Source organism: Vibrio sp. B183, assembly GCF_000740665.1.
GTDB lineage: Bacteria > Pseudomonadota > Gammaproteobacteria > Enterobacterales > Vibrionaceae > Vibrio > Vibrio coralliilyticus.
Genome location: NZ_JPQB01000003.1, coordinates 115,343 through 173,013, shown reverse-complemented (window position 1 = coordinate 173,013; position 57,671 = coordinate 115,343). Strand labels below are relative to the sequence as shown.

Annotated in this window: 54 protein-coding genes, 1 tRNA gene, 1 other RNA gene and 1 pseudogene (2 of these 57 running past the window's edge); 25 read left to right on the top strand and 32 right to left on the bottom strand. The window is 44.9% G+C overall.

The features are described from left to right. Positions 1 to 1,667: the 5' portion of a beta-N-acetylhexosaminidase gene (locus tag IX95_RS02690; RefSeq protein ID WP_038156569.1), read on the bottom strand. Its footprint begins 985 nt before the window's first position; only the first 1,667 of its 2,652 coding nucleotides appear in the window; the start codon lies at positions 1,665 to 1,667; the stop codon falls past the left edge of the window. A gap of 402 nt (positions 1,668 to 2,069) precedes the next feature. Here IX95_RS02690 and IX95_RS02685 point away from each other — a divergent pair, with 402 nt between their 5' ends. Then, positions 2,070 to 2,939 carry a TraB/GumN family protein gene (locus IX95_RS02685; RefSeq protein WP_038156567.1) on the top strand — a complete coding sequence of 290 codons (870 nt, stop codon included), beginning with the start codon at positions 2,070 to 2,072 and terminating at the stop codon, positions 2,937 to 2,939. 178 nt (positions 2,940 to 3,117) lie between these two features. Here IX95_RS02685 and IX95_RS02680 read toward each other — a convergent pair. Continuing rightward, positions 3,118 to 3,194 (bottom strand) — tRNA-Pro (locus IX95_RS02680). A gap of 262 nt (positions 3,195 to 3,456) precedes the next feature. Between IX95_RS02680 and IX95_RS25790 the strand changes: the two genes are divergently transcribed. The 3 genes from IX95_RS25790 to rluF all read left to right on the top strand — a co-directional run bounded on the left by IX95_RS25790 (position 3,457) and on the right by rluF (position 5,498). Beyond that, complete coding sequence (locus IX95_RS25790) at positions 3,457 to 3,597, top strand: DUF3149 domain-containing protein (RefSeq protein ID WP_006959603.1); 141 nt, start codon at positions 3,457 to 3,459, stop codon at positions 3,595 to 3,597. Between the two features lie 156 nt (positions 3,598 to 3,753). Continuing rightward, the gene (gene smrA, locus IX95_RS02670; RefSeq protein ID WP_006959604.1) at positions 3,754 to 4,335 is read left to right on the top strand and encodes a DNA endonuclease SmrA; all 582 of its coding nucleotides are present in this window, start codon (positions 3,754 to 3,756) and stop codon (positions 4,333 to 4,335) included. Between the two features lie 128 nt (positions 4,336 to 4,463). Further along, positions 4,464 to 5,498 carry a 23S rRNA pseudouridine(2604) synthase RluF gene (rluF, locus tag IX95_RS02665; RefSeq protein ID WP_038156565.1) on the top strand — a complete coding sequence of 345 codons (1,035 nt, stop codon included), beginning with the start codon at positions 4,464 to 4,466 and terminating at the stop codon, positions 5,496 to 5,498. A gap of 71 nt (positions 5,499 to 5,569) precedes the next feature. On the opposite strand, the gene upp is transcribed toward rluF, so the two are convergent. Then, a complete protein-coding gene (upp, locus tag IX95_RS02660; protein ID WP_019275559.1) occupies positions 5,570 to 6,196 on the bottom strand; it encodes a uracil phosphoribosyltransferase in 627 nt (208 codons plus the stop codon). Between the two features lie 178 nt (positions 6,197 to 6,374). On the opposite strand from upp, the gene purM reads away from it, so the two are divergent. The 5 genes from purM to IX95_RS02635 all read left to right on the top strand — a co-directional run bounded on the left by purM (position 6,375) and on the right by IX95_RS02635 (position 9,351). Further along, positions 6,375 to 7,415 (top strand): phosphoribosylformylglycinamidine cyclo-ligase, encoded by a 1,041-nt coding sequence (gene purM / locus IX95_RS02655; protein WP_019275558.1) that lies wholly within the window; start codon positions 6,375 to 6,377, stop codon positions 7,413 to 7,415. Positions 7,416 to 7,418: 3 nt separating this feature from the next. Next, the gene (gene purN / locus IX95_RS02650) at positions 7,419 to 8,060 is read left to right on the top strand and encodes a phosphoribosylglycinamide formyltransferase (protein ID WP_021456564.1); all 642 of its coding nucleotides are present in this window, start codon (positions 7,419 to 7,421) and stop codon (positions 8,058 to 8,060) included. A gap of 116 nt (positions 8,061 to 8,176) precedes the next feature. Then, positions 8,177 to 8,827 (top strand): tellurite resistance TerB family protein, encoded by a 651-nt coding sequence (locus IX95_RS02645; RefSeq protein ID WP_038156562.1) that lies wholly within the window; start codon positions 8,177 to 8,179, stop codon positions 8,825 to 8,827. Positions 8,828 to 8,953: 126 nt separating this feature from the next. Further along, a complete protein-coding gene (locus tag IX95_RS02640; protein WP_038156559.1) occupies positions 8,954 to 9,160 on the top strand; it encodes a YaeP family protein in 207 nt (68 codons plus the stop codon). After that, complete coding sequence (locus tag IX95_RS02635; protein ID WP_006959611.1) at positions 9,160 to 9,351, top strand: DUF4250 domain-containing protein; 192 nt, start codon at positions 9,160 to 9,162, stop codon at positions 9,349 to 9,351. Before IX95_RS02640 ends, IX95_RS02635 begins: the two co-directional genes overlap by 1 nt. A gap of 58 nt (positions 9,352 to 9,409) precedes the next feature. Here IX95_RS02635 and IX95_RS02630 read toward each other — a convergent pair whose 3' ends face one another. Next, positions 9,410 to 9,760: a DUF3622 domain-containing protein gene (locus tag IX95_RS02630; protein ID WP_019275555.1), complete on the bottom strand. Its 351-nt coding sequence runs from the start codon at positions 9,758 to 9,760 to the stop codon at positions 9,410 to 9,412. 167 nt (positions 9,761 to 9,927) lie between these two features. Next, on the bottom strand, positions 9,928 to 13,839 hold the full coding sequence (purL, locus tag IX95_RS02625) for a phosphoribosylformylglycinamidine synthase (RefSeq protein ID WP_038156557.1): 3,912 nt from the start codon (positions 13,837 to 13,839) through the stop codon (positions 9,928 to 9,930). A 314-nt stretch (positions 13,840 to 14,153) separates the two neighbouring features. Here purL and mltF point away from each other — a divergent pair, with 314 nt between their 5' ends. After that, complete coding sequence (gene mltF / locus IX95_RS02620) at positions 14,154 to 15,680, top strand: membrane-bound lytic murein transglycosylase MltF (protein WP_038156555.1); 1,527 nt, start codon at positions 14,154 to 14,156, stop codon at positions 15,678 to 15,680. A 212-nt stretch (positions 15,681 to 15,892) separates the two neighbouring features. Beyond that, on the top strand, positions 15,893 to 16,027 hold the full coding sequence (locus IX95_RS26930; protein ID WP_006959616.1) for a hypothetical protein: 135 nt from the start codon (positions 15,893 to 15,895) through the stop codon (positions 16,025 to 16,027). Between the two features lie 42 nt (positions 16,028 to 16,069). Here IX95_RS26930 and tadA read toward each other — a convergent pair whose 3' ends face one another. The 6 genes from tadA to IX95_RS02590 all read right to left on the bottom strand — a co-directional run bounded on the left by tadA (position 16,070) and on the right by IX95_RS02590 (position 21,533). Then, positions 16,070 to 16,579 carry a tRNA adenosine(34) deaminase TadA gene (tadA, locus tag IX95_RS02615; protein ID WP_038156552.1) on the bottom strand — a complete coding sequence of 170 codons (510 nt, stop codon included), beginning with the start codon at positions 16,577 to 16,579 and terminating at the stop codon, positions 16,070 to 16,072. Between the two features lie 294 nt (positions 16,580 to 16,873). Next, on the bottom strand, positions 16,874 to 18,433 hold the full coding sequence (locus IX95_RS02610) for an AbgT family transporter (RefSeq protein ID WP_038156550.1): 1,560 nt from the start codon (positions 18,431 to 18,433) through the stop codon (positions 16,874 to 16,876). Positions 18,434 to 18,709: 276 nt separating this feature from the next. Continuing rightward, positions 18,710 to 19,141, bottom strand: a complete 432-nt coding sequence (locus IX95_RS02605; protein WP_038156673.1) for a type IV pilus modification PilV family protein — start codon at positions 19,139 to 19,141, stop codon at positions 18,710 to 18,712. Beyond that, a complete protein-coding gene (locus IX95_RS02600; protein ID WP_038156547.1) occupies positions 19,131 to 20,411 on the bottom strand; it encodes a hypothetical protein in 1,281 nt (426 codons plus the stop codon). The genes IX95_RS02605 and IX95_RS02600 overlap by 11 nt, the downstream gene beginning before the upstream one ends. 1 nt (position 20,412) lies before the next feature. Continuing rightward, entirely contained in the window at positions 20,413 to 21,048 is a 636-nt protein-coding gene (locus tag IX95_RS02595; RefSeq protein ID WP_038156545.1) for a PilW family protein, read from the bottom strand. Then, the gene (locus IX95_RS02590) at positions 21,042 to 21,533 is read right to left on the bottom strand and encodes a GspH/FimT family pseudopilin (RefSeq protein WP_038156544.1); all 492 of its coding nucleotides are present in this window, start codon (positions 21,531 to 21,533) and stop codon (positions 21,042 to 21,044) included. Before IX95_RS02590 ends, IX95_RS02595 begins: the two co-directional genes overlap by 7 nt. 103 nt (positions 21,534 to 21,636) lie before the next feature. Between IX95_RS02590 and IX95_RS02585 the strand changes: the two genes are divergently transcribed. After that, positions 21,637 to 22,074, top strand: coding sequence for a type IV pilin protein (locus IX95_RS02585; protein ID WP_038156543.1), 438 nt, complete (start codon positions 21,637 to 21,639; stop codon positions 22,072 to 22,074). Positions 22,075 to 22,114: 40 nt separating this feature from the next. On the opposite strand, the gene dnaJ is transcribed toward IX95_RS02585, so the two are convergent. The 4 genes from dnaJ to grpE form a co-directional block, all read right to left on the bottom strand. Further along, positions 22,115 to 23,260 (bottom strand): molecular chaperone DnaJ, encoded by a 1,146-nt coding sequence (gene dnaJ, locus IX95_RS02580; protein ID WP_038156541.1) that lies wholly within the window; start codon positions 23,258 to 23,260, stop codon positions 22,115 to 22,117. Between the two features lie 179 nt (positions 23,261 to 23,439). Beyond that, positions 23,440 to 25,353, bottom strand: a complete 1,914-nt coding sequence (dnaK, locus tag IX95_RS02575; protein ID WP_038156539.1) for a molecular chaperone DnaK — start codon at positions 25,351 to 25,353, stop codon at positions 23,440 to 23,442. 357 nt (positions 25,354 to 25,710) lie between these two features. Further along, the gene (locus IX95_RS02570; protein WP_019274187.1) at positions 25,711 to 26,982 is read right to left on the bottom strand and encodes a dicarboxylate/amino acid:cation symporter; all 1,272 of its coding nucleotides are present in this window, start codon (positions 26,980 to 26,982) and stop codon (positions 25,711 to 25,713) included. A 287-nt stretch (positions 26,983 to 27,269) separates the two neighbouring features. Beyond that, complete coding sequence (gene grpE, locus IX95_RS02565; protein WP_038156537.1) at positions 27,270 to 27,875, bottom strand: nucleotide exchange factor GrpE; 606 nt, start codon at positions 27,873 to 27,875, stop codon at positions 27,270 to 27,272. Between the two features lie 144 nt (positions 27,876 to 28,019). Here grpE and nadK point away from each other — a divergent pair, with 144 nt between their 5' ends. The 3 genes from nadK (at position 28,020) to bamE (ending at position 31,325) form a co-directional block, all read left to right on the top strand. Beyond that, positions 28,020 to 28,904, top strand: a complete 885-nt coding sequence (nadK, locus tag IX95_RS02560; RefSeq protein WP_019274185.1) for an NAD(+) kinase — start codon at positions 28,020 to 28,022, stop codon at positions 28,902 to 28,904. A gap of 207 nt (positions 28,905 to 29,111) precedes the next feature. Next, on the top strand, positions 29,112 to 30,776 hold the full coding sequence (gene recN, locus IX95_RS02555; RefSeq protein WP_038156534.1) for a DNA repair protein RecN: 1,665 nt from the start codon (positions 29,112 to 29,114) through the stop codon (positions 30,774 to 30,776). A gap of 189 nt (positions 30,777 to 30,965) precedes the next feature. Beyond that, entirely contained in the window at positions 30,966 to 31,325 is a 360-nt protein-coding gene (gene bamE, locus IX95_RS02550) for an outer membrane protein assembly factor BamE (protein WP_006959629.1), read from the top strand. 168 nt (positions 31,326 to 31,493) lie between these two features. On the opposite strand, the gene IX95_RS02545 is transcribed toward bamE, so the two are convergent. Then, entirely contained in the window at positions 31,494 to 31,847 is a 354-nt protein-coding gene (locus IX95_RS02545) for an RnfH family protein (protein WP_006959630.1), read from the bottom strand. Beyond that, entirely contained in the window at positions 31,837 to 32,280 is a 444-nt protein-coding gene (locus IX95_RS02540; protein ID WP_006959631.1) for an SRPBCC family protein, read from the bottom strand. Before IX95_RS02540 ends, IX95_RS02545 begins: the two co-directional genes overlap by 11 nt. Positions 32,281 to 32,398: 118 nt before the next feature. On the opposite strand from IX95_RS02540, the gene smpB reads away from it, so the two are divergent. The 3 genes from smpB to IX95_RS02530 all read left to right on the top strand — a co-directional run bounded on the left by smpB (position 32,399) and on the right by IX95_RS02530 (position 34,723). Further along, positions 32,399 to 32,884 (top strand): SsrA-binding protein SmpB, encoded by a 486-nt coding sequence (gene smpB / locus IX95_RS02535; protein WP_006959632.1) that lies wholly within the window; start codon positions 32,399 to 32,401, stop codon positions 32,882 to 32,884. Positions 32,885 to 32,951: 67 nt separating this feature from the next. Further along, positions 32,952 to 33,318: a transfer-messenger RNA gene (gene ssrA, locus IX95_RS25785) on the top strand. Positions 33,319 to 33,484: 166 nt separating this feature from the next. After that, the gene (locus IX95_RS02530) at positions 33,485 to 34,723 is read left to right on the top strand and encodes an integrase domain-containing protein (RefSeq protein ID WP_038156532.1); all 1,239 of its coding nucleotides are present in this window, start codon (positions 33,485 to 33,487) and stop codon (positions 34,721 to 34,723) included. 58 nt (positions 34,724 to 34,781) lie between these two features. Here the strand turns inward: IX95_RS02530 and IX95_RS02525 are convergent, their stop codons facing one another. The 8 genes from IX95_RS02525 to IX95_RS02485 all read right to left on the bottom strand — a co-directional run bounded on the left by IX95_RS02525 (position 34,782) and on the right by IX95_RS02485 (position 47,983). Continuing rightward, complete coding sequence (locus IX95_RS02525; RefSeq protein WP_038156531.1) at positions 34,782 to 35,642, bottom strand: HNH endonuclease; 861 nt, start codon at positions 35,640 to 35,642, stop codon at positions 34,782 to 34,784. Next, positions 35,642 to 37,156 carry an AAA family ATPase gene (locus tag IX95_RS02520; protein WP_038156530.1) on the bottom strand — a complete coding sequence of 505 codons (1,515 nt, stop codon included), beginning with the start codon at positions 37,154 to 37,156 and terminating at the stop codon, positions 35,642 to 35,644. The genes IX95_RS02525 and IX95_RS02520 overlap by 1 nt, the downstream gene beginning before the upstream one ends. A gap of 134 nt (positions 37,157 to 37,290) precedes the next feature. After that, positions 37,291 to 37,971, bottom strand: coding sequence for a M48 family metallopeptidase (locus tag IX95_RS02515; protein ID WP_038156529.1), 681 nt, complete (start codon positions 37,969 to 37,971; stop codon positions 37,291 to 37,293). Next, positions 37,971 to 41,957 (bottom strand): type I restriction endonuclease subunit R, encoded by a 3,987-nt coding sequence (locus IX95_RS02510; RefSeq protein ID WP_038156528.1) that lies wholly within the window; start codon positions 41,955 to 41,957, stop codon positions 37,971 to 37,973. The genes IX95_RS02515 and IX95_RS02510 overlap by 1 nt, the downstream gene beginning before the upstream one ends. Positions 41,958 to 42,019: 62 nt before the next feature. Then, positions 42,020 to 43,288: a restriction endonuclease subunit S gene (locus IX95_RS25655; RefSeq protein ID WP_051912443.1), complete on the bottom strand. Its 1,269-nt coding sequence runs from the start codon at positions 43,286 to 43,288 to the stop codon at positions 42,020 to 42,022. Continuing rightward, positions 43,281 to 45,950, bottom strand: a complete 2,670-nt coding sequence (locus IX95_RS02495; protein WP_038156527.1) for an N-6 DNA methylase — start codon at positions 45,948 to 45,950, stop codon at positions 43,281 to 43,283. Before IX95_RS02495 ends, IX95_RS25655 begins: the two co-directional genes overlap by 8 nt. A gap of 86 nt (positions 45,951 to 46,036) precedes the next feature. Next, positions 46,037 to 46,216, bottom strand: a complete 180-nt coding sequence (mads1, locus tag IX95_RS02490; RefSeq protein WP_038156525.1) for a methylation-associated defense system helix-turn-helix domain-containing protein MAD1 — start codon at positions 46,214 to 46,216, stop codon at positions 46,037 to 46,039. Between the two features lie 153 nt (positions 46,217 to 46,369). Further along, a complete protein-coding gene (locus IX95_RS02485; protein ID WP_038156524.1) occupies positions 46,370 to 47,983 on the bottom strand; it encodes a TIGR04141 family sporadically distributed protein in 1,614 nt (537 codons plus the stop codon). A gap of 311 nt (positions 47,984 to 48,294) precedes the next feature. Between IX95_RS02485 and radC the strand changes: the two genes are divergently transcribed. From radC to IX95_RS02450, 7 genes are all read left to right on the top strand, one after another. Continuing rightward, the gene (radC, locus tag IX95_RS02480) at positions 48,295 to 48,768 is read left to right on the top strand and encodes a RadC family protein (RefSeq protein WP_038156523.1); all 474 of its coding nucleotides are present in this window, start codon (positions 48,295 to 48,297) and stop codon (positions 48,766 to 48,768) included. Further along, positions 48,765 to 49,202 (top strand): DUF2787 domain-containing protein, encoded by a 438-nt coding sequence (locus IX95_RS02475; RefSeq protein WP_038156522.1) that lies wholly within the window; start codon positions 48,765 to 48,767, stop codon positions 49,200 to 49,202. The genes radC and IX95_RS02475 overlap by 4 nt, the downstream gene beginning before the upstream one ends. Positions 49,203 to 49,252: 50 nt before the next feature. Continuing rightward, positions 49,253 to 49,696: a DUF2787 domain-containing protein gene (locus IX95_RS02470; protein ID WP_038156521.1), complete on the top strand. Its 444-nt coding sequence runs from the start codon at positions 49,253 to 49,255 to the stop codon at positions 49,694 to 49,696. Positions 49,697 to 49,699: 3 nt separating this feature from the next. Continuing rightward, positions 49,700 to 49,876, top strand: a complete 177-nt coding sequence (locus IX95_RS26205) for a hypothetical protein (protein WP_038156520.1) — start codon at positions 49,700 to 49,702, stop codon at positions 49,874 to 49,876. Between the two features lie 139 nt (positions 49,877 to 50,015). After that, positions 50,016 to 50,756 (top strand): WYL domain-containing protein, encoded by a 741-nt coding sequence (locus tag IX95_RS02460; RefSeq protein WP_038156519.1) that lies wholly within the window; start codon positions 50,016 to 50,018, stop codon positions 50,754 to 50,756. Between the two features lie 23 nt (positions 50,757 to 50,779). After that, positions 50,780 to 51,139, top strand: a complete 360-nt coding sequence (locus IX95_RS02455) for a hypothetical protein (RefSeq protein WP_038156518.1) — start codon at positions 50,780 to 50,782, stop codon at positions 51,137 to 51,139. A gap of 38 nt (positions 51,140 to 51,177) precedes the next feature. Next, the gene (locus IX95_RS02450) at positions 51,178 to 51,414 is read left to right on the top strand and encodes a hypothetical protein (RefSeq protein WP_038156516.1); all 237 of its coding nucleotides are present in this window, start codon (positions 51,178 to 51,180) and stop codon (positions 51,412 to 51,414) included. A gap of 98 nt (positions 51,415 to 51,512) precedes the next feature. Here the strand turns inward: IX95_RS02450 and IX95_RS02445 are convergent, their stop codons facing one another. From IX95_RS02445 to IX95_RS02420, 7 genes and pseudogenes are all read right to left on the bottom strand, one after another. Then, positions 51,513 to 52,133 (bottom strand): imm11 family protein, encoded by a 621-nt coding sequence (locus IX95_RS02445; RefSeq protein ID WP_038156514.1) that lies wholly within the window; start codon positions 52,131 to 52,133, stop codon positions 51,513 to 51,515. Next, positions 52,130 to 52,873, bottom strand: a complete 744-nt coding sequence (locus IX95_RS02440; protein ID WP_038156512.1) for an AHH domain-containing protein — start codon at positions 52,871 to 52,873, stop codon at positions 52,130 to 52,132. The genes IX95_RS02445 and IX95_RS02440 overlap by 4 nt, the downstream gene beginning before the upstream one ends. Before the next feature lie 12 nt (positions 52,874 to 52,885). After that, positions 52,886 to 55,708 carry a PAAR-like domain-containing protein gene (locus tag IX95_RS02435; protein WP_038156510.1) on the bottom strand — a complete coding sequence of 941 codons (2,823 nt, stop codon included), beginning with the start codon at positions 55,706 to 55,708 and terminating at the stop codon, positions 52,886 to 52,888. A gap of 22 nt (positions 55,709 to 55,730) precedes the next feature. After that, positions 55,731 to 56,189 carry a hypothetical protein gene (locus IX95_RS02430; protein WP_235202564.1) on the bottom strand — a complete coding sequence of 153 codons (459 nt, stop codon included), beginning with the start codon at positions 56,187 to 56,189 and terminating at the stop codon, positions 55,731 to 55,733. Between the two features lie 364 nt (positions 56,190 to 56,553). After that, a pseudogene (locus tag IX95_RS25780) lies at positions 56,554 to 56,881 on the bottom strand (RNase H family protein). A 178-nt stretch (positions 56,882 to 57,059) separates the two neighbouring features. Further along, positions 57,060 to 57,257, bottom strand: a complete 198-nt coding sequence (locus IX95_RS02425; RefSeq protein WP_038156507.1) for an AlpA family transcriptional regulator — start codon at positions 57,255 to 57,257, stop codon at positions 57,060 to 57,062. A 354-nt stretch (positions 57,258 to 57,611) separates the two neighbouring features. Next, positions 57,612 to 57,671: the final stretch of an inovirus Gp2 family protein gene (locus IX95_RS02420; protein WP_051912441.1), read on the bottom strand. The gene runs 594 nt beyond the window's last position; only the last 60 of its 654 coding nucleotides appear in the window; its start codon lies beyond the right edge, outside the window; its stop codon occupies positions 57,612 to 57,614.

Below are 57,671 nucleotides of genomic sequence, written 5' to 3'. Positions count from 1 at the left end.
ACTTTGTCTTCAGCGTTCACATCTTGGAAACCAGCGCCTAGCTTGATGTTCTTCGCTTCATCACCACCAAAGTGCCATGTTGTTAGCGGTGTACCCGCTTCTTGGTGCATTGCTGCTACTTCTGAAATCACTTTATCAACAAAGCGAGTTGAAGATTCCATACATGGGTTGATGAAGCTTTGCTTGTTGTAGAACTGAACCGTCGTTACGTTCGATGTATCTTGAGGATCCATCAGGCGGTACTCGTTCGCTTCTGCTTCTTTACCTTCTTCCATTAGGCGGTCGTAACGTGCTTCCATTGATACCACTGCTGCACGAGCGTGCGCTGGCATATCAATTTCAGGAATCACTTCGATGTTACGCGCTTTCGCGTACTTCAAGATGTCCACGTAGTCTGCTTTGCTGAAGAAGCCAGAACCAAAGTTGTCTGTCGTTGCGCCTGAGCCAAGCTGAGGCAGTAAACAGCTTTTCTCTTCCAAATCGAAACAACGGTTAGCACCCACTTCAGTCAGCTCAGGCAGACCCGGGATTTCTAAACGCCAGCCTTCATCATCTGTTAGGTGAAGGTGTAGTTTGTTCATCTTGTACGCTGCCATTTGGTCAAGCGTTGCAAGGATTACGTCTTTAGAGTGGAAGTTACGAGCCACGTCTACCATCACGCCACGGTAATCAAAACGCGGTGCATCTTTAATAGACAGTTGTGGTAGAGAATCAGCATTTGGGCTATCTACCAGGCCAAAGATAGATTGTACTGCGTAGAAAGCACCTGCTTGGTCAAACGCTTTAATCACAATACCGTCGCCTTTGATGCTCATTTCGTAAGCACCAGGTTTTGCTAATTCACCGGTGAAGTCTGCAGGAACAACAGTGACGCTTACAGGAAGATCACCACGAACATCCACACCTACCACTTCTGCACGATCTTGAATTGCTGCGTATTGAGTCGCATCGAATGCGTCTTTAGGCAGCGCAATGCCCGCCGCGATATCTACCGTACCTTTACCTGCTTCAACAGACATTGGTGTTGGTAGTAACGTGGTTGATACGTCTTGTTTTGCTAGGTCTTCGTTCTTCTCGAAACGAGACACAGCGTTTGCAAATACGTTGTTGTCATCTGGCGTACGTTTTAGGTTGTTACCCTCAAGGCCCGTCACGAAAGATGCAACATCTTCTGTGTTAAGAGAAGCGATCATCTTAGACTCTGCATTTGGTGCAGCAACGAACGCGCCTGGCATGAAGTCAGTTTCAAATAGCTGCCAGTATTCAGCAACAAGAGGAAGCACAACCTCTTCACCCGCAGCAAAACCATCAAACTTATCTGTTGGTTCTAATTTGTGTAGGTCACCCGTTACGCGAGAGATTTTGAACTGCTCGTTTTCAACATCCAAAATCAGACGAATACTGTGGAAGTAAATAGCCCAATCTTTAGAGTCAACCGCTTCACCTTGGTTAACTAGCGTCATGTTTACTTTGTTACAAGACGCCCACTCAGCGCCCATGTCTTGACATGCAAGACCTTCATTTGCGCCGTGGTTAGTCAACACTTCATATTGAATATCAAGATTACTGGCGAGCGAATTAACGACACTTTGCTCGTTAGATTGAAACGCAGAGCAACCCGCTAGTGATGCTACAATCGATACCGCGATCAGACTTTGTTTAAACATCTTACTTACCCCAACACGTAAATAGAGCCGAAAAAGTCAGCTCGAAAACTAAGAATAGAAACAACATATCTCGATTTATTTTTAGTCGTAAAATTAAACTCTAGTGAAAGTGATCGTGTTCAAAACTCAAGATTTATAAAAACAAAATGATATTTAAAAACAAAATCTTACAATCTACGTTAAAATCAACACAAATCATTTGACGGTATTACTGAGAATTTGATCACACCTATTCATAACAACAACAAATGAATTAGAACTTAGATCACAAGACAGCAATCATCCGATTACGCTAAGCTAGGATGTAAAATAGAAAAGTGTGATTTTAGACGCAATTTGCTCTCGTTAAACCACGTCAAAACCTAACCATTTCAACAAATTTTCCGTAAGGCGACAGACCCTATGTATAAATTTTGTCTACTGTTTCTGGCTCTGGCTATCTCAACCTCCTCTGTAGCAGAACCTCTTTACTGGCAGGCTCAGAAGGGCAAACTCAACTATTTAATTCTGGGTTCAGTACATGTCGGAGATGAAAGCATGTACCCACTGCCTCAAACAATCACTGAACGGCTTAAGTCCAGTGACGGGCTAATCATGGAAACAGACATACGCAAAACACAAGGGGTCAGCTACCCGCCCGTGACATTACAGACCAAAGATGTCTTGAGCCCAGCACAACAAAGCGAGCTTAAAGGGATAGCTAATCTACTTAACATGGACCAACAACAGTTGATGCTGTCCCCGCCATGGGCAACCGCGCTGGCATTACAGATGAAACAAATCGAGTATCTCGGCTACCAGGCTGCTTATGGCATTGATACTCATTTGATGTACAAAGCTACTGTCCAAGACATTCCCGTTATTAGTTTGGAATCGCTTCAGTTTCAGATTGATTTACTCACAGGGCAAAAAGAAGCGGGTAAAGAGCTATTGGTTAGCGCTATTGAAGAATTTGACCACTCAGAAGATGCCACTCACTGCCTGATAGAAAGTTGGAAAGCGGGTGATTTGGATAAGTTAAATGAATTCGCCAGCCTGACAGAAATGTCTCCAGAGTTTGAACAGAGTTTTATGACCCAGAGGAACATCGACTGGGCGAAACAACTGTCAGAACCAAGTTGGTCCCCCAAACGCAAGGGCTCTTACGTGATGGTTGTCGGTGCATTACATCTGATTGGTGAGCAAAGTGTTTTGAACTTGCTCAAAGATAGTGGCTTTAAGGTATCACAACTTTCGCAGAGTAAGGCCGCGAACTGTGAGTTTGAGTATTAGTCGTTGCAGCAATAAGTCTGCTGTTGAAACGAGAAAAGCCCGCTCAAATAGCGGGCTTTCTTATATATGGTCGCAAAGAGCCAGGTTCTAATATCAGACGAACCCCACTTGGGTTCTAACCCTGTTACCTATGCTCTAAAACGACGAAAGCCTGCTTTAAAAGCAGGCTTTCTTAATGTGGTCGGTGAAGAGGGATTCGAACCCCCGACCCTCTGGTCCCAAACCAGATGCGCTACCAAGCTGCGCTATTCACCGAGATGTTTCTTCGAGCTGATTGCCCGTCAACGAAGGCGTATATTACGGATTCTGATCGTTAACGCAAGCCATTTTACTAAGTTTTTTTACATTTAGGCTTGTTTGACTAAAACACCACCAATGGGTGATAAAATGTGAGCACAAACACAGCACAAGAAACAAATACGCAACCAAAACCATACAATTGATCCAGATCAGTGCCGGTATTGTAACCGTCTATTAATTTAATCCATGTCATCACTATTTTGGATTTGGAGGAAACATGGACTTTTGGCTGAATCTCCTGTTTGGTAATGCAGTTGGACTATCTTCAATGCTAGTCATCTTTGGGGCTTTAGGTCTTATGCTTTTTTATGGCGGTTACTTCATATACAAAGTAATGAACGACAAATCTCCTCACTAGATCGCTTAGCCCTATTTTCGAATAGAGTATCGCTATGCACCGAAGTAGATTCTCTGTCTACTTCGGTTTTTTATTTCCAGTAACCTAAATCTCTGCACCATTATTGGCTGTCATAGGTATAATAAGTTTACCGATTCCCTACTCTGAGATGCAGTTATGTCTCACGATGATGATTTCGCTTTGTTCCAAGAAATGATGGGTGACGTAACACCAATCAAACAAGATACAACCGAACATAAAAAACACCATAAGGTCACTGAAGCACAGCTTGCTAAACGCGAAGCCGCTATCTGGTTAACCGAAGATGACCCAGAATATTTGTCAGTAGACCATGCTCCCATGCTGAAGCCTGAAGACCTCATCGAGTTTAAGCGAGATGGTGTTCAGGAAGGCGTCTACCGAAAGTTACGCTTGGGCAAATACCCCATCCAAGCCCGTCTTGATTTGCACCGCCGCACCTTGAAGGAAGCTCGGGATGAAGTGGTTAAATTCCTCAAACAGTGCATAAAAATGGATATCAGAACGGTCGTCATCGTTCACGGCCGTGGTGAGAAATCTAATCCACCAGCCCTAATGAAAAGCTATGTAGCACAATGGTTAGAACAAATTCGCGACGTACAATGCGTTCATAGTGCACAGCGCTTTCATGGTGGCAGTGGCGCTGTTTATGTCATGCTGCGCAAAAGTTCAGATAAGAAACTCGAAAACCGAGAACGTCATCAAAAGCGTCTTGGTTAACCACTATATCTTCTAGGTAATATTAAACTTACTCAGATGACATAACAGTGCTAGAATGTTCAGGCAGCCTAACGGGCTGCTTTTTCATTTTTAGATTAATGCCGTTGTGAAACGTTAGAGAGAACAACATGTCACAAGATCCCAAACGCTTAAACAAATTCATTAGTGAGACGGGCTTTTGCTCACGCCGCGAAGCCGACCGCCTGATTGAACAAGGTCGTGTCACGATTAATGGCAAAATCCCTGAAATGGGGACTAAAGTTCTACCGGGCGACGATGTTTGCGTTGATGATAAGCCGATCAGCGCCGTAACAGACAAGCCTGTTTATATCGCTTTGAATAAGCCGACTGGCATCACCTGTACCACAGAACGTGATATTCCCGGCAACATTGTTGATTTCATTGGCCACAAGAAGCGTATCTTTCCTATCGGTCGTCTAGACAAACCATCTGATGGCTTGATCTTTCTGACCAATGACGGTGATATCGTCAACAAGATTCTCCGTGCCGGCAACAATCACGAAAAAGAGTATGTTGTCCGTGTCGATAAACCCATTACTGAACAGTTCATCAAAAAAATGAGCTCGGGTGTGGATATCCTCGATACCACAACGCTTCCGTGTAAAGTCAGTAAAGAAACAAAGTTCTCTTTCCGCATTGTCCTCACTCAGGGCCTGAACCGACAAATTCGTCGTATGTGTGAAGCTCTGGGTTACGAAGTATTCAAGCTTCGTCGCGTTCGCATTATGAATATCACCCTCGATGGAATCCCGAACGGTCAGTGGCGCTACCTAAGCGACGACGAGATCGGAGAAATTCTCGCTATGTGTGAGTCATCGAGTGGCACGGAAGACGCCTCAAAAGTGGATGCACGTGGTCGCAACATTCGCAAAGCGACTGACGCCAAGCTATTTGACAGTCGTGAAGAAAATCAGGAGTCGAAAGCTCGCCGTAATCAAAAGCAGCGCACCTTCAAAGGCAAAAATGCCGAAGAATTTCGCCATGCTCCTAATTCTAAAAAAGGGCGGGGAGGAAAATCCGATTCCAAATCTAAACCGAGCACCAATAAAGGCAAAAGCGTCTACAAGCCAAAGTCAGATAAGCCCGCTCAGCGACCATCGAACAAGCCTCGTACAGGCGGTACATTAAGTTTGAAGAAATAGTCGTTTAGCGCAACATGATCGTAAAAAAGGGAGCCAATGGCTCCCTTTATAATTTTCTTTCAATCTTCGATTTATACTGTACCGAAGATCTTATCGCCTGCATCACCAAGACCAGGAACGATGTAGCCTTTGTCGTTTAGCTTCTCATCGATAGCCGCAGTGAACAGTTCAACATCTGGGTGTGCTTTTTCTAGCGCTTCAATACCTTCTGGAGCAGCAACAAGCACAAGAACCTTGATAGACTTACAGCCTTTCTCTTTCAGCAAATCGATCGTAGCGATCATCGAACCACCAGTAGCTAGCATTGGGTCAACAACCAGAGCAATACGCTCATCCATGTTTGAAGCAAGCTTGTTAAAGTATGGTACTGGCTCTAGTGTTTCTTCATCGCGGTAGATACCAACAACACTGATACGTGCGCTTGGCATATGCTCAAGAACACCATCCATCATACCAAGACCTGCACGCAGGATTGGCACAACCGTTACTTTCTTGCCTTTAATCTGGTCTACTTCTACTGGACCATTCCAACCTTCAATGGTTACTTTCTCAGTTTCAAAGTCTGCAGTTGCTTCGTAAGTCAGTAGGCTACCAACTTCAGTTGCTAGCTCACGAAAGCGCTTAGTGCTGATCTCACCTTCTCTCATTAGACCAAGTTTGTGTTTAACAAGAGGGTGTTTTACTTCAACAACTTTCATTTCCATCTCCGGATACATAGGTGATTTTTAAACAAACCTTCAGATTATAAACGATTTCGTTCTCAATTTCTTGCGATAGAACAAAAGAAAAAACCAGCGCAAACGTTTGCTATATTGGTTTGTCCGCTGTTAGAATAGCGCCGATTTCATATCCAACTTTCAAACTGAGGACTTCCTTGTGAGTGCTGATAACACTTCTCTTAGCTATAAAGACGCTGGCGTAGATATCGATGCAGGTAACGCACTAGTAGACCGCATCAAAGGTGCCGTTAAACGTACTCGTCGCCCAGAAGTAATGGGTGGTATTGGTGGTTTTGGTGCTTTGTGCGAGCTACCAACAAAATATAAGCAGCCGGTACTTGTCTCAGGTACTGATGGTGTTGGTACAAAACTACGCCTTGCACTGGATATGAACAAACATGACACCATCGGCGTCGATCTTGTCGCTATGTGCGTTAATGACTTGATTGTTCAAGGTGCTGAGCCGCTATTCTTCCTAGATTATTACGCAACTGGCAAGCTGGACGTAGACACTGCTGCCGATGTCGTTACTGGTATTGCAGATGGTTGTATTCAAGCTGGCTGTGCTCTAATTGGTGGTGAAACCGCTGAAATGCCGGGCATGTACGAAGGCGAAGATTATGACGTCGCGGGATTCTGTGTCGGCGTAGTTGAAAAAGAAGACGTTATCGATGGCAGCAAAGTCGCGGCAGGTGATGCACTTATCGCGGTAGGCTCAAGTGGTCCTCACTCAAATGGCTATTCACTCATTCGTAAGATTCTCGAAGTATCAGGCGCGGATAAAAACGAAGAGTTAGCGGGTCGTACTATTGGTGAGCACTTACTAGAGCCAACAAAAATTTACATTAAATCTGCGCTTAAAATGATTGAAGCGCATGATATCCATGCCATTTCTCACATCACTGGCGGAGGTTTCTGGGAAAATATTCCTCGCGTCCTGCCTGAAGGCACCAAAGCCGTTATCGATGGCAATAGCTGGGAATGGCCGGTGATCTTCAACTGGCTGCAAGAAAAAGGCAATGTGACCACTCATGAAATGTACCGCACATTCAACTGCGGTGTTGGTCTAGTGATTGCGCTGCCAAAAGAACAAGCAAACGCGGCAGTGGCGTTGCTTGAAGCAGAAGGCGAGAAAGCATGGATTATTGGTGAAATCGCCAATGCAAGTGCAGATGAAGAACAAGTAGAGATCAAATAAATTATGAAGAGTATTGTTGTTTTAGTTTCAGGAAATGGTTCGAACTTACAGGCGATTATTGATGCTTGTGAAACCAAGATCAGTACTGGCCGAGTGACCGCTGTTTTTTCAAACAAAGCAACAGCTTATGGCTTAGAGCGTGCTAAGAAAGCAGGTGCAGCCGCACATTCTTTGGATCCGAAATCATTCGATACACGCGACGCGTTTGATCATGAATTGATGAAGCAGATTGATGAATACAAGCCAGATGTCATTGTACTCGCGGGTTACATGCGCATCTTAAGTGGCGAATTCGTTCGCCACTACAGAGGTCGAATGATCAATATCCACCCTTCTCTACTACCGAAATACCCAGGCCTGAACACATACCAGCGAGCCATTCATGCCGGAGATGAAGAACACGGCACCAGTGTTCACTTTGTTACTGAACAACTGGATGGTGGGCCGGTAATCCTACAGGCTAAAGTGCCTATCTTCGATGAAGATACAGTTGAGACATTAACCGAACGTGTTCAAACGCAAGAACATAAGATTTATCCTCTGGTCGTACAGTGGCTAGTTGAAGAACGTTTGGTAATGAAAGATGAGAAGGAAGCTTATCTTGATGGCAAGCTACTGGGAATTCATGGGTACGCCCAAGAATAACATTTCGGAAAACGATATATGAAAAGGCGAGCTGAATGCTCGCCTTTTTGTTATCACGTATTAATCTTCTATTCATCTCACCTGATTTAGTCTGAACAAAACTAAGGAGGTCCGGAATGGATTTGAAAGGTTTATTAAATCAAGCGTTAAACTCAGACCTTGTTCGTCAGGGTCAACAAAAAGTGCAGCAACAGTCCGGTTCGAACACGCTAAAGTCCCTCGGTGCAGGTGCTGTGGGTGGTGGCTTAGTCAACCTACTCATGGGGTCTAAAAAAAGTAAAAAACTTGGCAAAAAGGTCAGTAAAAATGCACTCAAAATTGGTGGTGCGGCGGCTTTAGGGGCACTGGCTTATACCGTTTACAATAACTGGCAGGGCAAACAAAGTACCGCTTCATCACAAGAAGATTTTAATGCCCACGATGCTATCCATAGCGAGCTCATCATCAAAGCTATGATTGCTGCTGCAAAAGCTGATGGTCATGTCGATGCAGAAGAAATGCAGCGCATAGAATCCACGCTGAAAGAAGCAGGTGCGGATGCTGGGTTACAGACCATGCTACACAATGAGCTAAACAAACCTCTCGATCCAAGCGAAATTGCTCGGCTCGCTCAGTCGCCACAACAAGCTTCAGAGATTTATCTCGCGTCTCTAATTGTTGTCGATGAACAGAATTTCATGGAGAAAACCTATTTGCAGGAGTTAGCCAAGCAGTTACAACTGGCGCCAGAAGTAACTTTCCAGCTTGAACAACAACTGCAAAACTAAGCCAAAGCGAATAAAGATCCAGCAGCCCAGCCTAGAGTTTGAGCCAGAACAAACAGCTGCTTTGAGTTTCATTGATAGCCTGTGTATATTTGAGAGCAGTTCTCATTTAATTATTAGGTTAACAACATGAAAGTATATGATTGCTGCGACTTGGTCCGCGAGCTCTACGCGCAAATCGGCAGTGGCGACCAATCCTATGTACCTAAAGCGATTGCTTGCTCACTACGAGCGTTAAACGATATTGCGGCGGATACTAGCCTACCGCAAAATGTAAGAGACAAAGCAGCGTTTGCAGCAGCTAATCTGCTGATTTCAGATTTCGAGGATAAATAATGAATTTGGCGAACTTTGAGACGATGGATCCAATAATGCTGATGAGCATCGTCAACATGAAACTACGAGATGACTTTGGTGGTGATTTAGATAAGCTGGCTACGTATTTTGATATCGATAAGTCAGCACTGGAGACTAAACTCGCTTCCGCAGGTTTTGATTTCCTACCAGAAGCTGGACAATTTCGCTAATCAAAGCGTTATCGGATACAAAAAACCGCCTAAGCAGGCGGTTTTTCATTAGAAGTAATTACTCTTCGTCGAAAAAGTCATCTTCATCATCTAATTCAGCTTGCGCCGCAGCTGCGCGCTTCGCTTCTTCGTAACGAGCTTTCTTTTCAGCGGCTTCTTGCGCTAGGCGCTCTTCACGTTCAACACGAACTTTACGTGCTTCGCCTTTTCGTTCGTTACGTGCCGCTTGGTTTTGAATAAAACCAGCTAGCTCTTTCTCCGCCCATTCTTGCGCTAGAGCTTCTGTTTCAAAGCCTGCTTCTCGCTTAGATACAGATGTTTTACGTGAAGTCACTTGGCGAGTAATTTCTGCACACCAACCGTTACGCTTTTCAGTCACACGAATGGCAAATTTTTTGTTGTTCGACATATTCATTTCCTAAGGGATTCTAATGGAGTATTGAGGGATTTAGCCATCCCTTGGCAAGCGCGGTATTAGAGCGCAAAAAAGAGCCCTTGGCTATAGATTTTTCAACAAATAAAAAAGCGCAGACCTTACGATCTGCGCGTTTACTTTGTAGTGACGATTAAAGTCGATTAACCGATGTTCTTACGTGCGTTTTGGAACATACGCATCCAAGCGCCATTCTCGCCCCAACCTTCTGGAGACCATGAGTTCGCTACTGTGCGGAATACACGCTCAGGGTGTGGCATCATGATAGTTACGCGACCATCTTGAGTCGTTAGACCTGTGATTGCGTTGGGTGAACCGTTCGGGTTGTTCGGGTATTGCTGCGTTGGGTTACCGTGGTTGTCCACGTAACGAACTGCAACCGTGCCTGATGCTTCAATTGCAGCTAGGTGGTCAGCATCACGTACTTCTACGCGGCCTTCACCGTGAGACACTGCGATTGGCATACGAGAACCTGCCATGCCGTCGAAGAATACAGAATCAGACTTTTGAACTTCCACTAGGCTAAAACGAGCTTCGAAACGCTCAGATTCGTTACGAACAAAGCGTGGCCACAGATCTGCACCTGGGATTAGCTCTTTGAGGTTCGATAACATCTGACAGCCGTTACACACACCTAGAGAGAAAGTATTTTCGCGCTGGAAGAAGCCTTCGAACTGGTTGCGAGCTTGCTCGTTGAACAAGATAGACTTCGCCCAACCTTCACCCGCACCTAGTACGTCACCGTAAGAGAAACCGCCACAAGCAACAAGGCCTTGGTACTCTTCAAGAACAGCTTGACCCGTTAGGATGTCGCTCATGTGGATATCAGTCGCTTCAAAGCCTGCACGGTCGAACGCTGCTGCCATCTCAACGTGAGAGTTAACGCCCTGCTCACGTAGGATTGCCATCTTAGGCTTAGCACCAGTATTTACCATAGAACCCGCGATGTAAGGCGCGGCGATGTCTTCGTTCACATCGAAGCTTAGCTTGACGTTCAGACCTGGATCCGAGTTGTCTTTCTTCGCTTCGTGCTCTTGGTCAGCACATGCTGGGTTATCACGTAGACCTTGCATCTTGTGCGTAGTCTCAGCCCAGATAGTACGTAGTTCAGTACGGTTACGCTCTAGAACTACTGTGTCACCAGAAGCAATCACTAGCTCGTCAGATGCTTCAACAGAACCAATTACGTGTGAGCATGCTTCAAGGCCGTTCGCAGCTAGCGTTGAAAGTACAGCGTCTAGATCATCATTCTTAACCTGAAGTACTGCTCCTAGCTCTTCGTTAAATAACGCTGCTAGTGCGTCATCACCTAGATTAGCGATGTCCGCTTTAACACCACAGTGACCCGCAAATGCCATTTCAGCTAGAGTAACGAATAGACCGCCATCACCCTTATCGTGGTAAGCCACAACTTGATCGTTCGCAACAAGTGCTTGAACGCCTTCGTAGAAACCTTTTAGTTGTGCTGCGTTGTCTACGTCTGCTGGTTTGTCACCAAGCTGCTTATAAACCTGTGCTAGTGCTGTTGCGCCTAGACGGTTTTGACCGTTACCTAGATCGATAAGAACCAGTGATGTTTCACCTTTGTCTGTGCGTAATTGCGGAGTGATTGTCTTACGAACATCTTCAACACGAGCAAACGCAGTGATGATCAGAGATAGTGGTGAAATAACTTCTTTCTGCTCACCGTTCTCTTCCCACTTGGTCTTCATCGACATTGAGTCTTTACCCACAGGGATAGTTAGGCCAAGTGCTGGACATAGCTCTTCACCTACCGCTTTAACCGCTTCGTAAAGACCAGCATCTTCACCTGGGTGACCGGCTGGAGACATCCAGTTTGCAGACAGTTTAATGTGTTTGATATCGCCGATGTTTGTCGCTGCGATGTTAGTGATTGCCTCACCCACCGCTAGACGAGCTGAAGCACCGAAGTCTAGTAGAGCAACTGGCGTACGCTCACCCATCGACATTGCTTCGCCGTGGTAAGTGTCGTAGCTTGCTGCGGTTACCGCGCAGTTTGCTACTGGAACCTGCCACGGGCCAACCATTTGGTCACGCGCAACAAGACCAGTCACCGTGCGGTCACCGATAGTGATTAGGAATGTTTTTTCTGCAACCGTTGGTAGACGTAGAACACGATCCACTGCTTCGTTTAGCTCAATACCATCACGGTTAACCGCTGGGTTGTTCGCTTTTAGCGTTTTCGCATCACGGTGCATCTTAGGTGTTTTACCAAGAAGCACATCCATCGGCATGTCGATTGGCGTGTTGTCGAAGTGTGAATCTTCAAGTTTCAGTTCACGCTCTTCTGTTGCCACACCCACTACTGCGTATGGTGCGCGCTCACGCTTACAAATTGCATCGAATACTTCCATATTCTCTGGCGCAACTGCCATTACATAACGCTCTTGAGATTCGTTACACCAGATCTCAAGTGGACTCATACCTGGTTCGTCATTTGGTACGTCACGCAGTTGGAAGATACCACCACGCTCGCCATCGTCTACAAGCTCTGGAAGTGCGTTAGAGATACCGCCCGCGCCCACATCGTGGATGAATGCGATTGGGTTCTCTTCGCCAAGCTGCCAACAACGATCGATCACTTCCTGACAGCGACGTTCCATCTCTGGGTTCTCACGCTGTACTGAAGCAAAGTCTAAATCTTCTGCGGATTGACCAGACGCCATTGAAGATGCTGCACCGCCACCAAGGCCGATGTTCATTGCAGGACCACCAAGAACGATTAGGCTTGCACCGACTGGGATCTCTTTCTTCTGTACGTGCTCGTCACGGATGTTACCCATACCACCAGCAATCATGATTGGCTTGTGGTAACCACGAACCTCTTCACCTGCGTGAGAGTTAACTTTCTCTTCGTAAGTACGGAAGTAACCAAGTAGGTTTGGACGACCAAATTCGTTGTTGAACGCCGCGCCACCAAGTGGGCCTTCTAGCATGATATCTAGTGCGTTAACAATGCGACCAGGCTTACCGAAGTCTGTTTCCCATGGCTGTTCAAAACCAGGAATACGTAGGTTAGATGTAGTGAAACCTACTAGACCGGCTTTTGGCTTACCGCCAATACCTGTCGCGCCTTCATCACGGATTTCACCGCCTGAACCTGTGGAAGCACCCGGCCAAGGAGAGATAGCGGTTGGGTGGTTGTGCGTTTCCACCTTCATTAGGATGTGCGCTTTCTCTTGGTTGTAACCGTACTGGCGAGTTTCTGGGTTCGGGAAGAAACGACCTACATCCGAACCTACCATTACCGCTGCGTTATCTTTGTATGCAGACAGTACGTTTTCAGGTGTCGTTTCGAATGTGTTCTTGATCATCTTGAACAGAGACTTCTCTTGCTTAACACCGTCGATAGTCCAGTCTGCGTTGAAGATTTTATGGCGACAATGCTCAGAGTTCGCCTGTGCAAACATCATTAGCTCAATGTCAGTTGGGTTACGATCTAGCTTGTTTACGAACGCATCGTAAAGGTATTCGATTTCGTCATCGGCAAGAGCTAGACCTAGGGTAACGTTTGCATTTTCAAGCGCAGTGCGTCCGCCATTAAGTAGGTCAACATCAGCAACTGGTGCTGGTTCCGCAACTTGGAAAAGTGCAGCGGCAGAGCCAAAGTCAGTGAAAACCACTTCCATCATGCGATCGTGAAGGATAGCCTTTAGCTCAACGAGTTGAAGCTCAGAAAGTTCTGCTGATGTTTCGATGTAGTAAGCCGTACCACGCTCTAGACGAACGACTTTATCTAGACCACAGTTATTAGCAATGTCAGTCGATTTTGAAGACCAAGGCGAGATAGTGCCAGGGCGAGGAGTAGCAAGTAGAAGAAGACCTGCAGGCTCGTGCTCTTCAATTGTAGGACCGTAAGTTAGGAGCTTTTCCAACTTCTCAACTTCTTGAGAATCAAGATCTGCTGATAATTCAGCAAAGTGAGCAAACTCAGCGTAAATACCTGTTACAGGTAAGCTTAATTCACGACAAAGCTCTAGAAGCTTGTTAACACGAAACTCAGAAAGAGCTGGGGAGCCACGCAAAATTCTCATGTGCTTAGGTCTCTTATGCAATTGATTAAGGTGATATTGGAATAAATTCAGTGGGTTAGACTGTTTTACTTCGAAGCTATTCCCTAAGGATTAAAAACCTATGCCGATTTCACCTCTCCTTTGCGGGCGCATTATAAAGGAATTATTTTTGTGATGTAACACCAAAAGCAACCGTTTGCGTCATTTTTTTCGTCAAATTTGAATTACAGCAAAAATCCCAATTTTAAATCTTTAACCCGAAGTGACTCTGATTGTCTTGCCTTGTTATGACACTTTGATATAAATGCCCTACTGGAAGTATGAGAATGATGTGAATGAAGAAGCATTACTTGAACCGTTGGACATCAATCAGCGCCTTGCTGTTTTCTGTATTGATGTTATCCGGCTGTCAGATTGAGTCAGAGCCCAAAAGTGATTTAGACCAGATACGTGAGCGTGGTGTGTTACGTGTCGGAACTCTGAATAACCAGCTGTCTTACTATATCGGTCCTGATGGCCCTGCCGGTTTGGATTACGAACTGGCCCGCGAATTCGCCAATGAGCTTGGTGTGCAGTTGGAAATGAAACCAGCCTACCGTATCTCGTCGTTATATCCTGCGCTAGCCAAAGGTGAAATCGACATTATTGCTGCAGGTTTGACTCAGTCACCTGAACGTATGGAGCGATTCCGACCTGGCCCCGCTTACTACTACGTCAGCCAGCAAGTTGTGTATAAAAAAGGTAAGAAACGACCACGCAACCTAGAGCAACTCCTCAATATCCAACCCGTACCAACAGATGATGGTGAAGAGCTTCCTATCCTTAAAATCATCAGTGACTCTCACGTTAAACAAACTCTGAGCGCCATCAAACAAGAAGAGCACCCTGACTTTGCCTTTGAAGTTGACCCAGATGCTGAAGTGAGTGATCTGCTAAAACAAGTCTCTGATGGAGAGCTGATGTTCACTGTTGCCGATTCAGTCGAAGTCTCTTTATCACAACGTATCTACCCAGATATTGCGCTCGCATTCGAGCTGACAGAAGATCAGCCAATCTCTTGGTTTGTTCGTCGTTCTGAAGATGAAAGCCTTTATGCACTTATGATCGAATTCTTCGGCTACACCAAACAATCTGGTCACCTAGCCTCTTTAGAAGAAAAGTATATCGGTCATATTGGCAGCTTCGATTACGTGGATACCCGCGCTTTTATTCGTGCGCTCGACTCTAAGCTTCCACAATGGTCACCTCTGTTTAAAGAATACTCAGATGAGTTTGACTGGCGACTCGTGGCTGCACTGGCGTATCAGGAATCACACTGGAACCCGCTTGCTAAATCTCCGACAGGTGTACGAGGCATGATGATGTTGACACTGCCAACCGCTAAAAGTGTTGGCGTAACCAATCGTCTCGATCCTAAGCAGTCAGTTCGTGGAGGTGTTGATTACCTGCGACGAATGGTGTCTCGCATCCCCGACTCCATTGATGAGCATGAAAAAATTTGGTTTGCCCTTGCATCCTATAACGTCGGCTATGGTCACATGATGGATGCCCGAAGACTTACGAAGAAGCAAGGCGGTAACCCAGATGCATGGGCTGACGTGAAAGATCGCCTACCGTTGCTGCGCCAGAAAAAGTACTACAGCCAAACCCGCTATGGCTATGCACGCGGTGATGAAGCGAGAAACTACGTCGAGAATATTCGCCGCTATTACCAGAGTATCATCGGCCATGTCGAACAGCAGACTACGGACAACAGTGATGTCAACATTGATGATCTTGCCGTGATTGAAGTGCCAGACAGCGCTATCTCAGCGGCGCCAGCGGTATCTTCAGCTGCCCCAGTTGAAGAAATACAAGAATAGAAACAAACCATTCAAGTGCCCAATCATTGATTAATGATTGGGCACTTGAATTTTACTTGCCTGACCCAAACATAGTATCGTGAGCCAGCCTTTTCGGTAGCATTATTTAAATGGTAACAATTGGCTGGTAAAAGACGAGTTACATAACGTAATCAATGCCTTCGATACAGAAAGCAATCATACAGTTCTAACCCACAGTAGGAGGTTGTTTTATGCGTAGACGTAAAATGCAGTCAAAACGCCTTAATAAAACCGTTGCGGCAAACCGCCGTAAAAGAATGCTCAGCAATAACAAGAAGAAAGTCATTGCCCGTCATCGAGCTTTTATGCAACTAATTTGTGCATAACCCAGTTGGCAAACACCTTGAATCGGGTGTTTGCTGAAAACCCTACCCTTCTGAACGCTTCATCTGTTTTTGCGCTTTTTTCTCTTTACGACGACGTTTAAAGAACGCCTGAAGCTGGCCTCGACACTCTTCTTCCATCAACCCTTGCTCAATATCGGCATAGTGATACGCCGCCTGGTGTTCAAACAAGTTAAGTACTGTTCCTGCCGCTCCAGCTTTTAGATCAGAGGCACCATAAACAATGCGTTTCACTCGGCTGTGGAGTAAAGCCCCCGCGCACATAGGGCATGGCTCTAGCGTGACGTATAATGTTGTATCCAACAGTCGGTAATTTTCCAGTACTTGGCCTGCTTTGCGCAATACCTGCATTTCAGCATGAGCCGTCGCATCATGATGACCAATTGACTGATTCCAACCTTCAGCTACGATCTCACCATCTTTCACTAATACAGCACCAACTGGAACTTCTCCCTCGGCTTCGGCCTGAGCTGCCAACTCCATAGCACGGCGCATGAAAAACTCGTCTTGAGGGGAAAACTGTGAATCTGACAAAAGGAAGCTCCGGTTGTATAAGTAAACGGCTAGGGGTAGCAAATTCTACCCGTATGAACGCGGAAGTGAAAGCAGGACGCAGAGCACCTCACATAAACTACTTCTTAGCACTAAAAAGAAGCGCCAGTCTTTCGACCAGCGCTTCTAAAATCCTAATACCTAAATAGTTGGTGTTGTAGCTAGGCAACAAGAAAGTTCAGCCCTAATCACCTAGAGGCTCTATGTGATTAGAGCGGCCGTCGCTCCGGTGAACTTGCGCAGTTAACAAAGCTACAGCGCCAAATCTGACGGTATTTACATTGTGTAAGTGTATGGTGCTTGAATACCTAGCGGAATGCCTAACATCCAGTAAGCCACTAGGAAGATTGACCAACCGATTAGCATAGCAATCGAGAATGGCATCATTAATGACGCTAGCGTACCAATACCAGTCGACTTCACGTAACGCTGACAGTAAACCACGACTAGAGGGAAGAATACCATCAGAGGTGAAATGATGTTCGATACAGAGTCACCCACACGGTATGCCGCTTGAGATAGCTCTGGAGAAATACCAACAGCCATTAGCATAGGCACCAGAATTGGGCCAATCAGTGCCCATTTCGCTGATGCAGAACCGATTAGAAGGTTTACAGAAGCCGTTAGAAGAATCATACCGATGATTGTTGCTTCACCTGATAGGTTCATCGCTTTCAGGCCTTCCGCACCGTATAGCGCTAGCATCGTACCGATGTTTGATTGCGCGAATGCAGATAGGAACTGCGCACAGAAGAACGACATTACAATGTATGCACCCATCGTAGACATGGTATCCGCCATTGCTTTGATGATGTCGTTACTTGTCTTGAACGTGCCAGAAACGCGACCGTAAACGTAACCCGGAATGATAAACAGGATGAAGATCAACGGAACGATAGACTTCATGATTGGCGCAGAGAACGCAGTGATCTCACCTTCCGGTGAACGCAGTGCAGAATTTTCTGGGATAAGCGCCACAACAAGAAGTGCGATACCCGCCATCATAGCCCAACCCGCGTAACGGAACGCTTTCGACTCAAGCTCAGTGAAAGAACCTAGATCTGGTGCTTTCTCTGCGTCTTCGTCGATTGGAGTGTTCTTTAGGCGTGGCTCGATGATTTTCTCAGTTACATACCAACCAATAGCAACGATGATTACTGAAGATAGACCAGTAAAGAAGATGTTCGCTAGAGGGTTAACCACGTACTCAGGATCGAGAACTTGTGCCGCTGTTTGAGTAAAGCCAGCTAGTAGAGGGTCGATACCTGAAGGGATGAAGTTTGCAGAGAAACCACCTGATACACCTGCGAACGCTGCCGCGATACCCGCTAGAGGGTGACGACCTGCTGCGTGGAAGATGATACCACCAAGTGGAATAACCAGAACGTAGCCTGCATCCGCAGCAGTGTGCGATACGATTGCTACAAGAATTAGCATTGGAGTAAGAAGTTTTGCTGGCGTGAAGTTCAGCATCTTCTTAAGGCCAGTGGTGATGAAGCCAGAAGAATCGGCAACACCTACACCCAACATCGCTACTAGAACGATACCAAGTGGTGCAAAGCCAGTGAACGTTGTCACCATGTTAGCAAGGAAACTTGCTAGTGCTTCGCCTGTCAGAAGGTTAGTGATAGTAAGAGCTTCGCCAGTTCGAGGGTTTAGAAGGTCGAAAGAAACATTCGACAAAAGTGCAGACGCAGCCCAAGTAATGATCAGTGCCCAGAAGAACAGAATGGCCGGATCCGGGATTTTATTACCAGCTCGTTCTATAAAATTAAGAAAGCGATCCATGCCATTCGGCTTGGATAATGGTGCTTTATTTACTGCTTGGTTACTCATGGTAACTCCATATGTGATGTTGTTGCCTTAGGCCTGTAATAATTGTTGTGACGACCTATTTTTCAGCTACACATTTTATTAAATTGCCCCCTCAAAAGCACAAGATTCCAGAAGTTTTTCCATATTTGGAGACATATTTTGCAAAATTGCCATTACTACGCAACAAAGTAAAAACACTAGCCACCCATATAATGAAACAGATTTGAAACCATTTTGAAAAATATAGAGAACGCTTTTAAGTAAAATATCAATAATAAATTTTGATTATAAAATACCCTACATACTAAATTCATTGAATTTGGAAACTGATGTCATTAGCTCAATGGATTGCTGTTTTCCATGGCGATCGAACCAACACACTTCCACGGTAATGTGCTTAACTTCAATCCCATTTTGTAACGAGGAGCGAGCCTCGCATCGCGTTTGAAAATAATCAGCCGATAACGGCTGACACTGAGTTTGCGAATAGCAGGCATCTTGTTCTATATCGTCGAATAGATAACGTCCTCCCTTCACCGTTGATCCATGCGTGGTGAATTGTTCAAGCTCAGACTCTGCCAAGTAGAGCGCTTCAATGGACCGTTCAGCCCAATCGGATTTCATTTCAATATAGGTATGTAATTTGACTAAACCGACAGCACTGCCGCTGACAAGCAAGAGAGCCAATAGCACCTCAAATAAGCTGACACCTTTCTGGTTAGAAATCATGCCAACTGCCATTGCTCCATTTGACCTTATGGAAATGTCGAGCAGCCGAGGCCGTGACATCTTTATTGAACTGCATGTATAAAGCATTGTTGATCAAAGCGTAGCTATCAGGAGCATCCAATACTAAACCACCTAATGGGTAGACATTTCCATTCTGAAAGTAGCTCACTCTGTGTTGCTCGACTGTGTGCACGTTCAAGGATTCTATCAGTGTCGATAGCAATAGATTGTTGTTTGATTGCGCCCAATCAACAAACCCTGCTGACGGCGTCTCAGAAACAAAGTGATAAATCATGGCCTTCAATGCTTGGTTTCCTGAAATTGAAGCTATGCCATTGTGAAGCACCAGTATCAAGCCTCCATTCAAATGCGTATCAATGGCAAGGTTTATGGATTGCAGGTCATCTGCGCTAAGTTCACAGCTACCGTATACCCAAATAAGCTCATGAGATGCTTTGATAAGATTTGTAATCTGTTGACCGCAATTTTCTATATATTTCGCACTGGGTAACTCGTTCGATAAGCGTGGCATGGTACTTTTAAGCTCATTTGGCACATAACCGAACAAGCTGGTGTCTGACATAACCTCAAACCAATGGCTACGTGGCACATTAAAAACTTCCTGAAATACATCAAGTTGCTCCACATGCTCGAAGTCATTCTGAGTTAAAGGGAGCTGCCAACTGAAATCGGTGTAGTGAGTTGTGCTGCACTGATGCAAACCTGAGCCATGACTCTCAGGAAAGTAGCGAGAGATATCGGTTGCTTGATATGGGTGTATGGTGTCATAGCTATGCGCATAGAAAGTATTTTGATAACGAACCGAAGTACACGCCCAGCGGAACTCGCTAACGCGTTGATACACGTGCGGCGCTATGTTGAGTCCACCATTCACCAATAAATGAGAGGTTGTAGTGATTGGACTTTTGATTTGAAGTTCAGGCAGAAGAAACGATTTACTTAAGGTTAAGAAACCACTGGTTGCACGAATAATATGTGGTGTTCCCGTTTCTATCTTAAGCGCATCCAAACTCAGTTGGAGCTGACAGTCATTCAGCTCTTCTGGTATGTCTTGTTTTCCAACAACAGAGGAAATCGCACACTCTAACCCACCCTCTGCGTGCCAATGTGCACGGCGACTTTCCACTTCATTTTGGCTCTGTTTCATTTGGTAGAACAAGGCTTTATAACTGCCCATGACAATCATGAGTACGCCAGCTAGCAAAAGACTGGAGATTAGAAGGGTTGCAGCACCTCGCTGAAACACCATGTCACCAGTTCCTCTGTTTAATAGAAATGGCAAGCGTCTTCGATACCTCAGGGGAAAAGCGCAAATAGGTACTGAGTTCAACATTGAGTAGTGAGGAGGAATGGGCTGCACTGGTTAAAGGCACGGACTCCAGTTCAAACTCGGTCACGACAATAAGATTGCTATCGAACACTGTGTTACAGGTATTACCAAAATGTGTGGTGAAGTTTTCTGCTTCTAAAGCAGACATAGCTCTTGGTAGCTTCTTCGCGCAGACTCTCAAAACCTCTTGTGATTCGCTCTGCCGCTGATATACCACATTCGTGTATGCTGTCTCAGATCCTAAGTTGCCTGACAGGTAAGCGAACGCGAGCAGAGTGTGATGCTCACTATGTTTGACGTAGTACGTTTGTGCTGCGCCAGATAAACGGACGCTTTCACCCAGTACTCCACCATGACCCGCTCGGTACAAATCTAACTTCATCATTTGCAGAACACTATTCGTGCTTTGTAGCAACATCAGCTCTTTGGCGTGAGCAGCAGAGAGCCGTTGACTGTGGAGAAGCATAGTTACGGCTATAGCGATGACTATGAGAGAAATCGAAGTAGAAACGAGAAGCTCAATTAAGCTATAACCCGATTGACCTCCTCTCAACATGGCTGATAACCAAGAGTAATGCCCGAAGGTGCACACACTCTTACGATAGCTGAGCGAAAGTGAGTTCTGAGCTCGAGAACCGTTTCAGAAGATAACTTAGGGTAAAATGTAAACCGCCCGCTCTTGGGTCGCCCATGTGTGGCATCAAAACTGATTTGATTTGAGCTGTAAGTCGTCGCCAGTTCGATGCCAGTAAACGGCTCGCCAGATAAACGCATAAGAACTAAACCATTGTCCTCATCTTCGCTGTCCGTCAAATTCAACGTCCAAGAATCACCTGACCTTGTGAGATGTATCCATAGAGGCTGTCGGCGCAAGATCGCTTGAGATTTTGCTATTAAGACAAAGCCATTCAATTCTTTAGCGAGCCTCATCATCTTAGTGGTATCAGAAACTGAGCTAAAATTAGGAACCGCCCATACCAGTAACAAACTCATCGCAGACAGAGTGACAACGGACTCCAGTAACGTAAAGCCACGAGGCATTTCCCAAATCCCTATGTAAATTTAAAAGTGTCGAGAACCATACTTGGCTTGATATTAACAGCGCATAACAATAGGTCAGAGGTGGATACTAGGAGAGCTCGAAGTGATTGGCGTAAATAACTGCAAACAGAGTAAACAAAGTTTAATTGGGATGACGTTACTCGAATTACTGATCGTGGTTACTCTGATTGGTATCTTGGCGATGTTCGCCTATCCAAGCTATTTGGATCAGGTACGGAAGTCTCACCGCATCACCGCTATTGCGGATCTCGCCCGTATCCAACTCGAATTAGAATCAAGCTATAACGGCCAATATGATTGGCATAAGGTAATATCGAGTGGGAAATGTACGGTGTGCCTTTCCGAGCAAAGTCGCTTTGTGTTTAGTGTGACCAGTAGCGCCAATGCGGCGTACATTATCAAAGCGACAGCGCAAGCAAACAGCCAACAAAATTTAGACTCTTGCTTACAAGAATACAACGTTGATTACCTCAGCCTTGATGCTAGCAATAAAGCGTTTCCTCTTAGCTGCTGGCAATAAAAAAGCCTGCAGTTGCAGGCTTTATGTAGAATTTGTTTTTTTAGCTAGTCAGGTCATCGAAGAACTTCTTCACGCCATTGAAAAAGCCTTCCGCTTTTGGCTTGTGCTTCGTTGCCGCTTCACCACCACAAGACTCTTCAAACTCTTTCAATAGATCTTTCTGACGAGTACTTAGATTTACCGGAGTTTCTACAACCAGCTTAACGATAAGGTCGCCAACGCCACCGCCGCGAACACCCTTCACGCCTTTACCGCGCATACGGAACATGCGACCCGTTTGAGTTTCGGTTGGTACTTTCAGGTTCACACGACCATCCAGTGTTGGTACTTCGACTTCACCACCCAGTGCAGCCATTGCAAAGCTGACAGGCACTTCACAATAAAGGTTGTTGCCATCACGCTCAAAGATGTGGTGCTCTTTGACATGAACCTGTACGTATAGGTCACCCGCTGGAGCGCCCATTTCTCCTGCTTCACCTTCACCAGAAAGACGAATACGATCACCAGTATCAACACCAGCAGGAATCTTAACGTTAAGCGTTTTAGTCTTCTGCTTGCGGCCTTGACCATGACATGAGTTACAAGGATCTTTGATGATCTTGCCCTTACCATGACAGGTAGGACAGGTTTGCTGAACCGCAAAGAAGCCCTGACGCATCTGAACCTGACCATGACCGTGACAGGTTCCACACGTTTCAGGGGACGAGCCTTTCTTCGCGCCACTGCCATCACAAACGTCACAGTTAACTAGCGTTGGAACTTCAATTTCTTTTGAAACACCGCGAACAGCTTCTTCTAGTGATAGTTCCATGTTGTAGCGCAGGTCTGCACCGCGTTGCGCGCGTTGCTGGCCACCACCACGTCGGCCACCGCCAAAGATATCACCAAACACGTCACCAAAAATGTCACCGAAATCAGCACCAGCACCACCGCCAAAGCCACCGCCGCCCATGCCGCCTTGTTCGAAGGCTGCATGACCGTATTGGTCGTAGGCTGCTTTTTTCTGAGGATCCAGTAGGATTTCGTACGCTTCTTTTACTTCTTTAAACTTATCTGCAGCAGACTCATCACCCTGGTTGCGGTCTGGGTGGAATTTCATTGCAAGGCGCTTGTACGCCTTTTTAATATCACGTTCTGATGCATCTCGGCTTACGCCTAATACTTCGTAAAAATCACGTTTTGACATGTTCTTCGTCACCAATTTATTACTGCAAACGACCGATTGTCGCTTGGTGTTTGTATCGTTCTAGATAAAGGCTTTGTGCAAAAGTGCTTATCTGGAAAGACAGCGTATTTACAAACAGGCGGGCGTGTGAGTTACCTCAAACGCCCGCGTATTACTTTAAGTTAAGTCAGAATCGAGAATTATTTTTTCTCGTCTTTAACTTCTTCAAACTCAGCGTCAACAACGTCTTCTTCTTGCTTAGGCTGTTCACCAGCTTCTGCACTTGCTTGTTGAGCCTGAGCTTGCTGCTGAGCGATTTCCATTAGCTTCTGAGCCGCTGCCATTAGCGCTTGAACTTTCGCGTCGATAGCTTCTTTATCTTCGCCACCTTTCACTTCTTCAAGTTCAGTAATTGCAGCTTCGATCTTCTCTTTCTCTTCAGCTGGAAGTGCGTCACCCGCTTCTTCAACTTGCTTACGAGTACCGTGGATCATTTGGTCAGCTTGGTTACGTGCAGCCGCTAGCTCTTCGAACTTCTTGTCCGCTTCTTTGTTAGCTTCTGCTTCTTGAACCATTTTCTCGATTTCGTCGTCGCTTAGACCGCCTGAAGCTTGGATAGTGATCTTCTGCTCTTTACCTGTCTGCTTGTCTTTCGCAGATACGTGCAGGATACCATCCGCATCAAGGTCGAAAGTTACTTCGATTTGAGGCATACCACGAGGTGCTGGCTGAATGCCTTCTAGGTTAAATTGGCCTAGAGACTTGTTGTACATCGCTTGCTTACGCTCACCTTGAAGAACGTGAATAGTTACCGCGTTCTGGTTGTCTTCTGCTGTAGAGAAAACTTGGTTCGCTTTCGTTGGGATAGTGGTGTTCTTCTCAACTAGCTTAGTCATTACGCCGCCCATAGTCTCGATACCTAGAGACAGAGGAGTAACGTCTAGTAGAAGTACGTCTTTCACATCACCAGCAAGTACACCACCTTGAACTGCAGCACCCATTGCTACTGCTTCATCAGGGTTCACATCTTTACGAGCATCTTTACCAAAGAATTCAGCAACTTTCGCTTGAACCATAGGCATACGAGTCTGACCACCAACTAGGATAACGTCAGTAATGTCGCCTACAGATAAGTCAGCATCAGCTAGAGCAACTTTCAATGGCTCAAGAGAACGTTGTACTAGGTCTTCAACTAGAGATTCTAGCTTAGCACGCGTCACTTTAACGTTCATGTGCTTAGGACCAGTCGCATCTGCGGTTACGTAAGGTAGGTTTACGTCAGTTTGAGAAGTAGAAGAAAGCTCGATCTTTGCTTTTTCTGCTGCTTCTTTAACACGCTGCATTGCTAGAGGATCGTTCTTAAGATCGATACCTTGCTCTTTCTTGAACTCTTCAACTAGGTAGTTGATCATGCGGTTATCGAAGTCTTCACCACCAAGGTGTGTGTCACCGTTAGTTGCTAGTACTTCAAACGTTTTCTCATCTTCAACTTCGTCAATCTCGATGATAGATATATCGAATGTACCACCACCAAGGTCGTATACCGCGATAGTGCGGTCACCGCCTTGCTTGTCTAGACCGTAAGCTAGAGCTGCTGCAGTAGGTTCGTTGATGATACGCTTAACTTCTAGACCTGCGATACGGCCAGCATCTTTAGTTGCTTGACGCTGAGCATCGTTAAAGTAAGCAGGTACTGTGATAACTGCGCCAGTTACTTCCTCACCTAGGAAGTCTTCTGCAGTTTTCTTCATTTTCTTCAGTACTTCAGCAGAAACCTGAGGAGCAGCCATTTTCTGGCCTTGTGCCTCAACCCAAGCATCACCGTTGTCAGCCTTAACAATGTTGAAAGGCATGATTTCGATGTCACGCTGAACTTCTTCGTCTTCGAAACGACGACCGATTAGACGCTTAATTGCAAATAGCGTGTTAGTTGGGTTTGTAACCGCTTGACGTTTAGCTGGCTGACCTACTAGCGTCTCACCATCTGTGTATGCAATAACTGATGCTGTTGTACGCTCGCCTTCCGCGTTTTCGATTACGCGTGGCTTGTCACCGTCTAGAACAGCAACACAAGAGTTAGTAGTACCTAAGTCAATACCAATGATTTTACCCATCAGGCTATCTCCGAATAAATTCTATTTTCGTTTTGCTATATCCCCTATGTGGGGATGGAGAATAGGGTTTCAACCCTTACTCACAAACTAAAATAATTTTGTTTGCTTCACTTATGCCCAATAGATAAGGGCTGTAAATAGCTTTTCAAGGGAAGAAGTGAAAAAAAGTGAAAAAAGATTTGAGGATAAGCGAATAGACCGGATTTAAAAGTCTTACTTTCGCTAAGTGGTGTTCCAACACTTACATCTTCGTTCTCTAGAATGATAATGCTCAAAGCCCAATTAATGTCAGTACTACATGCTAAAAACAAAAAGCGAGGCACTTGGCCTCGCTTTCAAATTCTAACACTTTATAGATTAAGCATTCGCTTGTGCAGGTTGTGCTTCTACTTCTTCTTTGCCGATTTCACCTTCTGATTTAGCAACGATAGTATTTACAGCTGTGTCGCCTACTACGTTAGAAGATGTACAGAACATATCGTTGATACGGTCAACTGCTGCGATGATTGCAAGACCTTCAGGTGGTAGGCCTAGTTGGTGAAGAAGAACACCTACCATTACAACACCGCCACCAGGAACACCACCAGCGCCGATAGACAGAAGCAAGATAGTTAGGCCTAGCGTGAACACGTCAGCAGTGTTGATTGGCTGACCAAACGCGTTCGCAACAAAAATAGTTGCTAGTGCGATGTAAATCGATACACCAGACATGTTCATTGTTGCACCAAGTGGTACACCGAAACCTGCCACTGATTTAGAAACTTGAAGTTTCTCAGTCAGAGTGCGCATAGTTACAGGAATAGTCGCGTTAGAGCTCGCTGTAGATAGAGAGAACAGGATCTGTTCACGAGTTGCACGCAGGAACGTCTTTGGTGAAGTACCTGTCGCGATACCTACTGCCATTGGGTAGAAGATGAAGATCCAGAATACTAGCATTGCAACAACAAGTGCTACGTAGCCGGCTACAGACATTAGCGTGTTCGCGTCTAACGTTGCGCCTAATTGAATCATTAGAGCGAATACACCGTATGGCGCTAGGCTCATAACTAGACCAACTAGCTTCATCATGATTTCGTTAGCCATCTTGAACGTACGGATCGCAGGGCCACCGCGTGAATCGAGCGCTTGGATAGCAAGACCAGTCAGGATTGCCATGAAGATGATTTGCAGCATGTCGCCGTTAGCAAATGCCTGAACAGGGTTGCTCGGTACGATGTTAACGACCAGTGAGAAAATGTCAGGTGTTTCAGTCGTCGTCAGCTTAACCGTTTCTGAAATCGTACCCGCTAGATTCGCGTCAGCACCCGGCTGGAAAATAAGACCAACAGTCAGTGCCGCAGTAATCGCGATGATGGTGTTAAAGATGTAAAGGGCAAAAGTTTTACCACCAAGGCGACCAAACGCAGTGATGTCTTTCAGGTCCACAATACCGCACACGATAGAAACGTATACTAGTGGAACAACAAGAAGTTTGATCAGGGATACGAACATACCACCAGCGCCTTCTGCGGCACCCAGTAGGTAAGTGTCAAAGATAGCAATTCCGCTAAACAGGTACTGAATCGCAGTACCAATCAGTAGGCCAGCGAACAAGCCTACAAATATCTTGCTTGAAAGCGATTTATCCATCATTCATCTCCAGAATGTTGTGTTTATATTTTATGATTTTATAGTTTATTCCGCCGAGTTTTACGGCAGAGTTCGCACATAATACACACAAAAGTTACAAAATAAAGTATTTGTTTACGATAATGTTACATATTTCTAATCGGAAATTAATTTTCGTATAAACTTTAACCCAAGAATAATTCACTATATCAATGTGTTAATTTGGTCGTTCTGAGAGCTCTGACGAGATCAAAAAAAGAGAGGCTAAAGCCTCTCTTTTTTAAGTTTAATCAGTTTGGATTAAGCAGTTATTTCGCTACCATCACCATGGCAGGACGAATAACACGACCATTCAGCTCGTAGCCTTTCTGCATAACAAACATCACAGTGTTTGACTCATGATCTGGGCTTTCTTGAATAGACATCGCCTGATGCATTTCAGGGTTGAACGCTTCACCTTCTGGGTTAATTTCCTTCAGGCCAAATTTCGCAACAGCATCAACAAACGTTTTATGCGTCAGCTCTACACCTTCAACAATTGGCTTCACCGCTTCGTTGTCTGTATCCGCAGCCTGGATCGCTCGCTCTAGGTTGTCGATAACAGGTAGTAGCTCTTCCGCAAACTTGTTCAATGCGTATTTACGAGCTTTGTCAATTTCCGTCTCGGTACGACGGCGCATGTTTTCAACTTCCGCCTTAGCACGCAGAACAGAATCTTGCTGCTCTTTGACTTTAGCTTCACTTGAAAGAAGTGCTGCTTCAAGCTGAGCAATCTTAGACTCTTGTTCGTCTTGTTCAGTTGCTTCGTTCCATTCGATATCAGCGTCAGTACCTACAACTTCTGCTTCAACTTCTTGCGTAGTGTCTTGCTGCTGTAGCTCTTCTTCTTTGATCTTGTTTTCTTCGTTGCTCATGATATCTCCAGAATTCAATTCCATCTGTATCTAAACCGTCACGTTTATCGCGTTTAGATACATAAAAATTCGCATAAATAGCTAACTTGCCATTATTATGGGGATGAAGATTGTCGAATCAAGCCTATTTAGTGCGGAAAACCTATGAAAAAGCCTTTTGAAGTGATCGCCATCATTGGTAAACCCCGAGATCAGCAAGCCATTCAGACTCATAGAGAGCTTTATATCTGGCTTCAATCGGAAGGGTATCAGGTTTTTATTGACGACAGACTGGCTGAAATTCTAGACGACGTACCAAGTGAACATTTTGCGAGCCTGATTCAGTTAGGCAAAGCCGCCGATCTCGCCATTGTGGTTGGCGGGGATGGCAATATGCTTGGCGCCGCAAGAGTCCTGTCTCGATTTAATATTTCGGTTATCGGTGTCAACCGAGGCAATCTTGGCTTTCTCACCGATCTCAATCCAGAAGATTTTCAGTCGGCGCTGAAGAAAGTCCTCGCAGGTGAGTTCATCGAAGAAGAGCGCTTTTTACTGGAAGCGGAAGTCCATCGCCACGGTCAGATAAAAAGCCACAACGCTGCATTGAATGAAGCGGTGCTACACCCAGGCCAAGTTGCCCATATGATCGAGTTTGAGGTGTATATAGATGAAAGTTTTGCCTTTTCACTACGAGCGGATGGGCTGATCGTTTCAACTCCAACAGGCTCAACAGCCTATTCATTGTCCGGTGGCGGCCCGATTCTGTCACCGAGCCTTAATGCAATTTCGCTCGTTCCTATGTTCCCCCATACATTATCGAGCCGCCCGTTGGTTGTTGATAGTAAGCGTCGTATCAAATTGGTTGTTTCACCGGATAACCGTGGCACCCAAGAAGTGGGTTGTGATGGACAAGTTTCTTTACCTGTCTCACCGGGTGACGAAATCCACATCTACCAGAGCCCTAATGTTCTTAAGCTCATTCATCCTAAAGACTACAGCTACTACCATGTATTGCGGAACAAACTAGGCTGGTCGAGCAAATTGTTCTAATTGAGAAAAGTTTTAAGGGTTGACGAAAATCGTCAGCCCTTTTTGTTTAAAGCCTTCGTAACTCAACGGCTCCCACTCAACAATCACACCAGCAAAGCACACTCCTGATCCCGCTCACAAAAATTTTCATCACCACCTTTACTGTATAAAGAAACAGTATATACTGTTTTCTTATACAGTATTGTTCATTTAAACAGGTACAACAAAATGCTGGCTCATCTAAGTGTTAATAATTTCGCTATTGTTAAATCTCTACAGCTGGAGCTATCTCACGGCATGACCACCATCACCGGAGAAACTGGTGCGGGTAAATCTATTGCAATTGACGCTTTAGGTCTTTGCTTAGGTGGTCGGGCGGAAGCCGGCATGGTACGTCAGGGGGAAGAGAAAACCGAAGTCAGTGCGGCCTTTTCCCTTGAGAACAACATTCACGCAACGCGTTGGCTAGAAGATAACGATCTGCTGGAAGGTAGTGACTGTATCTTGCGTCGCATCATCAATAAAGAAGGCCGTTCAAGAGCCTTTATTAATGGCAGCCCGGTACCACTTTCACAACTAAAAACTCTTGGGCAATTACTGATCAATATCCATGGTCAGCATGCGCACCATCAACTAATGAAAAGTGACTACCAGATGGCCATGCTGGACCAATATGCAGGCCATACAAACCTTTTAAAAGGTACTCGTAACGCCTACCAAAATTGGCGCCAGGCCGATAACAACCTTAAGCAGTTAAAAGAAAATAGTGCAGCTAACCTTGCACAAAAACAACTGCTTGAATACCAAATCAAAGAGCTTAACGAGCTCTCTCTTGGCGAGGATGAATATGAAGAACTCGAACAGGAACACAAAAGATTGTCTAACAGCGGAGAACTCGCCGCCACCTGCCAACAAGCCATCGAGCTTATTTACGAAGGTGAAGAAGTTAATGCGCTTGGTATTCTCCAATCAGCCAGTAGCTCCCTGATCCAGCTTGCTGAATTGGATGAAGCGCTTGCAGAACTGCCAAACATGCTCTCAGAAGCCATCATCCAAATCGAAGAAGCCAACAGTGAATTGCGTGGCTATCTCGATAACATAGATGTTGATCCTGCTCGTATGGCCTTTGTTGAAGAACGATTCTCAAAAGTCATGTCGATGGCACGTAAACATCATGTACTTCCAGATGAGCTGTATCAGCATCACCAAGATTTGTTGTCACAAATTGAGGCTTTAGATTGCTCCGATGAAAAGCTGGAAGAACTTGAACAAGCAGTCGAAGCCAAATATCAGGCTTTCCTGACCTCAGCGGAGAAGCTTCACAAATCTCGCTGTCGCTACGCTAAAGAGCTCAACAAGCTAATCACAGCCAGCATGCACGAGCTCAGCATGGAAAAAGCGCAATTCTGTATTAAAGTGGATAAGCAGTGTACTCACCCTTCTCCACTCGGAATGGATAATGTCTGTTTTGTGGTCTCAACCAACCCAGGTCAGCCGATGCAGCCTATCGCAAAAGTAGCGTCTGGTGGTGAGCTGTCTCGAATCTCTCTAGCGATTCAAGTCATTACAGCACAGAAAGTCGATACCCCAAGTTTGATCTTCGATGAAGTCGACGTGGGCATCAGTGGGCCAACTGCCGCTGTCGTCGGGAAAATGCTGCGTAAGCTTGGTGAATCGACTCAAGTTCTGTGTGTCACTCACCTGCCTCAGGTTGCGGGGTGCGGCCATCAACAGCTCTTTGTTGCTAAGCAAACCAAAGCCGGAAAAACAGAAACTCAGATGCATTCATTAGACAACGAACAGCGTGTATCCGAGTTGGCCAGATTACTTGGCGGCAGTGAAATTACCGAGTCAACCTTGGCGAATGCAAAAGAGTTACTAATTGCGGCTTGATAGATTCTACGGCTGATTCTCAACTTAGCGCCAAAGTTCCGACTTAGGGGAATTTTGGTACGAGTTTGCAACTAAATTCAAAAATCGTGGTCTGAAACAGTTCAAAACAAGATGAGCTTTTTACATTAGCGCTCAGCTTGTTTATTATCAGCCCAATTTGAGAAATATCCGTTACAAGAATTTATCCGTATGCAATTGAAAAAGTGGCTAATCGCTGTACCACTCTCTATGACACTGTTGACTGGCTGCTCTTTGGTAGAAAAGCTGGTATATCGAATTGACATCAACCAAGGTAACTACGTTGAGCAACAAGCCGTCGATCAACTGAAGTTTGGTATGACCAAAGAGCAGGTACGCTTCGTGATGGGCTCACCAATGCTAATTGAAAACGGTTATCCTGATACTTGGTACTACATTTACCACCATACCGAAGGGCACAAAGATTCGGTGCAGAAGGACTTGATCGTCAATTTCAACGATAAAGGCCAATTGGTCGATGTGACTGGTGACTTCCCACCTAGCTCTGATTTCTTTGAAGGAATCAATTAAGGAAGCGAGAAGCGAGAAGCGAGAAGCGAGAAGCGAGAAGCGAGAAGCGAGAAGCGAGAAGCGAGAAGCGAGAAATTTTTAAGGGTTGACGCATAGCGTCAACCCTTATGTTTTGGCATTAAGTAAATCAGCCAGAAAAAAGGTGATTATCTTAAAAGCTAATTACGCTCAATCTTCCTTCCTAAGTGGATTCTTTTTACCGCCAGTGACTGGATCTGCTGCCCCTGATTCTTTGGCTTGCTCTGCGCGTTTACGGCGAATTTCTTTCGGGTCTGCAAGCAGTGGGCGATAAATTTCAATACGGTCTTTATCACGAATCGTAGCGTTGAGCTTCACGTTGCGGCTGAACACTCCCACTTTGTTCTTGGTCAGATCAATTTCTGGGTATTGCTCTAAAACACCAGATTCTTTAATGATCTCCTCAACCGTCATCGACTTATTGACCACTAAGGTATATACCCGTTGCTCTAATGGGAGAGCGTAAACCACTTCAACGTGGATCATATCAGACTCAATACTCATAGCACGGATAAACCTGTTTAGCGCGTTGAGTAAACGCATTCACCATATTGCTGGTCAGCTCGTTAAAAATCTTACCAAAAGCCATTTCGATCATTTTGCTGGAAAATTCAAACTCTAACTTAAGCTCAACTTTGCAGGCTTTATCGTCTAAGGCAGTAAAAAACCACCCCCCTTTCAATGTCTTAAAAGGGCCGTCAACCAAATTCATTAAGATCGCTTCACCACTGACGAGCTCATTTGAAGTGGTAAACGTTTTACTAATCCCCGCTTTCGAAACGTCAACGGAAGCAACCATGGCAGAACCACTGGATTCAATCACTCGGGAGCCTGAACAACCGGGTAAAAATTCAGGATAACTGGCTACATCATTTACCAGCTTAAACATCTGTTCAGCACTGAACGATACCAGCGCAGAACGGCTGACTTGCTTCATATAGACTCCTCATAGCGCACACCTAAACAGCAGGCATGTACCAATTTTACTTTTATTTGCACTCAGCGCAAATAAAGGGATTTCCTAACTAAGTTCCTGACCGTATAATGCAGCCATTATGGCAAAGAAAAAATCGAAACAAAAAGCGGGTAGCAATACCATCGCTGTCAATAAGAAAGCTCGCCACGAATATTTCATTGATGATGAAATCGAAGCTGGCATGGAGCTTCAAGGCTGGGAAGTTAAAGCACTTCGTGAAGGCAAAGCAAACATCGCTGAAAGCTACGTATTTATGCGAGATGGTGAAGCCTTTGTGAGTGGTATGACTATTACTCCTCTTAACCAAGCATCGACACACGTTGTGGCGAACCCTACACGTGTTCGTAAACTATTGATGAGCCGTCGTGAGCTTGATAACCTTTTTGGTCGAATTAACCGTGAAGGTATGACGCTTGCTGCACTCTCGCTCTACTGGTCTCGCTCTTGGGTGAAGATGAAAATCGGTGTGGCAAAAGGTAAGAAGCTGCACGATAAACGTACTGATCTGAAAGAAAAAGATTGGGCGAGAGAAAAAGCTCGCGTAATGAAGAGTTCGCTGCGCTAATATTAAGCACTTAAACGCACAAGTCTAGACAGGTTACGCTTTTCTGGTACTATGCGAAGAACACTTTGGGGCTGATTTAGGATTCGACAGGAATTTTGCAGTCTGAGGTGCATGCCGTGGGGCGGTTGGCCACGTAAAAAGCCGCAAAAAAATAGTCGCAAACGACGAAAACTACGCACTAGCAGCTTAATAACCTGCTCAGAGCTCTCTCGCCCTAGCTTCCGCACGTAAGACGGGGACCAACGAGAGATCAAACCCAAACGCGCTAGCCCGGATTCTCCCGCCTGAGAGATGAACGGCGAAATTTAATTCAGGATAGTCACTTACTGGCGTGTCGGTTCGCAGGTACTTGGTGAATTTAAAGATCGACTAAGCATGTAGTACCAATGATGAATGGTTTTTGGACGCGGGTTCAACTCCCGCCAGCTCCACCAATTCAAAATCTAAAGACGTCTCAGGACGTCTTTTTTTGTATCCAAGATAAAGTAAAATCAATAACTTAGCGACCACAAACATCCCAAGAGGTTCCACTGAATCTTTGACATTTAGGAACCAATGTAGGAACCTTTGTTTCGTGTTCCTAAAAACTGGTTCCTACACATGCCTAGACAGACTAAACCACTTACTGCTACAGAAGTTAAGAATGCTAAGCCTAAAGAGAAAGAGTACTACCTTGCAGATGGTCAAGGCCTAAAGCTACGGGTACTACCCAGTGGTTCTAAGAATTGGCTGTTAAACTATTACAGACCAATAAGCGGTAAAAGGGCTAACTTGAGTTTAGGAAGATTTCCTGATGTTTCTCTAGTTCAGGCAAGAAAAAGTTCTATGGAAGCAAAAGAGCTGATCGCACAAGGTATCGACCCTCAGGAAGAAAAAAAAAGAAAAAAGGAAGAATCCCTAGCTGTTTATGAGCACACTTTGATCAACGTATCCAAAAACTGGTTTGAAATAAAAAAAGATTCTGTTACTCCAGGTTATGCAGTCGATATCTGGCGCTCTCTAGAGCTATATGTTTTCCCCTCTTTGAGCAATGTGCCAGTTCGCGAAATAAATGCACCGATGGTTATAGATCTTCTAAAGCCAATTGAAGCAAAGGGTAGTTTAGAAACCGTTAAGCGTTTATCTCAACGTCTGAATGAGATTATGAATTACGCTTCTAATTGTGGCTTAATCCAAGCAAACCCATTAACGGGAATAAAAGCAGCATTTAAGAAACCGAAAAAAGTAAATATGCCCGCACTTTCCCCTACAGAGTTACCAGAGCTTATGGGAGCAATTGCAAATGCAAGTATCAAGAAAACTACTCGTTGCTTGTTAGAATGGCAGCTACACACTATGACAAGGCCTAGTGAAGCATCCGGAGCTAGATGGGAAGAGATCGATTGGGAGAACAACCTTTGGGTAATCCCTCCAGAGAGAATGAAAAAAAGAAGAGAGCACCGCATCCCTCTCACTGAGCAAATGCTAGCGCTACTTGAAGTTATAAAACCGATTAGTGGGCATCGAGAGTTTATCTTCCCTTCAGACAGAGATCCTAAGAAGCCCTGCAACAGCCAAACGGCTAATATGGCGTTAAAGAGAATGGGCTTTAGAGAAAGACTAGTTAGTCATGGCCTTCGCTCTCTCGCTAGTACCACGCTTAACGAGCAGGGCTTTGAATCAGATCTTATTGAAGCGGCCCTAGCCCATGTAGACGACAACCAAGTACGAAGTGCTTATAACCGTACCGACTATATAGATCGTCGCCGTCCTATGATGGTCTGGTGGAGCGGACATATTGAAGAAGCTTCGAAGGGAAGTTTGTCAGTTACAGGTACTAAGCAGCTAAGGGTAATCTAATTTTTATCAAGATATTAGATACTTATTTAATGCCCAAATGTTAGATTTTCAAACCAACTCAAAATGCTTCCATTAGAGCCAAACACATGACTCTTTCCCAATGGTTAATAAATGGAGAAGTATCTATGACTGTTTGAAATATGATATTTTTAGCCACGTCCTTACCAACCTGAGCAGCTAGCAACGCTTCATATTGAGGTAGTAAAGCGACAAGCCTGGAGCCAGCTTCCTTTGAAAATCGTAATCCTAAATCAAAATCATCGAAGTGCTTTTTGACTCTTTGCTTATCAATTGGCTCCCAGTTTTGCGGTGGTGATACAAAGTACTCAATAACTCCAGGCTCATCAGCCGCTCCTGGTAGATAACTAGCAAACAACCATTGCTCACTAAAAAATCTATCATCGTCTAAATACGGCTGTAATACTTGATCTGACGCGACAATAGCAAATGCTTGACCTTTACCATCCATATTGCAATCGCGGCAGGAAGGGACGAGATTTACTGGCACTATGGAAAACTGGGGGTAATGAGCTTTAGGCAAATAATGATCCAAGTTTCTAGGTCTGCCTATTCCACCGCAGAACGGACATTTATCGTTGGCAGCAATCATTAAAGCATCATATACAGCCCTTGCCGGTTTACTTTTACCTACAACGTAGTTGTCATAGAGCTTAACCAAGTCCGACTTCTTTAAATGCCCAACTACCACAGGGTCATCTTTTGGACGGGCAAGGGCAAGCGGAACAATCGTATATAACTCTCCTGTCATCGCTGAGGCTTCATATTGTTCGGCTTGTTGTTGTAGTACGTTAGATGCACTATTCACATTTTGTAGTAACCCTGCGTTACCAGTGATTCCATTGCGACAAAGAGTTAGCATGTCTAGGTAGGAACTTATAGGAGGATTAAGCTTTAGCATTACTTACTCCTATCACGATTTACAACAAGAGCTTTTAAGAGTGCTCTCGCCTCAATACCTAGCTCATCTCGATAGTCTTCGACAATAGATTCATAGGTTCCCTCAGCCTCAACCGATTTGACCAACAAATCATGAAACCCTGATTTAACCACCTCTAGACCGAATACTTCTCTTGTTAATATCCCAACATTCTCTCCAAACGTCTCAACCGATGGCCTCAGCGGTTTTGTTTCCAACCCGGAACGATTTATCTTCCAAGCACATCGCCTAGGCACTTCTTGAAGCACAACGGGAGAATGGGTTGCAATGATTGCAACCCCATTACGATCTAGCAGTAAATCAGATAGTGCTCGAACAAAAGCGGATAATAGTGGAGGGTGAAGATGGCTTTCCGGCTCATCAATCAGCACTAAAGTTTTTTCTTCCACAGTAGCAACCAATCGCGTAATAGTTAACAGAACCACGGCATGACCAGAGCTCATTTTCTTTATACGTTTTCGTGCTTTTTTTGTAAGAACTTCACCCGAATAATTAGCAAGATCTTTTAGCCGCATACCTGCAAAATTTTCGTCCGACTCCAACGTATCAATCGCTTTAAGCCATCTTGCTCGCTTTGGGACTTGATTCAGGCATGCTTTTAACGCTTGAAGAAAATCTTCATGTATATCAGCTAATCCCTTGAGAGAGTCATCTCCATTCTTTAACCCAATATAGAAATAGCATGTGCCTTTAGAAGGATCTGGCTGTTCACTAGGTGGAGAAAAGGGATCGAATGCGCTAAATGACACAGATACGAGACTACTGAAATAATCTGTATCAATGGGGTCATTACGCCAACCTTCAACGTCATAGAATTTTGCTACTGACTGTCCTTTACTGGTCACTGCTTCAATCATTCCGTTTAGAAGCGTTGTTTTCCCAACCCCGTTACGTCCTATAATCGCATGAATATTTGTTGTTGGTTTATCCCCAACATTAACACTAAACTTCAACTCAATACCGGACATTTTTTCTTGATCCGGTCTGACGAATTTAAACTCAAAGTCGGTCAACGGGTTGCTTCCATCAAGCACCCTAGCAAACTGTCCTTTGATAACAGATAAGCTTACATCCCTGAGTAAAGATGTACGAAAAACGTCCTCGTCTTGAGCCAAATCTATAAGGCTAGAGTCAAAAGCAATGTCTTTCAGCCCCTTAAGTAATACCATCCTAGTAGATTCTGGCAATTGAACCATATTTTTATAGTATTCAACATCTTGACCTACAGAAAAATAGCCATCAGGTAGAGTTAAGAACGAGTTATTCAATGTCTTATATGTTGACTTCTCAATTGTTTGTCCCTTGAAGCCTATTTTTACTTGGCCGATATCATGACTCTTACCGTTACCATCGAGTACCGTCATATAGAACATTGTGACAAATGAAAAGTCATTCCATCGATCAACATGTAAGTAAGCCGTATTCATACCTGTTGTGGGCACTCTTTGTTCTCTTGGTACAACGACAATATTCATTGTTTTTCCTTTTTGCCTAACCTTGTAATTTTTGATTAGAGGGATTTAGCTACAACAGGCTGATTGCGTATCACGTGCTGCTCCCCGAGTATCAAACCTCATTCCTAGAGCATCAACGCAGTTTGAACAGAAAGCTAAAGATCCATCCCTGCTCCATTGTGCTTCAACCAAGACACATGTTTCTGATAGTCAGGTACAATTTTGTCAACAGTGTTCCAAAAATTAGCATTATGATTACGCTCAATGCGATGAGCTAATTCATGAACCACGATATAATCCAGAACAGCGAGTGGGGCCATCAGGCAACGCCAATGAAAGTTCAGATCGCCTTTCGGTGAGCAGGAGGCCCAGTGGTGCTGAAGCTCCATGACACGAATAGCACGATAATCCACTCCTAGCTTTGGGGCGAAATGCTCTACTCTTTTACTAATACGAGATAACCCCTTGCTGCGATAGAAGTGTTTGAATAGCTCGCTACCATGTTCTGCTTTATCACGTTGCATTAGGAAGTAACCATTTTTCAGGATCAAGTCTTCTTGCTGCTCATCCACCAGCTTTAAGCGATAATTACAACCTAGGTATGGAAAGCCCTCACCACTCACAAACTCCCGCTCGACTTTCGTACGATTAAGATCTTCCCACTCTGCTAGGTTGCGATAAATCCAACTGCGTTTTTCCTCAACAATGCTCTCTACTTTTTCAATATCGTAACTTTCAGGCGCAAGCACAGTAACATTCCCATCCCGCTCGATAAGAATGCTGGTGGTCTTTCGCTTGCTAAGTTTCAAGCTGTATTCGATATCTTTGTATTTCATTAGTGATGTTTATTCTTATCTTGCTCTGGTGAAATTCCTTTACGTAGTTGCTCTAGTGCTTCATCTACTAGTAGTTCTTGCTCCGTTAGGGTTATTCCATACTCCGCCTCATCTTGCCCTCGTTCGGCTCGATTACGCTCGACTGAAGCAGGTAACTCAGACACAACCCTCTTTCCTTTAGATAGAAAGCTCTTGATCGGTTGTCGTCCTTGCTTGACTGCCATCTCTATTACTTTAAAGAGTCCAGCAGACATTACCCCTATAGCAAGATCATAAATAAAGCTCCCTCTAGCTGTACTTTTAAGAGCTACAATCGGCCTTTCTTCTAAGTCTGGGAACGAGAGTTCTGATTGAATTGTGAGGATGATATCAACTAATGCTTCACGAACTTCATCAGCACACAAATTAAACTGTTTTCGCACCTCATACGGCAGTGTTGAATGATCTTCTTCGTTCTCTACATAATTGATATCAGTAGCGACCTTAATCAACGCTAGCTGGTAGAAACTCTCGTATTGCTCCAACTCTTGAGCAAGGAATAAGTCAACACCATCCAAGTCATATTTCAGCATGGATAGATCGGGTTGATTGCTGACTTGTTTTTGCAGCGCTTGAGGATCAATAGAGCGAAGTTGCTCAATAACTTCATCTATTCTTTGGTTAATTTTTTGCTCTGATAGAATTAACAACTCCCTTCTACGCGCCAACGCTACAACTTCTTTAGTCAATTGCTCATGATTACTTCTAAGCTGTGGCACTTTACTCAATATCAAGCGTTTCTCGATCCGTCCCTCTAACTCATCAATCAACTCCCCTCTTTCCCAAAAATCTAAGCTACCTATATGTTCCCCTAGTTCCTCCATAATGGCATCAACACAGGCTTTCACCTTACCAAATGGTTTTACAGGCTCGCCATCTGGGAATGCAATGCTGACAATCAAATCAAAGAATGGGTCGGAAATTTGAGCGTTAGGTCCACGCCCGGCGTCGATCTCATCTCGCAACGCACTCAACTCCAGAATCATTTTTTCCCAGTTGCCAGAATGCTTTTTGATTATCTCATCCAGCTTCTCACTCATTTTTTTGTGGAATACTGGGTCATCATCCGCATTTACTTTACAGTGCTTACGAATAGCGTGTTCCATCTCACTCGCTTGCGCTTGCAAATCCCGCTCTTTACCCATGTGCGTCATAAACGCATCACTGAACAGATCAATTGGTTTTACTTTCGGGTTAATACCCAAGCTAATCAGGTGCTCGTTCACGAGGTGACGAATTTTTTCGCCCACCCCCTGGAAACTCATGCTGTCATCTTGGTAACGCTGACGTGCTTTCGCTTGAATATGCACAAACTGGTACATCGGCGTTTTGTAAGGATCTGCCAAGGAGTTCGGCATAATGATGTCCATGCTTTGAAGAAACTTCTTCAAGAACACATTGAAACTGTCACGCTGGCGAGGATCTTCTAGAACTGCGATCGCTTGAAGCTGAACTTGATAGTGCTCATCGACATTAAGCTTCTGGTTCACAAACGCTTCGATGTTATGAACCTTGAGTTCGGTAAACAGCTGAAGCAATCGGCGATACCGACTTTCCAAAACCGGTACTTCGCTATCAATGTTTTGCAAGCTTTCCAGAATGTCATCTTGGTCATCCTGCGAGTACATTGACAGGGCATCTCTCAGGTGATGAGCCAGACCAATATAATCGACGATATACCCACACTGCTTTTCTTTCGCAGTACGGTTCACACGGGCAATGGTTTGCAGCAAGTTATGCTCTCGCAGCTTTTTATCGAGGTACATCACCTGTTCAATAGGCGCATCGAAGCCCGTTAACAGCATGTCGCAGACAATCAAGAAAGCGACGCCAGTATTTGGCTTGCTGTGATCAAACTTCTTCTTGAAGCTCTCGACGGCTTTTAGCTCTTTGGCTTGCTTTCTGGCATAGGTGAAAGACGCAGCTTCGTTGGTATCATCACTGGAGATCACGACCGCCGTTTTCAAAAACTCAAGACGTTCAAGCCAGACTTTGTCGATACATTGCTCTGGCTGCTTTTTGTATCGCTCGATTTCTTTCGCCAGCGCTTTTTCAATATAGGTTTGGTAATGAATCGCTGCTTGCTTGGAAGAACACACCACCTGAGCTTTAAAGCCTGCTGGCAAAATCTGCCGTATGTAGTGCTTTACTAGGTCCTCTGCAATTTCCTCAATGCGCTTCTCTGCTTCAAGAATATCCCCTTCCGCACCGTACTTTTTACGGATCTCTCTTAGCTCTTCTTCTGTTCTGTCCGCAAAGAGATCTTCAAACTTGGTATCAAACCCCGCTTTATCGTAGATCGCGCTGTCAGCGGTTTTACCTTCGTAGAGGATTTTTAACGTGGCACCATCATCGACAGCATCCTGAAGCTTATATTTGTCGATATAGGCTTTTTCTTGGCTAACGCCAAAACGCTTCCAGGTTGGATATGTGTGATGGTCAGCGATAAGCGGCGTTCCTGTGAATGCCACTCGAGTTGATTTTGGGAAAGCATCAAACAGATTGTCTGAAAGGCTTGGGCGGTCTTTGCCGCCTCGCTGGGTACGATGCGCCTCATCCACCAAGATCAGGACTTTTTCACCGGCGTTGATCACGCCGAAAGGTCGATGCATAACAATTTCAGCGTCAAAGTCAGCTTCCAGCTCTTCAATGCGCTCTACATCGCCCGCTTCTTTTGCTTCTGCAAGATGCTTAGATAACAGCTTACGAACAGATTCCGGCAGGAAACTGCTGTCTTGCTCGCGGAACTTATGCACCATCACCATATTAGTGTTCGAGGTGTCGTTCGCCAGTTTCTCCTTTGCATCCTTGGTGCTCTTTATCTCAACGACCGTATCACCTATTAACGCTGCGGTATTGGTCAGTTGCTCTTCAAGATCACTCCTGTCGTTGACCATTAGTACCTTGTAACTTTTCAGCTCTGGATGGCGACGAAGCTTACGCACCAAGAACACCATGGTCAGGCTTTTTCCGCTTCCTTGGGTATGCCAAACTACACCTGAACGTTGAATGCCCGTTTCGCCCTGCTCCATACGCTCTATAATTTTCTGCACCGCGCGAAATTGCTGGTAACGGCAAATCACTTTTACGCGAGGGCCGTTGTCGGTATCCATAAACAGGGTAAAGCAACGGGTAATATCAAGCAGCCGTTGTGGGTGAAGCATACCCTGAACTAGCTGCTCCTGGCTGCGATGGGTACCGATTTCCGGTGCTACGTAGGGCTCTGTATCGGGGTCGATGGTTTTCCAGTTGAAGTAGTAATCTTCATTCGAGGTGATGGTGCCCACTTTACAATCATCACCGTAGGTGCTGACCATCAACTGGTTGGTGAAGAACAGAGCGGGTTCACCTTCGCGCAGTTTACTGTGTTCGGGCTCGCGCAAGTCTGCATAGCGGCGCAATTGGTCAATACCTGCTGCCATTGGGTTACAGCAATGCTGTGACTGCTCTTTACACTCAATCACCACCAGCGGCAGGCCGTTGACGAACAATACAATGTCAGGGCGAATGTGCTCTTTCCCCAACCCTGGGGTATCAACACGGAACTGATTGATGGCAGTGAAGGTGTTGTTTTTCCAATTATCAAAATCAATCAGTTTTACAACGGGGTCTTCTTCGCCGATCAGCTCGTTACGGTCAAGTTGCCATTTGTGGAGACGGCCAATAAACTCCTCATTGGCCGCCAGCAACTTGTGAGAACCAAAGTCGGTGATATCATCGAGCAAAACATCGAGTTGGCTATCCGTCAGCCAGGGCTTACCATCATCAGTGGTGTTGATGCGATGTACTGCGGTTTTAAAAATATCTTTTAAGATGACTTCACGAAAAGAGCCGCGAAAGCTGGTGGTTGGGTCGGTCGGCACACCTTGTCCTAAATCCGTTACATCCCAGCCCATACTTTTAAGCTGGTTTAGCAGCGGCTTTTCAACCAATTGGTACTCTGACATTGTTGGATATCCTTCTTACTGGCAGCGAGGCGTTTGCCTGCTGCCATTTTCTTATTTTTTTGTTATGCGGGTACGGGGACTTTGCCTGTTAAGAGGTCTTGCATTAGGCCTGCCTTTTGAGCCAGCAGCTTATCAAGGTGCTCTCTTTCCAAATTTAAATAATTCTCGGCTGATCGAATCTTATTTGTTATTACTTTTTGCTCATCAGCGTTTGGAACTGCGATGCGTAGTGACATGACTATTTCTTGTGAAATATTTGCTTGAGATTCAGCTAAACCGGTTTTTACTTTGTTAAGCTGCGATTGAACAAGCTCGCATGACAGAAGATATGAAGCAAACATACCATCCAGCCTACTATCAAATCTCAGTCGATAGAGCTTATCACTAAGCATTAATCGTTTAGGCGTCGTATTAACGAATGCTACAACACCCACACGACTCCCAGGTCCAGCACGGGTTATCAATACATCTCCGGGGTAAACCTCATATTTATCTTTCGGTTTCAACTTTCTTGGTAACCGCTTATTTTCACCTGGTAAGTACCCTTCCCATACAACAGCACTGGTTTTTAGAACTCCCCACTCACCTTCAAATGCGGGTTCTGACTCACAATCAGGGCTCCATCCTTGTTCAAGTCGAGTGGTGTATTCACGCAGAGTTTTAACTTTCCACGCCTTCGGCAACATCCCCAAAGAAGTCTCATGATAAAGCTCTGGCGCTTCTTCAAACGTTGGGCGAAGGGCTTTGGTTTCTGGGTCGATACCTCGGCTAAACAAATCTACCATCATGCCTTGTTTGATAGCGGTGTATTTGTCGATAAGGGCTTGAGTGGCATCGATTTGGTTGTCGACAGCATTAAGAACTTCGCAAATATATCTTTGCTGTTTTCTATCCGTAATAGGTATAGGCAGAGCCTCAATAATTGTCTGATTTATAGACGGAAGAGCACCTGGTTGAACCCACTCGGCTAGATCAATCGATTGCAGCAAATAATATAGAAATAGAGGTTCTATCGCAGTCGCTGTAACACCCATTAGGTTGTTATCAATTGCAGTATCTTCAGTTAGGATCCTTCTTTTGTTTAAATAAACAGCGGCCCCAACTTTAGCAAAAACCACGGTATCCCTTGGAAAAACAGTCGGTTTTAGCAAGTTATATACTGTGGTGTTTAGATAGTTATTAGATTTCCAAATATATCGCTGGTTACCCGGCAAATTCATATCACTGACTTTGATAAACGGTAAACCATGACTTCCCCCCTGATACTTCTCAGGAAAGCCACTCCCGCCTTTGACAACCGCAACATCTCCTAGCTTTAAAGCATTACTCATATCCAAGCTCCTTCATAAAGCCAGCCAACTTGCTCGCTTCCTGCTCTCGCTTAGTAATGATGCTTTTGGCGGTAACTTGGTATTTGCGGTGTAGGTTCTCGATTGCAGCGATACGGTCAAGCAACAAGGCACGGACATAACTTTGGTATTGGCGATCTAACTCGGTTTTGAACCGGTCCAGAATCAACACTTTCGCCTGTTCTGGAGTGATTGCTGCTCGGGCAACCTCAAGCAGTTCATCTCGACGCTTTTCGGTTTCCTTGATTTCCGCTTTCAGCTGTTTCAACTCATCTTCTAATGCTTTGTGTGCTGCTATCTTGGCTTCAATCGCTGTTGCTTCAGCCGCTGCCATTGCGCCTTTTCGCGCGTGCTCTTTGATTAGTTCAAGGTTATCTAACTGAACGCCGAGTTCATCCGCTAAAGCAAGAATCTCGCTATGGACAGCGAAGTTCATTTCTTTGCCTGTCAGCCCTTTTGCAAAATCCCCTTGCTTAGTGCCTTTCGGCAGTTCAGCACTGTTTTTAAGTTGGGTGAACGCATCTTTGATCTGGGCTTTGAGCACTGCCAGGCTGGTTTTGATCGTCGCTTTGTGATCTTTCAGCTCGTCTTTCAGCTGTTTAACATACTCAGACGGCAGCGCAGGGTTTTCATCGGTCGGTTCGTAGTCTTCTTCATTTGCTGCATCCACAAAGGCTTGCAGTTCGCTAATACGCGCCTGTTTGGTCTCCAGCTCTTCTACCACATCCGCGCACTGGCTGGCGAACAGCACTTCGTCAGGAATAAGCTCAGCGTTCCAGCCGCTTGCTGCAACAGATTTGAAATCTGCTTCTAGGGTTTTAAACCAATCCGCCAATGCACCACGCACCTTGTATTGGTTCAGCAATTTGATCGGCATTAGGTGCTTTTCAATGGTGTTCAGAGATTCTCGGCGCAGTGCAAATACACCTTCATCACCGAGCTTTTTGTCCCCCAGAGCTTCAAAGCCAGCAAAGTCTTGTTTCCAATCATCCAACGCGGCTTGGAAATCCGCATGTTTTTTCAGTACTGCTGGGAAGTTTTCAATATGCGGTTTGAGCGATGGCAACGCTTCAAACTCATCGGCAAAATCTTGAAACTCGTCGTTAGAACGAGGAAGGAACAGGCTTTCTTTCAAGCCTGGATAATCATTCCAAGTACTTTGCAGCGCATCAATTTCTTTGGTTGGAGTACCACCGTTTAAGTGTGCTTTAACGTTTTGAGGCTCAGGTGCTGGGCTGTTATCGACATAGCGGCGAATATTGAAGTTGTAGTCTTCACGCGCCAGTTCGTCTTTGTGAACCAAACGCGCATATTTTTCAACGCCAAGGTGCTTATCATCTTCCAGCAACGCTTTATAGACGCTGGTGATTTTCTCAATATCTTCAGGGCGCAGGCTGTTTTGGTTTTTGCCTTCCCGATATTCACGGTCAGCATTAATAAACAGAACTGAATCACGGTTTTCACGCCCAGCTTTGTTGAACACCAGCACACAGGCTGGAATGCCCGTACCATAGAACAAACCTTGCGGCAGGCCAATCACGGCTTCAAGAATTCCACGATCAATAAAGTCTTGGCGACAAGTACGCTCTTCTGCGCCACGGAACAGTACGCCGTGAGGCATCACCACAGCGGCTTTACCGTTGGCTTTGAGCGAGGCCACCATGTGCTGCACAAACATCAAATCCGCTTTCTTACCAGACTCTGGCATAAATGTATTAAAGCGCTCTTTGAGCTGCATATCCGCTTTCTTATAGTTTTGCGAAAACGGAGGGTTGGCAATCACGCGATCAAAAGGACGTACCTCACCATCTTTGGTTCGGTGCAGTGGTGTGGCTAGGGTGTCACCATTTTCAATGTCTGCGCCACCTGAGCCGTGCAAGATCATATTCATCTTACAGATAGACCAGGTGCCACCATTATCTTCTTGGCCGAACAGGTGAATTTTCTTAACGTTGCCCCCCGTTTCTTGCACGTAATTGCGGCTTTGGATCAGCATACCACCCGAACCACAGGTCGGGTCGTAGATTTCCATACCTTCAGTTGGCTCAAGGATTTCTACCAGCAAGCGCACCACTTCGGCAGGAGTATAAAACTCACCACCTTTTTTGCCCGCACTGTCGGCAAAGTATTTAATCAGGTATTCGTAGGCTGCACCCAAAAGATCGGGGAATTCGAAATCGTCATTTGAGAGAGGGATGCTGTCAAAGTGCTGGATGAACTCGACCAGGCGCTCATCCGGGATAGGCTTTTTACCCACCTTACGGTTGAAGTTTATGTGCTTGAGTACACCTTCCAACCCCTTGGTAGTGTTGTGCTCTTCCAGAGCTTCAAGAGCCTTGTTTAACCCTGAGCCTACATTTGTTTTTAGGTGTTTAAGTTTTTCCCATCGGGCCTTTTCTGGCACGTAAAAATCAAACTGCGATGGTTTATTTAATAGAAACTCTATATCTTCGCTGTCTTCACCATCAGCTTTAAGCTCATTTACTTTCGTTTGGTAGTCTTTTTGAAATTGATCCGACATGCGCTTTAGGAACAGGATGCCAAATATGTACTCCTTGTACTCGGAGGCATCCATTTTACCCCGTAGAATGTCACAAGCTTTGAATAGTTTGCTGGACAGTTTGTTAAGCGTCAGTTTTTGCATATTTTTCTCAATGATTGTGTTCAGCCAGTGCGGAGCCGTTGAATTCGATAATGGGTTAAAGATAGAGGGTGATGCTTACCAACAGGCTACTCACCCACACCTTTTTGCTTCTCTATCCAAGCTTCAAGATCCTCGCGCTTAAAGCGCCAAGAACCGCCAACTTTAAAGCCAGGTAACTTACCTTCACTAGCAAGCCTGTAGGCTGTTTTTTCGGCTAATTTTAGGTAAGCAGCCACCTCTTTCAAGGTTAAAATTTGGTCTACCATTCAGAGTGTTATCTCATGTTGGTTTTATTCATCAGAATTAATGGTGAGAGAATATGAGAAAATTGGGGAATGAACAATGATAAACGTCGCATCATTCACTAGTCCGAACGTCTAATGTGCAATTACGTAGATCTAGTATTAGAAGATTGCTCTTTACAGCTTAGGCTTGCACTTTTTCTTCACTAATAACTGCAGATCTACATCAATCTTTGCTAACGAGATCTGGTAATCAAGAGCGACTAATGTTTTGAGCGCATTTTTCAACGTTACTTTGGAAAAAAATGGAAGTTCATCAGGAATGTTTTTTGTTGTCGCAATAGCATAGACCACATGATAGTTGCTAGGATCAGGTCTATCTTTTGGCGCTTGAAGCTTGATTGATGCTGGTAACTTAGGATTCAATCTTTCTCGATACCATTCGTCTTTGATAAACGCTTCTGCCGCAACAAAGCCTTGAGAGAAAAGATGACTCAATGTGCTTGAGCTCCTATACAGCTTCACATGAATAAACTCGTTACCATTTCTAATCAGATCACAATGTTCTAATTTGTCGTATATGCCTCCAATCTTGATATTTTTCTTGTCCATAAGGCAGAAACTAGGATCATTGGTAGCCACATGCAGGTTGTAATCCTCTTCCCTATCATGATTATAAATAGGGAACGGGTAAGGGTGAACACTCAAACTCGCAAGGTAATCATCTACTCTAGTAACGAAATCTTGATTAACCTTGTACCAAATGCCATTTCGCAAAATGTACTGGTCTGAACCATAGCTAATTTCTGCGTATAAGCAACGATATACAGGCCAACTTTTCACAGACTTATATTCACTATTATTAACATGAACAACATGGTGTTTCATTGCTTCTACGCTGGGTACAGCGCCTTCCAAGTAAGCAAGATAATCGTTTAAAGATAGCACTACATGGCGAACAGCCCTTTGGGAGATATGGAAGGAGTAACCAATTTGAGACTCCCAATCAACCACTTCAGGTTCACCTAGCCAAAACCCATCGTACTGCCCCAACTCAAAGTGATTATCGAGTTCCATATCGAGAACCTCTACCTCGTCGAGATCTCGAACTCTGTTTATGTCTTCAACCCAACTAAACTTAGCCGGTAGTTTTGCTCGATAACGCTGCACAGACTCCAACAGTATTCTAGGAAGATTGGCTAAATCGGTTTCGACTGCAATGGTCAAGGCATCACGGCCGGTTACATGACTACCGAATAGCTCAACTTGAGAAGTTCCAGTAATGGCGTACAGCATCTCGCTTTCTGAATCGAGGTGAAGGTTAAATATATCCACATCTCTAGTACTCTGAGTTCTAGAGTTTAAAGGGTTGTGGTCATAACTTGCTTTGTCCAAGCTTCTGAGCTTGTCTGGATCGACTGAGTTCAAGGTCACCTTCAGACCAAAATCTCGTTCAATAGCCTCTTGTTTAATTAGGTGAAATCCCATACCAAATGACAAAACGAAAGTTGAGCCAGCTACTCTCACCACGAGTACGGCTCCGACGTTTGAAGATGTACCAAATTCTTGAGATTCAACTTGCTTGCTATCAGTAAAGATTTTTGTCCAAGGAGGCACCGCTTTAGGCGGCTGGATTTTAATGTAAAGCTCTGCCAACTCTGTATCTGGTAAATCTAGCTGAATTGGCCTTTTCACATTATCTAATCTGATGAGTTCTGATATTGGTTTATGGCTATCTCGTGCGAGATAAATCGATAACTTTTCCTTGCGAATTTTTGTGATTCGAGCCATATCCCTAAAGCCTTATCATTAATTAGTTTTAGAACATAAAAGCAATAGAGTTCAAAGGCAGTATGAAATCAAGCTCACAAATCACAGTATTGAAACTTAAGTATTAGATTTTCTCTCACCCATCGACTCAGTAAAGGATTTATCTTTTCCTCAACATGTGTAGACAACCAATTTGGTCTCATGGTATTAGGCTCTAACGTTAAAAATAATGTGCATAATTGAGCTTATCCCCCTCCCGAGCTCAATCCAAAAATCTTCAGGCATATGTCATCAATGTGAATAACCACTATTGATTCCGACAGGAGCCTGAAATGAATCCCAAAACTTCCGATTACCAAAAGCAGCAACGCTATCAGGAAAATGAAATCCTAGAGCATGCCGCTGAGATACTCGCCATACGCTATGTACGTGGTGATGCCTTAACTAAACCTGAAGCTACTAAAGAGTACGTTCGCTGTAAGCTAGGCAGCTATGAGCGTGAAGTGTTTGCTTTACTTCTACTGGATAACCAAAACCGACTGATTGAGTTTAAAGAGCTGTTTCATGGCACCGTAGATGCGGCCAGCGTCTATCCACGTGAAGTGGTGAAAGCGGTGTTGGAAGTGAATGCCGCATCGGTGATATTTGCCCATAACCATCCATCCGGTGACTCAACACCGTCTCAAGCCGATAGACGCATAACTGAGAGACTCAAAGACGCGCTCGAGCTGGTAGATGTTCGCGTACTTGACCATATCGTGACAGGCGATACCTGCACCTCATTTGCTGAAAGGGGGTGGTTATGATTGAGCACAATTACGGTGAGCTTTCTATTGATGGCGCTTTACATGCGTCAATGGAAGCCCTTTTGAATAAATACACTCTCCCAGAGAACGCCGAGAGACTCGTGCTGAACTGCCGCCAAATGAGTTACTACCGACATCGACAAGGTTTGCGTCCCATTGAAGTGCAGCTTAAGCGAGAGTCAACCTCTAGCCCCTGGCTGGTGGTGTTATTTGCCAGCTTCTCTTATCCCCATGACAACAGCACAACTGTGGAGCCTGAGTTGTACTTTCACCTGGCTAATCGCTGGTGCTATCAACCCGATGTGGGGAGCACTGATTTATCCCATCCAGAGGTACAAGAGCTGCTCTCGGTCTGGATGAAAGCCTTTGCTCGTCACCTTTCCAGAAACGTCTTTGATGACGTGCAACTTACGATGGTCGGTACGTTCAACTAAATCCTAATCTCTCATTTCTTATTTGAATCCTGAAACAAGGAGGACTCACTATGTCCAAATTAACCTTCACAGCATCATCACTACCTGTGTCTAAGAAACTGCATAAGCTGTTAAGTGAGCAGTTGGCCACTCATTTACTGATTAATGAAGCACTGACCACCAGCCGTTATCTGGTGTTTAACTTTCGCGATAAAAGTTACAGCGCGGAGGAAGGCGGCTTCCATCCGGTTGAGATGGCGATTTGCCAAACCTCAACAGGAGAATGGAGCATTGAGTACATCACTGACTTTGCTTATATGGGGAATTACTATCCAGAGCTAGAGCGCAACTTGGATTTTGATTTTCGGGTTGGACAGTTCTTTGTGGCGTATCAAGGCTGGCTACCAATGCAGGGTAGTCGTGATGCCAAAGCGCTCTATCAACTATGGGAGAGCAGCTTTCTTGCTTATATCAATACGGATGCTTACGACGAGATAACCGTCACCCCACAATAACTCATGACTTCCCTTCTCCTTAACACCATTAAGCTTGTCACCGCTCTTATTACTTTGTTTACCCTCTCTCCTTTCTTTGGCGCTATTGGAACTCTGACAACGTTAGGGTTTCTGGTGGTGCTGTTGATTGGGTTATTGGCAGCCATTGCCGAGTTCAGTGATAAGCACAAGCCTCGTTAATGTTAATCGGCTCACGCTTTCGTGTTGCCGATTGATGCTGTTTTCACCGTTGGACATTATGTGTCTGACTCACCTCTACTCTCCCGACATTAAATGTCCACCTCCGGTCTTGGAGCTTTGATGTATTGAGAGTGTAGTCATGAGCAATAAAACCAGCATTGAAGGGTTATCCGCTTTGCTGCACACGCTGATGCTTATTCCTCAACATCGTTGGATTACCGTTAGGGAGTTGCAGCAGCAGTTAGCCCAACTCGATATCCACCGCACCACGCGCAGCATTAAACGCTACCTTGATGAAATCATTGTGGAGGTGTTTAACGTGGAGTGTGATTCGATGAGCATGCCCCATGTCTACCGGAAAACCTCAGAGCAGTTACTGAAGCTCAACAAGCAGGAAATGCTCTATTGGCAACTGACCAACAAGTACTTACTGCCGCTTGTTCCTGATGCACTGAATTATGGGAAAGGTTGCTCCTCGGAGAGAGACAAACCCTTATCCCACAAGGATTTAGCGTATTCAAAAGAACAAGCATGGTTAGCCAAAGTCCATGTGGCACTGCCCACTATTCGAGAGTGGAGTCATGAGCAACGACAAGTATTGAATGCAGTACACACAGCATTACTGAACAACCGTATGCTCAAGATATCGAGTCAAGTTTTGCAGCAAGAGAAAGCGCTCATCGAGCCATTGGGACTCTCGGTTCAATGTGACGCGCTCTTGCTGCTTTTTCGTTTATCCGGTCAACCCACGATACGCACCCTAGCTCTTCCTTTGATTGATGAGGCCAGTGTATCGACGTTTTCTTTTACCTATCCCACTGATTTCAACCTAGAGCGGTTCATGCGTGAACACGCTGAAATCCGTGCATCCCAAATTTAACTCACCACTACGGAGAGATACCTATGAATACCCTCATTCAAACCATGATGATGATCGTGCTGAGCCTCGGAGTCGCCGCTTGCAGCGAACAAGAAACAGTGCAAACCGTCACCGCCGATATTGAAGTGTCGATATCCACCAACCCACATTGGGGAACACTGACCTTTGATATTCAAGCTACCACTGACAGCACAGTAATAACTAATGTCACTGTCAATCGAGGCAACTGCCGTCTACCCGCAGGTACAGCCTCAGAGCTATCTAGAAACGTTTCATTGAAGTTCGGTGAAACCTACACCGGATACAGCAACAACTGCACCGTAGACAGCGTGAAAGAAATCGAAATCACTTCCAGTGCTGGCACCTTTGTCTACACCTTCTAACTCTCAACAACCCCAACTTTACCCAATAAGGAAACACTATGAGTCACACTACAACGAACATTCTCGTTCTACTCGCAACCCTAATCACGCCTTTTGTTTTCGCTCAGGGAGGCGGTGCATTAGGAGGTAACCCATCTGTAAAAACAGGTGCAGTCAACGTCAGTGTAGGCAAGTGCACTCAATACAAAATGGATGTAAAAGCAGCACAAGAGGCAGGTAAGGACGCATCGACCATTACAGTCCCTAAGGGCTGTGAAGCTATCACAGAACTGTAGTGCCACCAGCCAAAGCTAAAAATGACAATGGGGAGCAATTACGCTCCCCACTATTTTTTTTGATACTTAGAGTCAAGGGAACACCCTCAACTGTATAGTCAAGACTCTACAAACTGAAGGCCCATAACCCAATCAGACACTTTTACAAAGTTGAGCGTATCCACGTTGTGTTTCTTAAACGCTTTTACCAATTTCTCATGAACAATAATATGAGGGTAATCGCTGAATTTTGGCATAAAGACCAAGCGCTCATTCTCAGGTATCGCTGACAGCTTATCATCATCTAAGCAATATTGGTCAATTGTGTGTCTGGTATCTTCCGGGTCATAATCATCAATCTGACACTTTTCTAGATTCAAAACATCCATTTTCTCAAATACATTAAACACCCAATAACCCTCATGATATTTGTCATGGTCATCTACGATCACGCCGGGGTAAACCTGACAACAAGCATTGTCTACATTGCCAAGAGATTGTTTAATTTCATCAGAAAATACTGGGTAGGTTGAGTCTAAGTGTGCCTGTTTAATTGGCCTAGAAACCCCTCGCGCCAAGTCTTCATCACGATAGCAGTTTTCAAAAAACATTGGCTCACCACCACTCAGCTTGGTGTATTCGTAATCCCTCATGGCTGAGTGCTTTTGAGGTTTTAGGTACAAAGTATTTTCATCATAATTTTCGAAAACAATATAGTATTGATCATTGTATTGGCTCATTGTCCTACCTTAGGTATCCATCTGGTGCTTTGGTACGTAATCGTTTTGGTGTTCCATGGCGAACTACTAGTTTGATAGCGCTTGTCTTTGCCATCTCTGCCATTCCATTTATAGTGAAGTCGGTCACTGTTGCAATAGTTATCTGGATTGGTTTCTGCGTTGATAATATCGAATTGGCAGGCGCAGCCAGGCCCTCCCGGAATAAAATAATGGGAAATTTTGGTCAACGGCAGTGAAAAAAATTGCCCTCTTTCAATTCTATTAATTTTTTTCAGTACTTTACGGCTTATTGGATCGAGCAGCTTATGTATCTCTGACTCGGTTTCTGTTTTCTTAGTCTTTCCATAGCACTCTTTGATCTTTTTTCTTATCTCGGGGTCTCTCAACTCTCCAGAAACATAACGATGATAAGGTTCTTCCCGAGGTCGGCTAAAGGTGTGATCCCCACGGTGTAGCTGGCAATGGAGTTGGCATGCCCCCGGCAATGTGGCAGGAAGCCCGACCAAGTTTGATAACTGATTGATATCATAACCTTTATTGACCAAATTTTCACCCAACTCACTGTGCTTTACTGCCTCAGCGGAAATAAGGTGATGGGTATCCATATGAATACCATTGTTGTAAGGGTGACTAGGCAACTTCTTTACGTTGTTTACCCAACGCTTACGATAGCCTTTCTTTTCAATTGTGCCATTAACAAAATCGGACTCGGCCGCTTCCTGACTCATCAGTGTGCCCATAGATAACTCATCCTATACGTAATCAATTTCACCCCGGTACAGCCGAGGTGTGTTATGTTCTTCACTCTTACACAGTCGACATTTACCGTTTCTAGGCTCATGTTCCTCTTTCACTTGAGCAGTATCATTAACCCGTTTGTCTGGTATGGCTGATTTACGACGCAATGCCAAATGGCCCGCTAACTTGTCGTAATCTGGTAAGATATCGACTAAGCCATCCACAGTACTGGTAAAGGTTTTTAGCGCTTGTGCGGCGTGAGAGACTGCCCCAACCTTTTTGACACCCATAGTAAATTTCGCTGTGACCGTCGCAATTCTGGCGGCGGCCCCTGCTGGCCCCGTTAGTAAGCCAATCACTATGGTTAACACCACTTCAATGGCAATGTACGCTGCTGCTTTACCCACGTAGTAGAAATAAAAGTTAGGTGGGATAGCTTCAATAATGAGATTGAGGTAAGTAAAGAAAGGCAAGATACTGTTGTCATCATTGATCAACGCCAAAGCTTTAGGGAAAAACTCACTCTCCTTGATTTCCATTGCCCACTCAGGGTCAAACTCCATCACGACAGTGTCAACGAACTTTTCTACGCCTTTCACATCGTTGTTGGTAAATAGCGTAGGCAAGTTCCAAATGGCTTCTCTGTGTCTTGCAATACACTTAATCTTACGAGCAATATCATCTGAGCCTTCATTCCACCAAAGCTGCACATCATCGATGGCCTCATCAATGCTCTCGTACGCATCCACACTAGCTGCAAAGAGTAGGTTAGGCGCTATACTGGAAATATAGGCTGCCTGTTTTACCCAGCTTGGTAAATCGCTTTGAGCTAACTGAGCTTCCGTTCCTTTCATCGCATCGGAAGTGTACTTTTCCAATGCATTGTATTTTTGATTAGCGTAAATATAGAGTTTATCAAAGCCATCAGTGGTGGCGTCTGCTAGGGTGTGGCCCATTTCGCCCCAGACTTCAGGAGAGAAGAGTTCAACCACATCCGCCCCCCAAGCTTTCGCCCCTTCAAGCACACCATCACCCAAACAGAGTACGCCTTCTTCATCCCATTGTTTCTGGAAACCTGACATATCTTGAGCAACAGTGTTTAAAAGGCCATCCAAATAGGTCTCTATCGCTTCTTGTTGCTTTGTAATCTTATCTTCAATGCCCGGCTCACCTTCATACTCAATAGTGACGGAGTCAGTGTTAGGCTTGAGGTCGTCGACCACCACCACACCTCCTTCTGTCTTCTGAGTCTCCAACGCCAGATCCATCGTTTCTGAAACTGTACTTCTTTGTGGCGATGGGTTGAGCTCTAACTTGTCTTTATGGGGAACGGAGCCATTGGCTATCACTTTGAGGTTTTTGGCGTAAACAGGCGTTCCCCACAGGTCATCGTGAACAGCACGGATCTTAATCCACTTCTGCTCCTCTAAATCTATCTTCGGTATCGCATTCACCACCACTTCAATCGTTCCTGCTTCAGAAGAATAAACATGATCAGGCGCTTGGATGACCGAGACAGCCGACACATCACTCATAAGTTGGCTAGCTTTCTTCTCCATACGCTTGAAAGCTTGACTGAGGTTATCAGACAGATTCTTAGCATAAGTATCAATGGTACTAACATGCTTTTCATAGATATCAGAAGACAAGTAAACGTAATTCAACCGACTGGCTTCAGACTTCAGAGACTCAACACGCCCCTTTATCTTACTCAGTAGACCTTCAAGTTCAGAGTTGAGTGCCTTCTTCGCCTTATCCCAAGGGTAGCTGTTGATAAAAACCTGCGGGTTACCTTTGCCTCGAGCTCGCATGTAAGCCAGCATACGGTCAGCGGTTTCATGCTTGGGTAAACGAAATAAGACAGAGAGGATTTCCCCTTCTTCCATCACCATAGGTAAGCCGTTCGCCAGTACACTGTCAAAACTGGTATCAGAAAGACTATCAATTCCTGCGATTAGCGATTCTGCCAATACGCTGAACTGAAAATCAGGGTGTCTAAATTCGAAGTGGGCTTTCGTTTCGGCTTTTACAATATCGGCAAAATACCGGTCAGCGGTTAGGCTAGGCCCCATAGTTCCCCAACCTTCTACTGGCGGGGCAATACGGTTCGGGTGCCAGAAGGTTTGCTGCCCCTGAGCGGACCTATCAAAAAAGTCATAGTCATTGTATTCCGGCAAATAGTGCGGATTAATAATACGAACCGGGGTAGTAATAAACTCATCCGTACTTTCTTTAGCCAGGATTTTGATTTGACCGGGCTTTAAGCCTGATACTTTGCTTTTGCCTGAGTCATCAAAATGACCGGGAGATAGTGCGCCACCAGAGACATCGGTAATATCAAAATCGGCATTCATGAGAAGCACGCCATCCGGGTATCTGGCCTTAACGTAGACGGTATAAGTCCCTTCTTCATCTTCATTGACTGTGACGGCTGGGTTTTGAACCCCGCCGAGGCACATGGTGTTGGCCTTATTCATGGTCATTTGGTCAGACAGCCTTGCCACACCTTTCCCTTCGATGATGACATTCGGTGACGCGGATATGAATTCAGCCTCGGATTCAATCGTGCCCGATGCCACGCCTTTTTTGTCCCCGCCCGCATCGCCTGTGCTCTTAGCAAACTTACTGCCCTTTAAGGCAATGCTGTTGCCGCCATCTGCGGTGACGGTCGTCGTGCCTTCTACTAAATCTGCGGATTTCGCGTTGTTTCCATAAGGAATAGGAACTACGGCATTCCCAACGGTTGTGAGACACACATCAGGTAACGTGGCATTCGCCTCTCCGCCAGAGCCTTTGTGAACGATGCTCAGCCCGTTCGCATTGATGGTGACTGACATATTTACTCCTTATTAAGCTCGGTCAGTTCAGTGTGATTTTTGAACCTTGGATTTTGTGGACTTTTTCAGCACGACTTGAGATGTGTGTCGCCTTCGTCGTAATGCGACCATCATTGCCACTGAACTTAGTTGCGACCTCGCCAGATCTAATCGTGACTTCTTCTTTGCCTTCCAGAACCACACGTTTGGCTTTGATGACGAGCTCTTGTTGTTCCGCTAACGAAAGGTAAATGTCCGTGAGAATAGGCACATCTAAATCCTCACCGACGAACTCAATACGGCAATCAAGCTGGTTGTCTATTGCCAAATGAATCTCTGAACGAGTGAAACCACGACCTAAAGCAGCCCAGACGGGTTGCCCGTAGGCATTCCCATAAAAGTCCACTTTCACACGATGACTTTCAGGGTGGATTTCTTTTACCCATCCGATGTGGGCTTGTTTTTTTGAAGTCTGTTCAGCAGAGTTAGACAAGGTGTTCAATATAGAGCGCTCCCAGTACATTTGGAGAGGAAATATAACATCGCATTGGCATGCGCCCCACTGACGTAATTGCTGCGATATCAGGAGAATCAACGGTAAATACTCACCAATAAGCTTGACCATTTACTAAAGAATTAGTGATTACGCATTAAACACCTTTGCTTTCGTCAGCCCACTCTCTTGGACGGTGTGTTTCTATCGTGATAAGACTCACATTAAATTTGCAGTGCTCCAAGTGTACTCATTCTCTTCTCCGGTCTTTCGTCGCAATTCATCGATATTGAGTTATATGTTATCGATAAAAAACAGAATAAGAGTGCGCGGAGTGATAATGACAATACTCCGCTTTTTAACCCAGAACTTTCTATTCAGTAGCGGCTTCAACCGCTAACAAGTCCGCTCTTTCATTCCTTTCAATACCAGAGTGCGCTTTGACCTTAAAACTTTCTAGAACTCAACTCATCCACTTGTTGCCACAGTTGGCGGTTTTTGACGGATTTCTTATCCGCACGACACCAACCTCGGTCTTTCCAATCGTCCATCCAGATACTGAAACCTTTCACACAGTAATCACAGTCCGAATAGATAACATCCTCATCCTCTGCGTATTCCAAGGCTTCGATTAAGGCCAGTAGATTAAGCTCAGAATTGTCGGTTTGTCGATTGATGGTGAAGCTCTCTTCATGAACAATCTCATTGTCTTAATCTATGACCACCAGCCCAATGCCTCCTCGCCTACATCCGTGTTGGCTGTTTGGTACTGCGCCGTCTACGTAAATTGAATAACTCATTTTTTATCTCTCTAATTGAAAAAGGGCGCATGGCTTTTCTTAGCCAGCGCCCTATAGATGGTGTGATTTGATGTTTGTATTACTGAAAAGATTCTTGGTTATCTCGCTTACTGAGACATAATTCCATCCATTCCTCGATTTCACTTTCTACCCATGCAACAGCTCTATCACCTAAGCTAATCGTTGTAGGGAAATCTTCGTCCTTCATTTTGCGATAGATAGCTGAACGGCTAAGGGCTGTTTTCTCCATTACTTCTTTTAGTCTTAAAAATCTCATGGGAAATCTCCTATCTGTATATACCCATGAGAAAAGCCGTCACAGTAAAAAAGTAAGTTTTCGCGCCACCACTGCTTTATGCGTGGTACTTAAAACACAATAGACTTACTTAGATTTATTCATATCTTCACCGCCTCGCCTTAGGTTGTTGCTATAAAAGTGAAAGGCCGTCCCGTAGAGTTAGCAAAACCCAAATTAACAAAGAGTTCGGACAATTTTAGGACGACTTTCACCATAAACTCATACTTTTTTCTAATACATTTCTAAGGGGGGCCTAAGCTACTCACACGATAGTCAACCTTCTCTTTTCAATCTAAATCCGATACCAGATATACGTTATTGATGAAAAGCCGTTTACCTTCGGCTGGTCCCAAAGTTCTTCTTCCTATTGCCATATTCTTTAGTTCTTACTTT

Bases quoted from the DNA above. Each gene is read 5' to 3' on its own strand.
- grpE (WP_038156537.1), bottom strand. From the start codon at position 27,875: ATGAGCAACGAAGAAAACAAGATCAAAGAAGAAGAGCTACAGCAGCAA.
- IX95_RS02635 (WP_006959611.1), top strand. From the start codon at position 9,160: ATGAATTTGGCGAACTTTGAGACGATGGATCCAATAATGCTGATGAGC.
- IX95_RS02460 (WP_038156519.1), top strand. From the start codon at position 50,016: ATGAGCAATAAAACCAGCATTGAAGGGTTATCCGCTTTGCTGCACACG.
- IX95_RS02640 (WP_038156559.1), top strand. From the start codon at position 8,954: ATGAAAGTATATGATTGCTGCGACTTGGTCCGCGAGCTCTACGCGCAA.
- IX95_RS02470 (WP_038156521.1), top strand. From the start codon at position 49,253: ATGTCCAAATTAACCTTCACAGCATCATCACTACCTGTGTCTAAGAAA.
- IX95_RS02540 (WP_006959631.1), bottom strand. From the start codon at position 32,280: ATGAAGCAAGTCAGCCGTTCTGCGCTGGTATCGTTCAGTGCTGAACAG.
- IX95_RS02590 (WP_038156544.1), bottom strand. From the start codon at position 21,533: ATGCCTCGTGGCTTTACGTTACTGGAGTCCGTTGTCACTCTGTCTGCG.
- purN (WP_021456564.1), top strand. From the start codon at position 7,419: ATGAAGAGTATTGTTGTTTTAGTTTCAGGAAATGGTTCGAACTTACAG.
- IX95_RS02630 (WP_019275555.1), bottom strand. From the start codon at position 9,760: ATGTCGAACAACAAAAAATTTGCCATTCGTGTGACTGAAAAGCGTAAC.
- IX95_RS02605 (WP_038156673.1), bottom strand. From the start codon at position 19,141: ATGATTTCTAACCAGAAAGGTGTCAGCTTATTTGAGGTGCTATTGGCT.
- IX95_RS02455 (WP_038156518.1), top strand. From the start codon at position 50,780: ATGAATACCCTCATTCAAACCATGATGATGATCGTGCTGAGCCTCGGA.
- IX95_RS25790 (WP_006959603.1), top strand. From the start codon at position 3,457: ATGGACTTTTGGCTGAATCTCCTGTTTGGTAATGCAGTTGGACTATCT.
- IX95_RS02510 (WP_038156528.1), bottom strand. From the start codon at position 41,957: ATGTCAGAGTACCAATTGGTTGAAAAGCCGCTGCTAAACCAGCTTAAA.
- IX95_RS02685 (WP_038156567.1), top strand. From the start codon at position 2,070: ATGTATAAATTTTGTCTACTGTTTCTGGCTCTGGCTATCTCAACCTCC.
- smpB (WP_006959632.1), top strand. From the start codon at position 32,399: ATGGCAAAGAAAAAATCGAAACAAAAAGCGGGTAGCAATACCATCGCT.
- IX95_RS02520 (WP_038156530.1), bottom strand. From the start codon at position 37,156: ATGAATATTGTCGTTGTACCAAGAGAACAAAGAGTGCCCACAACAGGT.
- mltF (WP_038156555.1), top strand. From the start codon at position 14,154: ATGAAGAAGCATTACTTGAACCGTTGGACATCAATCAGCGCCTTGCTG.
- IX95_RS02600 (WP_038156547.1), bottom strand. From the start codon at position 20,411: ATGGTGTTTCAGCGAGGTGCTGCAACCCTTCTAATCTCCAGTCTTTTG.
- IX95_RS02475 (WP_038156522.1), top strand. From the start codon at position 48,765: ATGATTGAGCACAATTACGGTGAGCTTTCTATTGATGGCGCTTTACAT.
- nadK (WP_019274185.1), top strand. From the start codon at position 28,020: ATGAAAAAGCCTTTTGAAGTGATCGCCATCATTGGTAAACCCCGAGAT.
- dnaJ (WP_038156541.1), bottom strand. From the start codon at position 23,260: ATGTCAAAACGTGATTTTTACGAAGTATTAGGCGTAAGCCGAGATGCA.
- IX95_RS02530 (WP_038156532.1), top strand. From the start codon at position 33,485: ATGCCTAGACAGACTAAACCACTTACTGCTACAGAAGTTAAGAATGCT.
- IX95_RS02445 (WP_038156514.1), bottom strand. From the start codon at position 52,133: ATGAGCCAATACAATGATCAATACTATATTGTTTTCGAAAATTATGAT.
- rluF (WP_038156565.1), top strand. From the start codon at position 4,464: ATGTCACAAGATCCCAAACGCTTAAACAAATTCATTAGTGAGACGGGC.
- IX95_RS02645 (WP_038156562.1), top strand. From the start codon at position 8,177: ATGGATTTGAAAGGTTTATTAAATCAAGCGTTAAACTCAGACCTTGTT.
- IX95_RS02545 (WP_006959630.1), bottom strand. From the start codon at position 31,847: ATGAGTATTGAGTCTGATATGATCCACGTTGAAGTGGTTTACGCTCTC.
- IX95_RS26930 (WP_006959616.1), top strand. From the start codon at position 15,893: ATGCGTAGACGTAAAATGCAGTCAAAACGCCTTAATAAAACCGTTGCG.
- IX95_RS02525 (WP_038156531.1), bottom strand. From the start codon at position 35,642: ATGCTAAAGCTTAATCCTCCTATAAGTTCCTACCTAGACATGCTAACT.
- upp (WP_019275559.1), bottom strand. From the start codon at position 6,196: ATGAAAGTTGTTGAAGTAAAACACCCTCTTGTTAAACACAAACTTGGT.
- purL (WP_038156557.1), bottom strand. From the start codon at position 13,839: ATGAGAATTTTGCGTGGCTCCCCAGCTCTTTCTGAGTTTCGTGTTAAC.
- IX95_RS02440 (WP_038156512.1), bottom strand. From the start codon at position 52,873: ATGGGCACACTGATGAGTCAGGAAGCGGCCGAGTCCGATTTTGTTAAT.
- IX95_RS26205 (WP_038156520.1), top strand. From the start codon at position 49,700: ATGACTTCCCTTCTCCTTAACACCATTAAGCTTGTCACCGCTCTTATT.
- IX95_RS02570 (WP_019274187.1), bottom strand. From the start codon at position 26,982: ATGGATAAATCGCTTTCAAGCAAGATATTTGTAGGCTTGTTCGCTGGC.
- IX95_RS25655 (WP_051912443.1), bottom strand. From the start codon at position 43,288: ATGAGTAATGCTTTAAAGCTAGGAGATGTTGCGGTTGTCAAAGGCGGG.
- mads1 (WP_038156525.1), bottom strand. From the start codon at position 46,216: ATGGTAGACCAAATTTTAACCTTGAAAGAGGTGGCTGCTTACCTAAAA.
- dnaK (WP_038156539.1), bottom strand. From the start codon at position 25,353: ATGGGTAAAATCATTGGTATTGACTTAGGTACTACTAACTCTTGTGTT.
- IX95_RS02595 (WP_038156545.1), bottom strand. From the start codon at position 21,048: ATGTTGAGAGGAGGTCAATCGGGTTATAGCTTAATTGAGCTTCTCGTT.
- recN (WP_038156534.1), top strand. From the start codon at position 29,112: ATGCTGGCTCATCTAAGTGTTAATAATTTCGCTATTGTTAAATCTCTA.
- IX95_RS02495 (WP_038156527.1), bottom strand. From the start codon at position 45,950: ATGCAAAAACTGACGCTTAACAAACTGTCCAGCAAACTATTCAAAGCT.
- bamE (WP_006959629.1), top strand. From the start codon at position 30,966: ATGCAATTGAAAAAGTGGCTAATCGCTGTACCACTCTCTATGACACTG.
- IX95_RS02485 (WP_038156524.1), bottom strand. From the start codon at position 47,983: ATGGCTCGAATCACAAAAATTCGCAAGGAAAAGTTATCGATTTATCTC.
- IX95_RS02425 (WP_038156507.1), bottom strand. From the start codon at position 57,257: ATGAGATTTTTAAGACTAAAAGAAGTAATGGAGAAAACAGCCCTTAGC.
- radC (WP_038156523.1), top strand. From the start codon at position 48,295: ATGAATCCCAAAACTTCCGATTACCAAAAGCAGCAACGCTATCAGGAA.
- smrA (WP_006959604.1), top strand. From the start codon at position 3,754: ATGTCTCACGATGATGATTTCGCTTTGTTCCAAGAAATGATGGGTGAC.
- IX95_RS02435 (WP_038156510.1), bottom strand. From the start codon at position 55,708: ATGTCAGTCACCATCAATGCGAACGGGCTGAGCATCGTTCACAAAGGC.
- IX95_RS02450 (WP_038156516.1), top strand. From the start codon at position 51,178: ATGAGTCACACTACAACGAACATTCTCGTTCTACTCGCAACCCTAATC.
- IX95_RS02610 (WP_038156550.1), bottom strand. From the start codon at position 18,433: ATGAGTAACCAAGCAGTAAATAAAGCACCATTATCCAAGCCGAATGGC.
- IX95_RS02515 (WP_038156529.1), bottom strand. From the start codon at position 37,971: ATGAAATACAAAGATATCGAATACAGCTTGAAACTTAGCAAGCGAAAG.